This window comes from Bacillus sp. CZDM1, from assembly GCF_055502545.1.
Window position 1 is genome coordinate 1 of sequence record NZ_JBUESO010000018.1, and the last position, 57671, is coordinate 57671.

The 57671-nt window shown below is 38.2% G+C and carries 55 protein-coding genes, 8 tRNA genes, 1 riboswitch and 1 other annotated feature (1 of these 65 running past the window's edge); of the genes, 46 read left to right on the forward strand and 17 right to left on the reverse strand.

The features are described 5' to 3' along the window. Positions 1 to 2 precede the first annotated feature (2 nt). The 13 genes from ACY3XC_RS25470 to ACY3XC_RS25530 all read left to right on the forward strand — a co-directional run bounded on the left by ACY3XC_RS25470 (position 3) and on the right by ACY3XC_RS25530 (position 9559). A tRNA-Asp gene (locus ACY3XC_RS25470) sits at positions 3 to 79 on the forward strand. Positions 80 to 105: 26 nt separating this feature from the next. Then, positions 106 to 181 (forward strand) — tRNA-Phe (locus tag ACY3XC_RS25475). A 29-nt stretch (positions 182 to 210) separates the two neighbouring features. Further along, positions 211 to 286: transfer RNA gene (locus ACY3XC_RS25480), tRNA-His, on the forward strand. A 19-nt stretch (positions 287 to 305) separates the two neighbouring features. Then, positions 306 to 379, forward strand: a tRNA-Gly gene (locus ACY3XC_RS25485). A 3-nt stretch (positions 380 to 382) separates the two neighbouring features. After that, positions 383 to 459, forward strand: a tRNA-Ile gene (locus ACY3XC_RS25490). A 60-nt stretch (positions 460 to 519) separates the two neighbouring features. Then, positions 520 to 594: transfer RNA gene (locus tag ACY3XC_RS25495), tRNA-Asn, on the forward strand. Between the two features lie 8 nt (positions 595 to 602). Further along, a tRNA-Ser gene (locus tag ACY3XC_RS25500) sits at positions 603 to 693 on the forward strand. A gap of 10 nt (positions 694 to 703) precedes the next feature. Further along, a tRNA-Glu gene (locus ACY3XC_RS25505) sits at positions 704 to 775 on the forward strand. 871 nt (positions 776 to 1646) lie between these two features. After that, on the forward strand, positions 1647 to 3587 hold the full coding sequence (gene glgB / locus ACY3XC_RS25510) for a 1,4-alpha-glucan branching protein GlgB (protein WP_464871091.1): 1941 nt from the start codon (positions 1647 to 1649) through the stop codon (positions 3585 to 3587). Then, positions 3535 to 4680 carry a glucose-1-phosphate adenylyltransferase gene (locus tag ACY3XC_RS25515; RefSeq protein ID WP_464871092.1) on the forward strand — a complete coding sequence of 382 codons (1146 nt, stop codon included), beginning with the start codon at positions 3535 to 3537 and terminating at the stop codon, positions 4678 to 4680. The genes glgB and ACY3XC_RS25515 overlap by 53 nt, the downstream gene beginning before the upstream one ends. Positions 4681 to 4699: 19 nt before the next feature. Further along, positions 4700 to 5731 (forward strand): GlgC family sugar phosphate nucleotidyltransferase, encoded by a 1032-nt coding sequence (locus ACY3XC_RS25520; protein ID WP_464871093.1) that lies wholly within the window; start codon positions 4700 to 4702, stop codon positions 5729 to 5731. After that, positions 5728 to 7176, forward strand: a complete 1449-nt coding sequence (gene glgA / locus ACY3XC_RS25525) for a glycogen synthase GlgA (protein ID WP_464871094.1) — start codon at positions 5728 to 5730, stop codon at positions 7174 to 7176. Before ACY3XC_RS25520 ends, glgA begins: the two co-directional genes overlap by 4 nt. Next, complete coding sequence (locus ACY3XC_RS25530; protein ID WP_464871095.1) at positions 7166 to 9559, forward strand: glycogen/starch/alpha-glucan phosphorylase; 2394 nt, start codon at positions 7166 to 7168, stop codon at positions 9557 to 9559. Before glgA ends, ACY3XC_RS25530 begins: the two co-directional genes overlap by 11 nt. 45 nt (positions 9560 to 9604) lie before the next feature. Here the strand turns inward: ACY3XC_RS25530 and ACY3XC_RS25535 are convergent, their stop codons facing one another. Continuing rightward, positions 9605 to 10546 carry a 1,4-dihydroxy-2-naphthoate polyprenyltransferase gene (locus ACY3XC_RS25535; RefSeq protein WP_464871096.1) on the reverse strand — a complete coding sequence of 314 codons (942 nt, stop codon included), beginning with the start codon at positions 10544 to 10546 and terminating at the stop codon, positions 9605 to 9607. Between the two features lie 354 nt (positions 10547 to 10900). Here ACY3XC_RS25535 and ACY3XC_RS25540 point away from each other — a divergent pair, with 354 nt between their 5' ends. The 6 genes from ACY3XC_RS25540 to menC all read left to right on the forward strand — a co-directional run bounded on the left by ACY3XC_RS25540 (position 10901) and on the right by menC (position 18523). Next, on the forward strand, positions 10901 to 12301 hold the full coding sequence (locus tag ACY3XC_RS25540) for an isochorismate synthase (RefSeq protein WP_464871097.1): 1401 nt from the start codon (positions 10901 to 10903) through the stop codon (positions 12299 to 12301). A gap of 1 nt (position 12302) precedes the next feature. Beyond that, positions 12303 to 14051 (forward strand): 2-succinyl-5-enolpyruvyl-6-hydroxy-3-cyclohexene-1-carboxylic-acid synthase, encoded by a 1749-nt coding sequence (gene menD / locus ACY3XC_RS25545; protein ID WP_464871098.1) that lies wholly within the window; start codon positions 12303 to 12305, stop codon positions 14049 to 14051. Beyond that, complete coding sequence (gene menH / locus ACY3XC_RS25550) at positions 14051 to 14860, forward strand: 2-succinyl-6-hydroxy-2,4-cyclohexadiene-1-carboxylate synthase (RefSeq protein WP_464871099.1); 810 nt, start codon at positions 14051 to 14053, stop codon at positions 14858 to 14860. The genes menD and menH overlap by 1 nt, the downstream gene beginning before the upstream one ends. A 13-nt stretch (positions 14861 to 14873) precedes the next feature. Further along, positions 14874 to 15692, forward strand: a complete 819-nt coding sequence (gene menB, locus ACY3XC_RS25555) for a 1,4-dihydroxy-2-naphthoyl-CoA synthase (protein ID WP_464871100.1) — start codon at positions 14874 to 14876, stop codon at positions 15690 to 15692. A gap of 234 nt (positions 15693 to 15926) precedes the next feature. After that, a complete protein-coding gene (locus ACY3XC_RS25560; protein WP_464871101.1) occupies positions 15927 to 17390 on the forward strand; it encodes an o-succinylbenzoate--CoA ligase in 1464 nt (487 codons plus the stop codon). Positions 17391 to 17407: 17 nt separating this feature from the next. Further along, positions 17408 to 18523, forward strand: coding sequence for an o-succinylbenzoate synthase (menC, locus tag ACY3XC_RS25565; RefSeq protein WP_464871103.1), 1116 nt, complete (start codon positions 17408 to 17410; stop codon positions 18521 to 18523). Between the two features lie 32 nt (positions 18524 to 18555). Here menC and ACY3XC_RS25570 read toward each other — a convergent pair whose 3' ends face one another. After that, positions 18556 to 18714, reverse strand: coding sequence for a DUF1540 domain-containing protein (locus ACY3XC_RS25570; RefSeq protein WP_179160134.1), 159 nt, complete (start codon positions 18712 to 18714; stop codon positions 18556 to 18558). Between the two features lie 92 nt (positions 18715 to 18806). Then, the gene (locus ACY3XC_RS25575) at positions 18807 to 19739 is read right to left on the reverse strand and encodes a metal ABC transporter solute-binding protein, Zn/Mn family (protein WP_464871104.1); all 933 of its coding nucleotides are present in this window, start codon (positions 19737 to 19739) and stop codon (positions 18807 to 18809) included. Positions 19740 to 19951: 212 nt separating this feature from the next. On the opposite strand from ACY3XC_RS25575, the gene ACY3XC_RS25580 reads away from it, so the two are divergent. Then, positions 19952 to 20515 (forward strand): beta-class carbonic anhydrase, encoded by a 564-nt coding sequence (locus ACY3XC_RS25580; protein ID WP_179160132.1) that lies wholly within the window; start codon positions 19952 to 19954, stop codon positions 20513 to 20515. Here the strand turns inward: ACY3XC_RS25580 and yidD are convergent. Continuing rightward, on the reverse strand, positions 20512 to 20739 hold the full coding sequence (gene yidD, locus ACY3XC_RS25585) for a membrane protein insertion efficiency factor YidD (protein ID WP_464871105.1): 228 nt from the start codon (positions 20737 to 20739) through the stop codon (positions 20512 to 20514). The two genes, ACY3XC_RS25580 and yidD, sit on opposite strands and share 4 nt — an antisense overlap. Positions 20740 to 20879: 140 nt before the next feature. Here yidD and ACY3XC_RS25590 point away from each other — a divergent pair, with 140 nt between their 5' ends. Beyond that, positions 20880 to 21353, forward strand: coding sequence for an S-ribosylhomocysteine lyase (locus tag ACY3XC_RS25590; RefSeq protein ID WP_192650225.1), 474 nt, complete (start codon positions 20880 to 20882; stop codon positions 21351 to 21353). A gap of 35 nt (positions 21354 to 21388) precedes the next feature. Here ACY3XC_RS25590 and ytzI read toward each other — a convergent pair whose 3' ends face one another. Together ytzI and ACY3XC_RS25600 are read right to left on the reverse strand one after the other, a co-directional pair. Beyond that, positions 21389 to 21553, reverse strand: coding sequence for a YtzI protein (gene ytzI / locus ACY3XC_RS25595; RefSeq protein ID WP_464871106.1), 165 nt, complete (start codon positions 21551 to 21553; stop codon positions 21389 to 21391). A 142-nt stretch (positions 21554 to 21695) separates the two neighbouring features. After that, complete coding sequence (locus ACY3XC_RS25600) at positions 21696 to 21953, reverse strand: DUF6154 family protein (RefSeq protein WP_179160128.1); 258 nt, start codon at positions 21951 to 21953, stop codon at positions 21696 to 21698. 237 nt (positions 21954 to 22190) lie between these two features. On the opposite strand from ACY3XC_RS25600, the gene ACY3XC_RS25605 reads away from it, so the two are divergent. Both ACY3XC_RS25605 and ytkD read left to right on the forward strand, forming a co-directional pair. Beyond that, on the forward strand, positions 22191 to 22514 hold the full coding sequence (locus tag ACY3XC_RS25605) for a hydrolase (RefSeq protein WP_464871107.1): 324 nt from the start codon (positions 22191 to 22193) through the stop codon (positions 22512 to 22514). Positions 22515 to 22596: 82 nt separating this feature from the next. Further along, positions 22597 to 23079: an RNA deprotection pyrophosphohydrolase gene (gene ytkD / locus ACY3XC_RS25610; protein ID WP_464871109.1), complete on the forward strand. Its 483-nt coding sequence runs from the start codon at positions 22597 to 22599 to the stop codon at positions 23077 to 23079. 20 nt (positions 23080 to 23099) lie between these two features. On the opposite strand, the gene ACY3XC_RS25615 is transcribed toward ytkD, so the two are convergent. The 3 genes from ACY3XC_RS25615 to ACY3XC_RS25625 are packed head-to-tail and all read right to left on the reverse strand — an operon-like array spanning position 23100 to position 25701. Further along, positions 23100 to 23906: an ABC transporter permease gene (locus ACY3XC_RS25615; protein ID WP_464871110.1), complete on the reverse strand. Its 807-nt coding sequence runs from the start codon at positions 23904 to 23906 to the stop codon at positions 23100 to 23102. After that, positions 23887 to 24663 carry an ABC transporter ATP-binding protein gene (locus ACY3XC_RS25620; protein WP_464871111.1) on the reverse strand — a complete coding sequence of 259 codons (777 nt, stop codon included), beginning with the start codon at positions 24661 to 24663 and terminating at the stop codon, positions 23887 to 23889. Before ACY3XC_RS25620 ends, ACY3XC_RS25615 begins: the two co-directional genes overlap by 20 nt. A 21-nt stretch (positions 24664 to 24684) precedes the next feature. Then, positions 24685 to 25701: an ABC transporter substrate-binding protein gene (locus tag ACY3XC_RS25625; protein WP_464871112.1), complete on the reverse strand. Its 1017-nt coding sequence runs from the start codon at positions 25699 to 25701 to the stop codon at positions 24685 to 24687. A 131-nt stretch (positions 25702 to 25832) separates the two neighbouring features. On the opposite strand from ACY3XC_RS25625, the gene ACY3XC_RS25630 reads away from it, so the two are divergent. After that, positions 25833 to 26624 (forward strand): alpha/beta hydrolase family protein, encoded by a 792-nt coding sequence (locus ACY3XC_RS25630; protein ID WP_464871113.1) that lies wholly within the window; start codon positions 25833 to 25835, stop codon positions 26622 to 26624. Positions 26625 to 26664: 40 nt separating this feature from the next. Further along, positions 26665 to 26907 (forward strand): DUF2584 domain-containing protein, encoded by a 243-nt coding sequence (locus ACY3XC_RS25635; RefSeq protein ID WP_095251409.1) that lies wholly within the window; start codon positions 26665 to 26667, stop codon positions 26905 to 26907. 39 nt (positions 26908 to 26946) lie between these two features. On the opposite strand, the gene pckA is transcribed toward ACY3XC_RS25635, so the two are convergent. Further along, on the reverse strand, positions 26947 to 28533 hold the full coding sequence (gene pckA, locus ACY3XC_RS25640; RefSeq protein ID WP_464871114.1) for a phosphoenolpyruvate carboxykinase (ATP): 1587 nt from the start codon (positions 28531 to 28533) through the stop codon (positions 26947 to 26949). Positions 28534 to 28751: 218 nt separating this feature from the next. Further along, positions 28752 to 28891, forward strand: a riboswitch (SAM riboswitch). A 388-nt stretch (positions 28892 to 29279) separates the two neighbouring features. Here pckA and metK point away from each other — a divergent pair. Both metK and asnB read left to right on the forward strand, forming a co-directional pair. Next, positions 29280 to 30479 (forward strand): methionine adenosyltransferase, encoded by a 1200-nt coding sequence (gene metK / locus ACY3XC_RS25645; RefSeq protein WP_179160120.1) that lies wholly within the window; start codon positions 29280 to 29282, stop codon positions 30477 to 30479. Positions 30480 to 30680: 201 nt separating this feature from the next. Next, entirely contained in the window at positions 30681 to 32573 is a 1893-nt protein-coding gene (asnB, locus tag ACY3XC_RS25650) for an asparagine synthase (glutamine-hydrolyzing) (protein WP_464871115.1), read from the forward strand. A 49-nt stretch (positions 32574 to 32622) separates the two neighbouring features. Here the strand turns inward: asnB and ACY3XC_RS25655 are convergent, their stop codons facing one another. Beyond that, a complete protein-coding gene (locus ACY3XC_RS25655; protein WP_179160118.1) occupies positions 32623 to 33135 on the reverse strand; it encodes a gamma carbonic anhydrase in 513 nt (170 codons plus the stop codon). A gap of 80 nt (positions 33136 to 33215) precedes the next feature. Here ACY3XC_RS25655 and ACY3XC_RS25660 point away from each other — a divergent pair, with 80 nt between their 5' ends. Both ACY3XC_RS25660 and ACY3XC_RS25665 read left to right on the forward strand, forming a co-directional pair. Beyond that, on the forward strand, positions 33216 to 34019 hold the full coding sequence (locus ACY3XC_RS25660; protein WP_464871116.1) for an alpha/beta hydrolase: 804 nt from the start codon (positions 33216 to 33218) through the stop codon (positions 34017 to 34019). A 165-nt stretch (positions 34020 to 34184) separates the two neighbouring features. Continuing rightward, positions 34185 to 35261 carry a tetraprenyl-beta-curcumene synthase family protein gene (locus ACY3XC_RS25665; RefSeq protein WP_464871117.1) on the forward strand — a complete coding sequence of 359 codons (1077 nt, stop codon included), beginning with the start codon at positions 34185 to 34187 and terminating at the stop codon, positions 35259 to 35261. Between the two features lie 32 nt (positions 35262 to 35293). Here ACY3XC_RS25665 and mnmM read toward each other — a convergent pair whose 3' ends face one another. Further along, the gene (gene mnmM / locus ACY3XC_RS25670; RefSeq protein WP_464871119.1) at positions 35294 to 35866 is read right to left on the reverse strand and encodes a tRNA 5-(aminomethyl)-2-thiouridylate-methyltransferase MnmM; all 573 of its coding nucleotides are present in this window, start codon (positions 35864 to 35866) and stop codon (positions 35294 to 35296) included. Between the two features lie 2 nt (positions 35867 to 35868). Beyond that, a complete protein-coding gene (mnmL, locus tag ACY3XC_RS25675; RefSeq protein WP_464871120.1) occupies positions 35869 to 36831 on the reverse strand; it encodes a tRNA modification radical SAM protein MnmL/YtqA in 963 nt (320 codons plus the stop codon). A 325-nt stretch (positions 36832 to 37156) separates the two neighbouring features. Between mnmL and ACY3XC_RS25680 the strand changes: the two genes are divergently transcribed. The 10 genes from ACY3XC_RS25680 to ACY3XC_RS25725 all read left to right on the forward strand — a co-directional run bounded on the left by ACY3XC_RS25680 (position 37157) and on the right by ACY3XC_RS25725 (position 46152). After that, positions 37157 to 37444 carry a YtzC family protein gene (locus ACY3XC_RS25680; RefSeq protein WP_179160113.1) on the forward strand — a complete coding sequence of 96 codons (288 nt, stop codon included), beginning with the start codon at positions 37157 to 37159 and terminating at the stop codon, positions 37442 to 37444. Continuing rightward, positions 37441 to 37620 carry a glycogen biosynthesis protein GlgD gene (locus tag ACY3XC_RS25685; protein ID WP_095252078.1) on the forward strand — a complete coding sequence of 60 codons (180 nt, stop codon included), beginning with the start codon at positions 37441 to 37443 and terminating at the stop codon, positions 37618 to 37620. The genes ACY3XC_RS25680 and ACY3XC_RS25685 overlap by 4 nt, the downstream gene beginning before the upstream one ends. A gap of 250 nt (positions 37621 to 37870) precedes the next feature. After that, positions 37871 to 38704, forward strand: coding sequence for a hypothetical protein (locus ACY3XC_RS25690; RefSeq protein WP_464871121.1), 834 nt, complete (start codon positions 37871 to 37873; stop codon positions 38702 to 38704). A gap of 91 nt (positions 38705 to 38795) precedes the next feature. After that, a complete protein-coding gene (locus ACY3XC_RS25695; RefSeq protein WP_464871122.1) occupies positions 38796 to 39320 on the forward strand; it encodes a cytochrome c3 family protein in 525 nt (174 codons plus the stop codon). A 2-nt stretch (positions 39321 to 39322) separates the two neighbouring features. Further along, entirely contained in the window at positions 39323 to 40783 is a 1461-nt protein-coding gene (locus ACY3XC_RS25700) for an ammonia-forming cytochrome c nitrite reductase subunit c552 (RefSeq protein WP_464871123.1), read from the forward strand. 233 nt (positions 40784 to 41016) lie between these two features. Continuing rightward, entirely contained in the window at positions 41017 to 41241 is a 225-nt protein-coding gene (locus tag ACY3XC_RS25705) for a hypothetical protein (protein ID WP_464871124.1), read from the forward strand. A 146-nt stretch (positions 41242 to 41387) separates the two neighbouring features. Next, positions 41388 to 42584, forward strand: a complete 1197-nt coding sequence (locus tag ACY3XC_RS25710) for an MDR family MFS transporter (protein ID WP_179160107.1) — start codon at positions 41388 to 41390, stop codon at positions 42582 to 42584. Between the two features lie 113 nt (positions 42585 to 42697). Continuing rightward, positions 42698 to 42921: a binding site (T-box leader), on the forward strand. A gap of 169 nt (positions 42922 to 43090) precedes the next feature. Beyond that, a complete protein-coding gene (gene leuS, locus ACY3XC_RS25715) occupies positions 43091 to 45511 on the forward strand; it encodes a leucine--tRNA ligase (RefSeq protein WP_464871125.1) in 2421 nt (806 codons plus the stop codon). A gap of 53 nt (positions 45512 to 45564) precedes the next feature. Continuing rightward, positions 45565 to 45870, forward strand: a complete 306-nt coding sequence (locus ACY3XC_RS25720; protein WP_464871126.1) for a rhodanese-like domain-containing protein — start codon at positions 45565 to 45567, stop codon at positions 45868 to 45870. A 96-nt stretch (positions 45871 to 45966) separates the two neighbouring features. Next, the gene (locus ACY3XC_RS25725) at positions 45967 to 46152 is read left to right on the forward strand and encodes a sporulation protein Cse60 (RefSeq protein WP_179160104.1); all 186 of its coding nucleotides are present in this window, start codon (positions 45967 to 45969) and stop codon (positions 46150 to 46152) included. A gap of 7 nt (positions 46153 to 46159) precedes the next feature. Here ACY3XC_RS25725 and ACY3XC_RS25730 read toward each other — a convergent pair whose 3' ends face one another. Continuing rightward, the gene (locus ACY3XC_RS25730; RefSeq protein ID WP_464871127.1) at positions 46160 to 47437 is read right to left on the reverse strand and encodes a BaiN/RdsA family NAD(P)/FAD-dependent oxidoreductase; all 1278 of its coding nucleotides are present in this window, start codon (positions 47435 to 47437) and stop codon (positions 46160 to 46162) included. 238 nt (positions 47438 to 47675) lie between these two features. On the opposite strand from ACY3XC_RS25730, the gene ACY3XC_RS25735 reads away from it, so the two are divergent. Next, positions 47676 to 49298 carry a putative polysaccharide biosynthesis protein gene (locus ACY3XC_RS25735; protein ID WP_464871128.1) on the forward strand — a complete coding sequence of 541 codons (1623 nt, stop codon included), beginning with the start codon at positions 47676 to 47678 and terminating at the stop codon, positions 49296 to 49298. A 27-nt stretch (positions 49299 to 49325) separates the two neighbouring features. Continuing rightward, positions 49326 to 50045: a pseudouridine synthase gene (locus tag ACY3XC_RS25740; RefSeq protein WP_464871129.1), complete on the forward strand. Its 720-nt coding sequence runs from the start codon at positions 49326 to 49328 to the stop codon at positions 50043 to 50045. Between the two features lie 39 nt (positions 50046 to 50084). Here ACY3XC_RS25740 and ACY3XC_RS25745 read toward each other — a convergent pair whose 3' ends face one another. Beyond that, complete coding sequence (locus ACY3XC_RS25745) at positions 50085 to 50531, reverse strand: Dps family protein (protein WP_464871130.1); 447 nt, start codon at positions 50529 to 50531, stop codon at positions 50085 to 50087. Between the two features lie 197 nt (positions 50532 to 50728). Here ACY3XC_RS25745 and speD point away from each other — a divergent pair, with 197 nt between their 5' ends. Then, the gene (gene speD, locus ACY3XC_RS25750; protein ID WP_179160100.1) at positions 50729 to 51538 is read left to right on the forward strand and encodes an adenosylmethionine decarboxylase; all 810 of its coding nucleotides are present in this window, start codon (positions 50729 to 50731) and stop codon (positions 51536 to 51538) included. A gap of 171 nt (positions 51539 to 51709) precedes the next feature. Here the strand turns inward: speD and ACY3XC_RS25755 are convergent, their stop codons facing one another. Further along, the gene (locus tag ACY3XC_RS25755) at positions 51710 to 53044 is read right to left on the reverse strand and encodes an amino acid permease (RefSeq protein ID WP_464871131.1); all 1335 of its coding nucleotides are present in this window, start codon (positions 53042 to 53044) and stop codon (positions 51710 to 51712) included. A gap of 176 nt (positions 53045 to 53220) precedes the next feature. Next, positions 53221 to 53442 (reverse strand): DeoR family transcriptional regulator, encoded by a 222-nt coding sequence (locus ACY3XC_RS25760; RefSeq protein ID WP_179160097.1) that lies wholly within the window; start codon positions 53440 to 53442, stop codon positions 53221 to 53223. A gap of 415 nt (positions 53443 to 53857) precedes the next feature. Between ACY3XC_RS25760 and pepV the strand changes: the two genes are divergently transcribed. From pepV to ACY3XC_RS25780, 4 genes are all read left to right on the forward strand, one after another. Continuing rightward, positions 53858 to 55273: a dipeptidase PepV gene (gene pepV, locus ACY3XC_RS25765; RefSeq protein ID WP_464871132.1), complete on the forward strand. Its 1416-nt coding sequence runs from the start codon at positions 53858 to 53860 to the stop codon at positions 55271 to 55273. Between the two features lie 26 nt (positions 55274 to 55299). After that, entirely contained in the window at positions 55300 to 56169 is an 870-nt protein-coding gene (gene dat, locus ACY3XC_RS25770) for a D-amino-acid transaminase (protein WP_179160096.1), read from the forward strand. Between the two features lie 106 nt (positions 56170 to 56275). Further along, the gene (gene thpR / locus ACY3XC_RS25775; protein WP_464871133.1) at positions 56276 to 56839 is read left to right on the forward strand and encodes an RNA 2',3'-cyclic phosphodiesterase; all 564 of its coding nucleotides are present in this window, start codon (positions 56276 to 56278) and stop codon (positions 56837 to 56839) included. Positions 56840 to 56870: 31 nt separating this feature from the next. Beyond that, positions 56871 to 57671, forward strand: the 5' portion of a protein-coding gene (locus tag ACY3XC_RS25780) for a diacylglycerol/lipid kinase family protein (RefSeq protein ID WP_464871134.1). 132 nt of this gene lie beyond the right edge of the window; the window shows 801 of its 933 coding nt (coding positions 1-801); its start codon is at positions 56871 to 56873; the stop codon falls past the right edge of the window.

Here is a 57671-nt window from a genome sequence, read left to right on the forward strand (position 1 = left end):
TTGGTCTGGTAGTTCAGTTGGTTAGAATGCCTGCCTGTCACGCAGGAGGTCGCGGGTTCGAGTCCCGTCCAGACCGCCATTTTTATTAAAATGGCACAGTAATGTGGCTCAGTAGCTCAGTCGGTAGAGCAAAGGACTGAAAATCCTTGTGTCGGCGGTTCGATTCCGTCCTGAGCCACCATTTGTTTTTAAATGAAAAATTTTATGATGGCGATTGTGGCGAAGTGGTTAACGCACCTGATTGTGGTTCAGGCATTCGTGGGTTCGATTCCCATCAGTCGCCCCATTTATTTATTTATAATAGTGCGGGTGTAGTTTAGTGGTAAAACCTCAGCCTTCCAAGCTGATGTTGTGAGTTCGATTCTCATCACCCGCTCCATATGGGCCTATAGCTCAGCTGGTTAGAGCGCACGCCTGATAAGCGTGAGGTCGATGGTTCGAGTCCATTTAGGCCCACCAGAATTTTTTGCGAGGCAAAATAATTAGAATTTTTTGTGAAGCAAAATAACTTTTTACTGTTCCGCAGTAGCTCAGTGGTAGAGCTATCGGCTGTTAACCGATCGGTCGTAGGTTCGAGTCCTACCTGCGGAGCCATTTTTTATGGGGAAGTACTCAAGAGGCTGAAGAGGCGCCCCTGCTAAGGGTGTAGGTCGGGTAACCGGCGCGAGGGTTCAAATCCCTCCTTCTCCGCCATAAAAATTAAGGCCCCTTGGTCAAGTGGTTAAGACACCTCCCTTTCACGGAGGTAACACGGGTTCGAATCCCGTAGGGGTCATACAAAAAGGCTGATGATATATTATCATCAGTTTTTTTGTGCTTTTTTTATAGTAAAGGCTCTGTTATTATTCATTGTTGATTTTCGTGTAGAGTTGAGAATTCATAGGCGGAGAATTTCCGGTTATTGTATAAAGAGTAAGCGTAAGAAGGTGATTTAAGCGGAGATATTCCGGTTAACTGCTTTAAATATGACAAAATCCATGGATTTGGATACAATAAGCGGAAAAACTCCGCTTATTTTCTAAAAACAGTGAAATCATCATTCAGTTTTAATAGAGCCATAGTAAACAATACAATACCTAAATCTATGGAGTGACCGAACACCTGTAGATTATGCCATATGGGTAACTCCAGCCTCTTTATGCCATGCAGCATAAGCCATTATGAAATGTCCGCTTTCATTCTAATTGTCCTTACTAACTCCTATGTTAGAATCATCTCAAATTATTTGTTGTTATATAAGAAAAATAAACAATTCAATCCTCTAAAACGTCCATAGCTAGCCTAAGATTTGAGAGAGTAATGTCTAAGGAAAAATACTATTTTAATATAATTATATCCATTTCCGCATCACCGGGAAAACCGTTGGTAACGCTTACATTCTCTAGGTTTTATATAATTTTATACTGTTTAATTTATAATAAATCAAATAATATTTTTTACCCAAAATCGCAAAAAAACTTTATATATTTTTGTCGTTAATTGAAGGAATCTCTGTTGAATGTTGTCGTAAGTTGTTGAAATATCCGGTTATATGACAGACTATAAAACTTATTGTCAGAAAAGATAAAAAAGTTTTATAAGGATTATTTGTTATTTGCACTTATAATTAACCCTTGAAATACATTTTCACAAGGATGAGGTTATTAATGGCAGTGAATACTTTATATCCAACAGAATATCAGTTGCATTTATTTCATGAGGGAAACCTTTTTCAAAGTCATCAGCTTTTTGGGGCACACGTGTTTACAGAATCAGACAAAGTCTATACGAGATTTTGTGTTTGGGCTCCCAATGCTAAAGAAGTCAGGCTAGTGGGTAATTTCAATAGCTGGATAGGAGAAGGTTACGATTTACATAGGGTAAACAATGAAGGTGTATGGATTTTAGTCATTGATCAAGACCTAAGTGGCAGCCTCTATAAATATGAAATAACAACAACGCAAAATGAAAAAATTTTAAAAGCAGATCCATATGCCTTCTATTCCGAACTAAGGCCAAATACTGCTTCAATCGTTTACTCATTGAAGAATTACGATTGGCAGGATAACCATTGGATGTACCGGAAACAAAAAAAGAACATTTTGTCAGAGCCGCAGGTAATTTATGAAGTTCATTTTGGATCTTGGAAGAAACATGAAAATGGCGATTTTTTAACATATAGGGATATGGCAGAAGAACTCATTCCTTATGTGCTTGAACATGGGTTTACACATATTGAATTATTACCTCTTATTGAACACCCCTATGACGGTTCTTGGGGATATCAAGGAACTGGGTATTTTTCCACAACCTCTCGCTATGGAACACCAAAGGACTTCATGTACTTTGTTGACCAATGTCATCAGAATGGCATTGGCGTTATTCTTGATTGGGTGCCTGGTCACTTTTGTAAGGATTCACATGGGTTATATCGTTTTGATGGCTCACATATTTATTCCTACGAAACAGAGAGTGACAGGGAAAACAAAGTCTGGGGGACAGCAAACTTTGACCTCGGAAAAGGTGAAGTTCAAAGCTTCCTCATCTCAAATGCCTTTTTTTGGATAGATTATTTTCATATTGATGGATTTAGGATGGATGCTGTTGCTAATATCATTTATTGGCCAAATTCAGACGATAATCAAGAAAATCCATTTGGAATTGAGTTTCTTAAAAAGCTAAATGTAGAAGTACATGAATATGATCCAACGTTTGTCATGATTGGTGAAGATTCAACAGACTTCCCTAACGTTACCTCGCCTGTCCATTATGGTGGATTAGGCTTCGATTATAAATGGAATATGGGCTGGATGAATGACATGTTAAAATACATGGAAACTCCGCCATTTGCACGTGCAAATGTCCATACTAAAGTGACATTTTCACTTCTTTATGCCTTCTCTGAAAACTTTATGCTCCCATTTTCACATGATGAAGTGGTCCATGGTAAGAAGTCATTATTAGATAAAATGCCGGGTGATTATTGGGAGAAGTTTGCGCAGCTTCGCTTGCTTCTAGGATACATGTTTGCGCATCCTGGGAAGAATCTACTGTTTATGGGATTTGAGCTTGGTCAGTTTTCAGAATGGAAAGATAAAGAACAATTAGATTGGAATTTATTAGATTATGAAATGCATCAAAATGTAAATCAATATGTTAAACAATTAACAAAAATATACAAACGCTCTAAAGCTCTTTATGAGCTTGACCATAATCATGATGGTTTTGAATGGATTGACTGTAATAACGAAAGCCAATCAGTCTTTTCTTTTATTAGGAAAGGTAAGTCGGAAAATGATTATTTAGTCATCATATGCAATTTTACAGGTGTTCACTATCCAGAATTTAAAATTGGCGTACCCATTCAAAGTGAGTTTAGGGAAATTTTAAATAGTGACCATCAAGACTTTGGCGGCTCTGGATTTGTGAATAAGAAAACATTTATGTCTGAAGAAGTGCCATTTCATGGTAAACCATATTCCGTTAATGTGACGATTCCGCCTTTTGGCTTTCAGATCATACGACCGGTGAAAAAACGAAAGGAGAGAAAAGGGAATGGGAAAGAAGAAGTGCGTAGCTATGCTATTGGCAGGAGGGAAAGGAAGTAGACTTAACTCACTTACGAAGGATTTGGCAAAGCCTGCTGTTCCTTTTGGAGGAAAGTACAGAATCATTGATTTTCCATTAAGCAATTGTGCAAATTCAGGTATTGATACAGTGGGAGTCTTAACACAATATCAACCATTGCTATTAAACTCGTATATAGGTATTGGTAGTGCATGGGACCTTGACCGAAAAGATGGAGGGGTAACTGTTTTACCCCCATATGCTGAGACTTCTGAGGTAAAGTGGTATACCGGAACGGCTAGTGCTATTTATCAAAACCTTAATTATTTAAAGCAATACCAGCCTGAATATGTACTCATTCTCTCAGGTGACCACATTTACAAAATGAATTATGAGAGTATGCTTGATTATCATATTGAGAAAAGAGCAGATGTAACGATCTCTTTAATAGAAGTTCCTTGGGCGGAAGCTAGCCGTTTTGGGATTATGAATACAAACGAGGATTTAAGAATAACAGAGTTTGAGGAAAAGCCAGCAGAGCCGAAAAATAATTTAGCTTCGATGGGCATTTATATTTTTAGCTGGAATATACTGAAAGAATATCTTGAGATGGACGCAAGAAATTCTAAATCCTCCCACGATTTTGGTAAAGATATTATTCCAACGCTGCTAGAAGAAAATAAGAAGTTATATGCCTATCCTTTTAAAGGCTATTGGAAGGATGTAGGGACAGTTAAGAGTCTTTGGGAAGCAAATATGGATTTATTAAATGACGAATGTGATTTAGACCTATTTGATCACGATTGGAGAATCTATTCTGTAAATCCAAATCAACCTCCTCAGTATATTTCTCCTGAAGCAATTGTTAAGGAGTCATTAATTAATGAGGGCTGTACGATTGAAGGGGAAATAGATAATTCTGTTTTATTCCAAGGCGTCAGCGTCGGTAAAGGATCCATCATAAAGGAATCGGTCATCATGCCTGATGCAGTGATTGGTGAAAACGTTAAGATTGAAAAAGCAATTGTTCCAAGTGATGCTGTCATTCCAGATGGAACTGTGATTCGTTCATTTGATGATGAAATTATTCTTGTTACAGAAGAAATGTTAAGTGGGTTACATCCTGCTTTATAATATACGGGAGGGACATGTATTGAAGAGAAAGCTATTAGGTGTTATTGACGCAACAACGTACCATGATGATCTAGAGGACCTTTTGACACACCGTTCACTTGCTGCCCTGCCTTTCGCAGGACGTTATCGTATCATTGATTTTGTTCTTTCAAATATGGTTAATTCTGGGATTAGGAGTGTAGCCATCTTTCCGAAAATGATGTATCGATCGCTAATGGATCACCTTGGCTCAGGAAAGAATTGGGATTTGAATCGTAAACGTGATGGCCTTTTCTTTTTCCCTACTCCCGTTGTTGATTCAGATATTAATAAAATTGGTTCATTTGAGAACTTTGCAGCAAACTTAGATTTCTTTTACCGCAGTTCTCAAGAGTATTCGATTATTACGAATTGTTATACCGTTCTGAATATGAATTTCAAACCATTGCTAGAATACCATATCCATTCTGGGTGTGATATAACCGAGATTCACCATGAAGATGGAACACCAATGGAAATGTATTTAGTGAAAACATCTTTACTTATTAAACTAATTGAAACAAGAAATGAAACAGGTTATACATGTATGAAAGATGTTGTGTTAGACCCTGACCATTATTACAGCATTTGCCGCTATGAATATTCCGGCTATGCTGTCATGATAAACTCTATTCAAAACTATTATTCTACTAGTTTAAATTTATTGAATTCCGATGTTTGGAAGCAATTATTTATAAAAGAACAGCCAATCCTAACAAAAGTTAAAGATGAGCCGCCAACTCGTTATTTGAAGGGATCAACTGTCCAAAATGCAATGATTGCTAATGGCTGCTTAATCAATGGTTCGGTTGAAAATAGTATCATCTCCAGAGGCGTAAAAATTGGAAAAGGAGCAGTTATTAAAAATAGCATTATCATGCAAAAATGTGTGATTGAAGATAACTGTTATCTTGATTCTGTTATATTAGACAAAGACGTAAAGGTTGAGGAAGGTACAATCTTAACAGGTACCGCCAGAGATCCTATTGTTGTGCGTAAAGGGGCGAAGCAAGGAGCGTTGATGAATACGTGAAAGTATTATTTGCAGTATCAGAATGTGGTCCATTTGCAAAATCAGGGGGGCTTGCAGACGTTGCAGGCTCTCTGCCTAAAGAACTGAAAAGTCTAGGTACTGACGTACGGGTTATTCTGCCTAAGTATGGAAGTATTGCCGATGACTTTAAAGCGGATATGAAAAAACTGACTGAATTCAGTGTTCCTGTTGGCTGGAGAAACCAATATTGTGGAATTGAAGAGCTTATCTATCAAGGAGTAACCTATTACTTTGTTGATAATGAATATTATTTTAAACGTGAAGGGTTCTATGGATATTATGATGATGGCGAAAGGTTCGCCTATTTTAACCGGGCTGTATTGGAAGCTTTGGCACATCTAGACTTTTATCCAGATGTCCTTCATTGCCATGACTGGCATACAGCCATGATTCCATTTTTATTAAGAATGGAATATTACAAACGAAAAGACTATGGTTTGATTCGTACTGTTTTCACGATTCACAATTTACAATTTCAGGGCATTTTCCCAAGAGAAACGCTAGGAGACTTGCTTGGCTTAGATTGGGGATCTTTCCACCCTGAAAATTTAGAGTTTTTTGGCTGTATAAATTATATGAAGGGCGCGCTTGTTGCAGCAGACGAAATAACAACGGTTAGCCCAACCTATAAACAGGAAATTCAAACTCCGGAATATGGAGAAAAACTGGAAGGTCTTTTGAAAACGAGAGAAGAAGATTTAGTTGGAATTTTAAATGGTATAGATGATAAATTCTATAACCCAGCGCATGACACGCTGCTCTACAAAACTTTTTCAGCAAATAATCTTGAGGATAAAGCGATTAACAAAAGTGAAGTCCAAAAGCACTTTGGGCTGCCACAGAGCCCAAACACACCATTAATGGTGATGATTACTAGGCTGACAAAACAAAAAGGATTAGACCTCGTTAAATGTGTATTAAGAGACATTCTTCATGAAGATATTCAAATGGTTGTTCTGGGTACTGGGGATTATGGCTATGAAGAGTATTTGCGTCATGCAGCAAACTCCTATCCAAATAAATTAAAGGTGCACATCGGTTTTAGTGAAGGACTGGCTCACAAGCTATATGCAGCTGCTGACCTTTTCCTAATGCCATCTCTATTTGAGCCATGCGGTCTTGGTCAACTTATTGCGATGAAGTACGGCGCGGTGCCTATTGTACGTGAAACAGGCGGTCTAAATGATACGGTACAATCTTGGAATGAGACTACTAATGAGGGAAATGGGTTTTCTTTCAAAAATTTTAATGCCCATGACATGCTTTACACCATTAGAAGGGCATTACGCTTTTATCATGACCCCGCTTGGGAAACAATCGTTCAAAAAGCGATGGAAAAGGATAACAGCTGGGCCCAGTCTGCATTTAAGTATAATCAGCTTTATGCAGAGCTGATCTTGAGGAGTGAAACCCATGTTTTCTAATCCAACAGAGTTTAAAAACCATTTTTTAAAGAGGGTGAATATGGTTTGCGGCAAGAGCTTTTCAGAAAGCTCAGAGCGAGACCATTACCAAACACTTGGGATTATGATTCGGGAATTTGTAAGTCACGATTGGATAAAAACGAATGAACGATACTTGGCTGCAAAAGGAAAACAAGTTTATTATCTATCGATAGAATATTTGTTAGGAAAGCTCCTGCGGCAAAACCTAATCAATTTGGGAATCGAAGAAACCGTACAAGTTGGTCTTCGGGACCTTGGAATCGATTTAAGTGACTTGGAGGAATTAGAAAGTGACGCAGGCTTAGGAAATGGTGGCTTAGGCAGATTAGCCGCTTGTTTTCTTGATTCCCTTGCCTCGCTGGATCTCCCAGGACATGGTCATGGTATACGCTATAAGCATGGTCTTTTTGAACAGAAAATAGTCGATGGCTATCAAGTAGAACTCCCAGAGCAATGGCTCAGGAGTGGAAATGTCTGGGAAGTCCGAAAAGCAGATTTAGCTGTTAAAATTCCTTTTTGGGGGAAGGTCGAAGGAAGAACAGAGAATGGCCGTTTAACGTTTCAACATTTGAATGCCGAAAGTGTAACGGCTGTTCCACATGATATGCCGGTCATTGGTTTTAATTCTGAAACGGTTAACACATTGAGACTATGGAATGCAGAACCATCTCAATTCCCTTTCCATGAGGATATCTTAAAGTATAAACGTGAAACGGAGTCTGTCTCAGAATTTCTCTATCCGGATGATACACATGATGAAGGGAAGATACTAAGGTTAAAGCAGCAATATTTCCTAGTATCAGCAAGCATTCAATCCATCATCAAAACGTATCGTAAACAACACGGAAACTTAAAGGAACTTCATCAACACGTTTGTATTCACATAAATGATACCCATCCTGTATTGGCTATTCCTGAACTAATGAGAATCCTAATTGATGACGAAGGTTTTGATTGGGATTTAGCTTGGTATATTACAAAACATACCATTTCCTATACCAATCATACGACCTTATCAGAAGCGTTGGAAAAATGGCCAATTCGGATTTTTCAGCCGCTGTTACCACGAATTTATATGATTGTCGAAGAAATAAATGAACGATTTTGCGGGGAGTTATGGGACCAATATACAGGGGATTGGGATAGGATTGCAAAGCTGGCGATCATTGCTGATGGCTATGTAAAAATGGCTCATTTAGCGATTGTGGGGAGTTTCAGTGTCAATGGAGTGGCCAAGCTGCATACAGAAATTCTAAAAACACGTGAAATGAATCAATTTTATCAGCTGTTTCCGGAAAAATTCAATAATAAAACGAATGGTATCGCCCACCGCCGCTGGCTATTAAAAGGAAATCCTGACTTATCGGCCTTAATTTCTGAATCCATTGGGTCTTCATGGACAAATTCACCAGGTGATTTAATTCAATTACTAAAATTTCAGAATGATACGTCCTTTATGGATAAACTTTTAGATATTAAGAGAAATAACAAAAAGCTACTCGCTGACGTGATCCAAAGCCATAACGGCATTGTTGTGGATTCCTCTGCTATCTTTGATGTCCAGGTTAAGCGTCTGCATGCCTATAAGAGGCAGCTTCTAAAGGTATTACATATTATGTATCTTTATAATCGAATAAAAGAGGATTCTAGTTTTTCAATGGTGCCAAGAGTATTCATTTTTGGAGCAAAGGCATCTCCCGGTTATTATTATGCAAAGAAAATTATTAAGCTTATTAATACGGTAGCTGAGAAGGTTAACAATGACCCCGCTATTGGCGATAAAATGAAAGTCGTTTTCCTCGAAAACTACCGCGTTTCGCTTGCGGAAAAAGTCTTTCCTGCTGCTGATTTAAGTGAACAAATTTCAACCGCAAGTAAAGAGGCCTCTGGTACTGGAAACATGAAATTTATGATTAATGGAGCACTGACAGTAGGAACAATGGATGGGGCCAATATTGAGATTCATGAATTGGTTGGGGATGAGAATATCTTTACATTTGGACTTTCTGCTGATGAAGTACTACATTATTACCAGCATGGCGGTTATCAATCGATTGAATATTATCACCATGACAGCCGCATCCGTCAGGCAGTTGATCAGCTTGTTAATGGATTTTTCCCTGGTGTCTATAACGAATTTGAACCGATTTTTGATTCCTTGCTGGAGGAAAATGATCAGTACTTTGTATTAAAGGATTTTGCTTCCTATGCTGACACACAAAAGAAAATTGGTGAGACCTTTAGGAATCAGCAAATCTGGCAAAAGAAGTGCCTAATAAACATAGCCCATGCAGGATATTTTTCCAGTGATCGGACAATCCAAGAATATGCGGACAATATCTGGGGTATTAAATCTTTCTAAATAGTAAAAGGCTTCTACTTGAAAATAGCAGAAGCCTTTTATTATTTAAAATGAAACAAAGTGTCCAATAAGAATACCAATTGCAAGTAAGAACCCAAAGATTGTATTAGTTTGTGCGGTTGCCTTCATGGCAGGGGCCATTTGAATGGGTGAAACACCTGCTTTAAAGCCTTTAATTGCTTTCAGTGCTTTAGGAATACTAAGAAGCACGATTACTGTCCAAATTGGAGCAATTTCTGTGACGATGAGACCTAATATCCAAAGAAATGAAAAAATGAACATGTAACCCATTAAAGTAACTGCCCTATTTTTACCTATTAAAATGGCTAATGTTTTTCGGCCATTTTCCTTATCGCCCTCTAAATCCCTAATGTTATTAGAGAAATTAATGGCACCAACTAGAACTAAAATTGGAACTGAAATTAGGAGGCTAGTAGATGTTACCGTTCCCGATTGGATATAGAATGAAATTAAAATGATTAACATACCCATAAAGAACCCTGCGAAAATCTCTCCAAATGGAGTATAAGCAATTGGATAAGGACCTCCTGTATACAAATAACCAACTGCCATACAAACAAGCCCAAGAAGTGCCAGCCACCAGCTAGTACTCATACAAATATAGATCCCAATCAATAATGCAATCCCATAGAGGCTTAAAGCGAGCTGCATGACTGTTCTCGGCTTAATACCATCGCGGACAATGGTACCACCTATTCCAATTGAATGTTCATTATCGAGTCCGCGTTTATAATCATAATACTCATTAAACATATTAGTAGCTGCTTGTATTAATAAACTCGCAATTAACATGGCAAAGAAAAGACCAAAATGTATTTCCCCATGTGCAAGTGCAAGTGCTGTACCTAGCAAAACTGGAACAAATGCTGCAGTTAACGTATGGGGACGTGTCATTTGCCACCAAACTTGAAAACCACGATTCGATTCAACAGCAGGCTTAGAAGTGTGCTGAATATTTGGCTGCATTTTCTTCTCTCCCTTTTTAAAAATTTATCTATAACATAATTAATTTGTAATATGAGCTTGAAACTTTCCAACCCTAAGTTTATGCGAATTCGGCGACTATAGTCAATTATTTTTTATTAGCTAAATTAGTAGATTATTCCTGTCTGATTATTAATGAGAATTTGGAGGGAAAATGAAATAAACGAGTGAAAATCAAAAACAACCCTGATCGGTATTATTTAAGATATAATGAGGAAGTCAAAGAGGATAGATAGTGACAAGTATTACTGACTTCTTTACAATGAAAGTAGTATCTTTAAATTGGCATTAATAATGAATGGATAACAGTCATTTGACTGTTTTGGAGGGATTTTTTTGGTTACCATTCAGGAAACGGAATTAAAGGAAAGGGGTCTTTTGGCAGTTAGTACTGCTCAAAAACTAGGCCGGCCCATTCTAATAAGTGAAGTACATAAAATGGATAGTATTGAACCAATATCCTTTTTTAATAGTGGAAGAGAGCGCTATCTAGGAGAAAGGTTCTATTGGAAAGACCCATCGGAAGAAGTGGTGGTTATTGGCCTTGGCATATCAAAACAAATTCAGTCGGATCAGGCTACTGACCGCTTTTTTCATGTTGAAGAGGAATGGAAGGGATTTTTAAAGGACAGTCTTATCTTTAACCCGTACAAAGAAAATGGCATAGGTCCCGTAATGTTTGGCGGATTTTCCTTTGATCCGCATAAGCCGAAAACAACGCTTTGGTCTAAATATGCAGATTCTTTATTTCATATTCCAAAGTTTATGTTGACAATTGTTGAAGGGCAAACTTTTTTAACGACGAATATTGTTTGTACCCAAAATGATGATTATACACTTTTTGAAAAAGTAGTAAATGAGCGAGTCCAATTACTCATGTCTTCTAAAGAAGATTTTGTATTAAAACCGGCAAAACTCCTTGAAACAAAAGAAATTTCTCCACAGGAATGGAAACAGAGTGTGGATGATGTGGTTGAGGATTTAAAATCCGGCTCATTAAAAAAGGTAGTTCTTGCTAGGGAACTAAGGTTATTTTTTGATCAACGCGTTAAAGCAGAGGTAATTCTTAAGAATTTGTATAATCAACAGCGTGATAGCTTTATTTTTGTTTTTGAATCTAATGGAGACTGTTTCATTGGTGCTACACCTGAAAGGTTAGTAAAAAAACAAGGAAACGATGTATTCTCTACCTGTCTCGCAGGATCGATTGGACGAGGTAAAACCGAAGAAGAAGACCAGATGTTAGGGCAAACATTACTTAACGATAAGAAAAACCTTATTGAGCATGGATATGTAGTTGAAATGATAAAAGAAGCTTTAGAAGAATCATGTGAGGAAATAATCCTTCCAGATAAGCCGCAATTAATGAAAATAAGGGACATTCAACACCTTTATACACCTGTCATTGGTAAATGTCAGAAGGACGCATCATTGCTTTTATTAGTTGAAAGGCTTCATCCAACTCCTGCCCTAGGTGGACTTCCTAAGCAAGAAGCTATAGAAAAAATTAGAGAAGTCGAAGAATTGGATCGTGGGTTTTATGCGGCTCCACTTGGATGGTGTGATTATCGAGGAAACGGTGAATTTTCCGTTTCTATCCGATCCGGTCTCATTCAAGATAAGGAAGCTTCATTATTTGCAGGATGTGGTGTCGTTGCGAACTCGGATTCAGAAAGTGAATATTTGGAAACAAGCTTAAAATTCAGACCGATGCTTCGCGCCCTTGGAGGAAATTAATATGAATCATCAAGTATCATTAACAGCGTATTTAGCTGCCTTTGTAGTTGAGTTAGTACAAACAGGAATAAAAGATGTTGTTGTCAGCCCGGGGTCTAGGTCAACCCCTATGGCAATGGTAATGGCAGAACATCCAGAAATAAATATCCATATCCATGTAGATGAACGTTCAGCGGCTTTCTTTGCCTTAGGTATCGCGAAAGCTGCAAACAAGCCAGTGGCCATTTTATGTACTTCTGGGACAGCTGCAGCAAATTATTTTCCAGCAATTATTGAAGCTCGGTATTCACGTGTTCCGTTACTGGTTCTAACCGCTGACCGCCCACATGAACTTAGAGAAGTGGGCGCCCCACAAGCGATTGACCAAATTCATTTATATGGTCAGCATGTAAAATGGTTTGCAGATATGGCTTTGCCTGAGAATAGGGATGAAATAATCCGTTATGCCCGAACTGTTGGTGCACGTGCAGCTGCCATTGCAAGTCAGGCACCTGCTGGACCAGTCCATCTGAATTTTCCGTTCAGGGAACCGCTTATACCTAAACTTGATGAAGAAATCTTCGAATTAAAAGAACGTCCTGCGGGCTATGTTAATGTTCGAAATGGGGAATTGACAGTTCGTGAGGATGAATTTAGGGAGATTTCTCAAAAGCTGGATGGTTATAAAAAAGGAATTATTGTTTGCGGAAACATTGCTGACAACCGATTTGCTCAGGCTGTCACAGAGTTATCAGCAGCCTTGAAATTTCCAGTTTTAGCAGATCCATTGTCACAGCTCAGGAGTGGACTACATCCACTAGAGAATATTGTGGATGCCTATGATACATTTTTAAGGAATGAAGATGCCAAGGAATATTTGAAGCCGGATGTCATTGTCCGCTTTGGTGCAATGCCTGTTTCAAAGGCATTAACTATATTCCTAAAAGAAAATCATCAAGCTGAACAATTTGTCATTGATGGGGCAGGGGGCTGGAGGGATCCGGCAACATTATCAACGGAAATGATTTTCTGTAATGAAACCATTTTTTGCGAGCAGTTGGCAAGCCTAACAGAAACAAGAGAGTCTACAGAATTCATGGACAAATGGCAGGAAATTAATGAGCTTACAAAAGCAAACATGGCTTTAATTAAGGATAGCCAGATGTTAAGCGAAGGTAGATTGTTCTATCAATTAGCGGAAATGCTTCCTGAGGAAGCTACTTTGTTCGTTGGGAATAGCATGCCTATAAGAGACTTAGATAGTTTCTTTCTCAATAATCATAAATCAATAAAAGTTATGGCCAATAGAGGCGCTAATGGGATTGATGGAACTGTATCAACCGCTTTAGGAGCAGCATTATATTCTCAACCATTATACCTGGTTTTAGGAGACCTAACTTTTTTCCATGATTTAAATGGGATGATTGCAGCGAAGCTATATAGTTTAGATATACGAATTATTGTTGTTAACAATAATGGTGGAGGTATTTTCTCCTTCCTCCCTCAATCGCAGCATCCAAAGAATTTTGAGCTTTTATTTGGTACTCCACTAAACTTAGAATTTGAACATGCTGTTTCAATGTTCAGCGGGAATTATACGAAAGTAAAGGATTGGGAGCATCTCCGTGAACTAATGAACAAATCTAACGAAGTCAAAGGTTTAAATGTATATGAAGTGGTAACAAATAGAGACAGTAATTTGACACAACACCGCGAATTTTGGCGTGTTGTTTCCCAGGAAATATCAAATTTTGTCAAAGGTATTCAGTAATGCAGCTACAGATTAATGATATTGGATACCATGTCGAAATGTGCGGGGAAGGATTCCCATTACTTTTATTACACGGCTTTACTGGGGATTCTTCCACTTGGACACCTTTTTGCTCTGCTTGGGGCAAGCATTTTAATTTAATCATTCCAGACATTATCGGTCACGGTAAAACAGAATCACCTATAGATGTAAATCACTATAATATCGAATCAGCTGCTAAAGACTTGCTTAAGCTTTTAGATGGGCTGGAAATTGAACAAACGGATTTGCTAGGGTATTCAATGGGTGGAAGGCTTGCTCTGACCTTTGCAATACTTTATCCGGAGAGAGTTAGAAAGCTAATATTGGAAAGTGTGTCACCAGGACTGAGGACGGCAGAAGAAAGAATGCATCGCCGTATGAAAGATAGGGAACTGGCAAACTTTATAAATGACCAAGGAATTAAATCATTTGTTGACTATTGGGAGGGAATTCCGCTCTTTTCAACGATGAAGGATCTTCCCAAGTCAATTCAAGAAAGTATAAGGAGTCAACGATTATCCAATAATGCGATGGGTCTTGCAAATAGCCTGCTAGGGATGGGAACAGGTTCTCAGCCATCTTGGTGGGGAAAATTAAGCCTCCTCAACTGTGAAGTTTTGCTGTTAACAGGGGAAAAGGATGAAAAATTCTGTAAGATAGCCGAAAAAATGCTAGAGGATATGAAAAAGGCTGCAGGGGTTGTAATTAATGATAGTGGCCATGCAATTCATGTGGAACAAAGAGAAAAGTTTGGTACAATAGTAAGTGACTTTTTGTTAAAAAACTAAGGAGGAGATTGTTTTGACAGTAGAATGGGTAGCAGGACGTAAATATGAAGAAATTCTATACGAAACATATAACGGAATCGCGAAAATCACAATTAATCGCCCACATGTACATAATGCATTTACACCAAGAACCGTTATGGAGTTAATTGATGCGTTTGCCATTGCGCGTGATGATTCTAGTGTAGGAGTTATCGTTTTAACAGGAGCTGGAGATAAGGCATTTTGTTCAGGCGGTGATCAAAGTGTACGTGGACATGGAGGATACGTTGGAGATGATCAAATCCCACGTTTAAATGTTCTAGACTTACAACGCTTAATTCGTGTTATTCCAAAACCAGTTATTGCGATGGTTAAGGGATATGCGATTGGCGGCGGTCACGTTTTACACATTGTCTGTGATTTAACGATTGCAGCCGATAATGCCGTTTTTGGACAAACCGGTCCAAAGGTAGGAAGCTTTGACGCTGGTTATGGTTCAGGCTATCTAGCAAGAATTGTGGGTCATAAAAAGGCTCGTGAAATTTGGTTCTTATGCCGTCAGTATAATGCACAGGAAGCTCTTGATATGGGCTTAGTTAATACAGTTGTTCCACTAGAAAAAGTCGAAGAGGAAACCATTCAGTGGTGTAATGAAATTCTTGAGAAAAGTCCAACTGCCCTTCGTTTCTTAAAGGCAGCAATGAATGCAGATACAGATGGATTAGCAGGTCTTCAGCAATTCGCTGGTGATGCAACATTGCTTTACTATACAACGGAAGAAGCCAAAGAAGGACGTGACTCATTCAAAGAAAAGCGTAAGCCAGATTTTGGTCAATTCCCACGCTTCCCTTGATTTTAAAATTTTTGAACGCAGCTTGATGGAATCCATCAGGCTGTTTTTATATCGAAAAGCGGAAGCGCCTTGTACAGGGGCGACAGGCATAAGACGAGCAGGCTGGAAGGTTGCTTTTTAACCTTCTGGACTGATTGGCTTATGACCCCGAGCCCCTAGGCGCTGCAGCTAGACAAACCGAAAAGCTCCGGCGCCTTGGCCATTTGCGCTAGACAAAATAAAGAAGGTGGTATATTGAATAACGAAACAATGTCTAACTTTTTGAAAAATAGGGCGTTCCTTACACCGGATAGGGTAGCCGTTTATTTTAATGAAAGAACATTAACGTTTAAGGAATTATACGAGGAATCATATCAAAGTGCTGGGAAGCTCCAAAGCTTAGGATTGAAAAAGGATCAATATATAGGTGTATTACTTAAGAATCATCTTGATACCGTCGTGATTTTATTTGCACTTCAGCTATTAGGAATCAAGGCTGTTATTTTTAACAATCGCCTAACGACAAAAGAGTTAATTTGGCAGTTACATGACTCAAAGGCAGCCTCGTTAATTCTCGAAAATGATTTTCATGAAATAAAGCAAGAAGTAGAAGTACCAGTTATTACAAAAGATGAATTGTTTGCAGTGACTCCAAATGATCCTGAAATACAAGAAGAAATTAATTTAGGAGATATCTGTACGGTCATGTATACATCAGGTACAACAGGAAATCCGAAGGGGGTTATTCAAACATACGGAAACCATTGGTGGAGTGCTGTCGGATCAGCATTAAATTTAGGATATACCCAAACTGACCGCTGGCTTTGCAGTGTTCCACTTTTTCATATTAGCGGCTATTCCATATTAATGAAGAGCGTGATCTATGGGATGCCAATCGTTTTACATGAGACATTTGACGCTGGCAAAATAATAGAGGATATAAAAACGAAACGAGTCACCATTATGTCAGTGGTAGGAACCATGCTATTAAGGATGGTTGAAACTTTGAAGGATACTCGGCTGCCAAATCATTTCCGTTGTGCGCTTTTAGGGGGCGGTCCTGCACCTTTACCGTTATTAGAGGTTTGTAAGGCAAAGGAAATTCCGGTTTTTCAATCCTATGGAATGACTGAGACTGCTTCACAGTTCGTTACACTATCTCCGGAGTACAGCATCACAAAACTTGGTTCTGCAGGTAAGCCGTTATTTCCTTCCCAACTTAAGATTACTTTGGAGGATGGAAAAATAGCACCGCCAAAACAAGCTGGTGAAATTATTGTTAAAGGTCCAAATGTGACTATGGGTTATTTATATCGTCCAGAGGTCACTAAGGAAAAATTTACAGAAAGTTGGTTTCATACAGGAGATATTGGTTACTTAGATGAAGAAGGATTTTTATATGTGCTTGATAGACGCTCTGATCTCATTATTTCAGGTGGTGAAAACATATATCCTGCCGAAATTGAATCCGTTTTATTAGCCCATCCCGACGTAGCTGATGCTGGAGTCACAGGCTTTGATGATGAAATATGGGGACAGATTCCCGCTGCATTTATTGTACGAAAAGAAGGGGCTTGTGTTACTCAAGAAGAACTCAAAAAGTTTTGTTTAGAAAACTTGGCGAAATACAAGGTTCCAAAAACGTTCCATTTTACTGAAAAACTTCCAAGGAACGCTGCTAAAAAGTTACTGCGCAGAAAGCTGTGTGAATTGGTTTAGAAGGGCAGGAATAGCGAATGCACATTGCACAAATTAAACTTAACGTAATAAGTATGCCTTTGAAATCACCTTTTCACACTCACCTAGGTACAGTAACAGAACGTGAGGGAATCATCCTAGAGGTAATCGATTCTGATGGAGTTTCAGGCTTCGGGGAGGGAGTGGCCTTTTCTACGCCCTGGTATACAGAAGAAACGGTTAAGACCAGTTTACATATGTTAACCGATATATTAATCCCATTGCTCATGAAGAACCCAATAAAACATCCTGATGAGGCAGCTATCTTATTTAAGTCCATTAGAAGAAACAATATGGCTAAGGCTGGTCTAGAAATGGCCATCTGGGATTTGCATGCAAAAAGGAATACTGAATCCCTTTCGGATAATATTGGCGGTACTAGGAAAAAAGTTGCTTCTGGTGTGGTGGTTGCAGCTGATTCTCTAAGCAGTTCTCTTAATCAAATCGAAAAATACCTTGAAGAAGGTTACCAACGAATTAAAGTTAAGATTAATCCTCAACAGGATTATTCCTTCTTAGCAGGTATCCGGCGTCATTATCCTGAACTTCCTATAATGGCTGATGCCAATTCTGCTTATAAATTGAAAGATATGGAGAGATTAAAAGCACTTGATGACTTTAATCTCTTAATGATTGAACAGCCGCTGGCAAGCGACGATATCATTCAGCATTCATTGCTTCAAAAAGAGTTAAAGACCCCAGTTTGTTTAGATGAGAGTATTGTGAGCTTTGAAGATGCTAAAAATGCGATTGACCTGGGAAGCTGTAAGATCATAAATATTAAAGCAGGAAGAGTGGGCGGTCTTTATGAAGCAAAAAGGATTCATGATTATTGCCTTGATAAGGGAATAGAAGTATGGTGCGGGGGAATGATTGAATTCGGAATATCTCGTGCGCATAACATTGCACTTGCATCACTCCCAGGCTTTACAATCCCCGGCGATATCTCCGCTTCCAATCGATTCTGGGAAGAAGATATCATTACACCTGAAGTAAAAGTAGTAAATGGATATGTCGATGTACCAGATACACTGGGAATTGGATTTATTATAAATGAAAAAAGGCTCCGAAAAACCACAGTAGTAGAGAAATTATTTAAATTCGATAAAAAATAAACCAGACAAAAATGTCTGGTTTATTTTTTGAATTATATATCCGAAGCTTCAAATGTTTTACAATCAGTTTCTTGACTGTTATCAGCTGTTTTCCCTTTATGACTGACAACATAAATACTATCAGCACTGCATTTATTCCCTTTTGCCCAATACGAGCAGTTGTTAACTTCACATAATACATCTTGTGCCATTTTGTATCACTCCTTTAGAATCTTTGTAATACATAAATAGCTTTTGATTTTTTACCTCACCTCATCCCTGTAAGTAAAAGGGAACTAATGAACTAGTTTAAGGCTTTTTTTAGTGATTCTAAGTTCTGCTTCATTAGAGAAAAATATGTTTCATTATCCTTGATATTTTCCTTTGTTAATACCCCTAAATTATGGACAGGTAAAGCTCTTGCTCCAATTTCCTCCTGAACAATCTCTGCTAATTTTGATTGGACGTTTTGTTCAAAAAGGATATAATGCAAACCTTGCTCGTCAGCGAGTGTAATAATTTCTTCTAATTCTCGCTGTGTTGGTTCATTGGTTGTAGAAAGACCAGAAATACTGATTTGTTCGATACCGTACCTTTGCTCCCAATAACTAAAAGCAGCATGAGTCACTAGGATATTTCTATGTTTTGCATCTTGAATGGTACTTTCAAATTCAGAATTTAATTGATCTAATTCCTTTGCAAGCTGCTGATAATTTTGATCGAAGGCTTCTTTATTTTGGGGCATTTTTTCAACTAAAGAATCTCTTATGACAGCAGCCATTTCCTTCGAATAAATGGGGTCAAGCCATACATGGGGATTAAAATCTCCATGACCCTCATCTTCATGGTCATCATGTTTTTCATGTTCTTCAGCAGGTTCTAATATCAAATTATCAGCTACTGGGATCATCGAGACATTTTCATTTTTTAATGATTCCTTAGCTTTTTCCACAAATCCTTCTAATCCTAAACCGATGTAGAAAAATAAGTCTGAATCAGCTAGTTTAATCATATCCTTTTGGGATGGTTCAAAGGTATGCTCATCTGCTCCAGGTGGATAAATAGTATTTATAGTAACGAATTTACCACCGATTCGCTCCGTAAAATATTGAAGTGGGAATACAGTGGTATAAATGGTGATGTGGTCTTTCTCCTTTTGTGTTACATCCTTTTCAGCACTGCAGGCTGTTATTAACAGTAATAAAATGATCATAGGTAAAAAGATAAATTTTTTCATATTTGCTCCTTTAAAGAATAATAAACCGGAGTTATTACGATTTATAGTCGAAAAATTTTTGGGATTCGAATTATTTAAAAATATATAATACGGAACGATTCCGATTTCCTTATGTATCTTACAAAAAAAATACGATAATTGCAAGCATAAAGTTGATACTTCATTTAGTATTTATGTATGCTTATAGTAACCAAAAAAAAGGTGGGATAATTATGACATTATTAAATGAAATACTGGAATATAATAAGGAATTTGTTGAAACACGTGAATATGAGCGATATGAAACGACTAAGTTCCCAAATAAACGGATGGTTATTCTTACATGTATGGATACAAGATTATTGGAATTATTGCCAAAGGCTTTGAATCTAGGCAACGGAGATGTAAAAACCATTAAAAATGCGGGGGCTTTGGTGTCTCACCCATTTGGAAGTATTATGAGGAGTATTCTAATCGCTGTTTACGAGCTGAAAGCTGAAGAAGTCCTAGTTATTGCTCACCATGATTGTGGGATGAGCGGATTAAAGGCAGAGCCGGTAATCGAAAGTATGAAAAACCGCGGGGTAAAAGATGAAACCATTGATACGCTAACTTATTCAGGAATAAATATAAAGAAATGGCTGCATGGATTCGATAATGTCACAGAAAGCGTAGAGCACAGTGTGGGGGTAATAAAAAACCATCCATTAATGCCAGAAGGTGTTCCGGTACACGGACTAGTTATAGACCCTAAGACAGGAAAACTTGACCTTGTGGTCGATGGTTATCAAAGTTAAATTTCATTTTTATCTGGAACAGGATCCACTCCGCCGGGATGAAAGGGATGACACTTTAATATCCTTTTTAGCGTTAGCCAGCCGCCTTTTAACGCTCCAAACCTTTGAACGGCTTCTAACCCATAATGGGAACAGGTAGGATAAAAACGGCAGCTTGGCGGTTTAATTGGGGAAATGGCAATTTGGTAAAATCGTATAATGGAAATAAAAACTTTTTTTATCATCGGGACACTCCCTTTATCAGTTTACTAAAAGATATCATATAAAAGAAAATACGTCTAAATTGTTAAATGATACAATGTTGATGAAAAAACTCGGAATTTATAGTATGATTAATTTTAGATATATATAAGGAGTGGGGAAAATGCCTTCAGTAGAAAGCTTTGATTTAGATCATAATGCCGTTAAGGCACCTTATGTTAGACATTGTGGCGTCCATAAGGTAGGAAGCGACGGAATAGTAAATAAATATGATATCCGTTTTTGTCAGCCGAATAAACAGGCTATGAAGCCAGATGTCATTCATACATTAGAACATCTCCTTGCCTTTAATCTTCGTGCACACGTAGAAAAATATGATCATTTCGATATTATCGATATTTCACCTATGGGCTGCCAAACAGGTTATTATTTAGTTGTCAGCGGCGAGCCGACTGTAGAAGAAATCATTGATCTTCTTGAAGATACTATGAAGACTGCAGTTGAAATCACCGAGATTCCTGCAGCAAATGAAAGACAATGCGGACAAGCAAAGCTTCACGATTTAGATGGAGCAAAACGCTTAATGCGTTTTTGGCTTGAACAAAGTAAAGAAGACTTAAAACAGGTTTTTGCATAAACGAAAAAATTCCTATTCTTCCGAATAGGAATTTTTTATGGATTTTTTTCATCTTCCTCTTTTTTGCCGGTATTTACGTATGGATTATCATCGAGTGGATCCACTGTATGTTTATAGGAATAGGCTTTTGATGTAGTAATGACTGCAAGCAATAGAACTACGATAATGATAACAATACTTACTACAAATAACGTATACATTTTTTCTCCCCCTTGTATTCTTCTATTCTAGCATGGTTTTACACTGAAAAAAAGAAACTGCATATTGCAGCTTCCCTTTTGGTCTTATCCATCTCCAGCGCCTGTTCAAGGCGCTTCCGCTTTTTGTTTTAGTATGTAATCATTAGTGGATATTCCTAGGATAATAAGTATGGGTGCGCTGTTGTCCGTACTCTTCTTGCGCGAATTTTCCTTTCAAGCTCTCAATTAAATAGAGACCCATTAAATCATATAATTCTTGTTTATCCATCTCTTTAATCAAATGGAGAAGATCTTCATGTGACATTTCTTCTAAGAAGGCGAATGCTAACATATCAATATCCTCTTCATCACCTGTCAGCTTGTCGCGATACATTTGAAATAATTCATCGACTAACCTCATCTCGTTCACCTCCAAAGAATTTTAAAAAAAGTTTTCCTTACTTATTCAATTCCCTTAATGATGAAAAATATCCTCTATCTTGGATGCAAAAAGATAGTAAAAAGTTTTAATCTATTTTCTTAATATTATGACAATTATACATGATTCAGTTCTAAATAAAACGTCGAAATTTGAAAAGAGAATAAATTTTATTTGATTGTGGGAAATTCTAAATAATATTAATAAGGGGATGACATAATGGATGAGCAAAAAAAAACCTATTATATAGACGTTGGACATGGACAAATATCCCAAAGTTCAACAGCTTCCACTTGGAGCTTTAAAATTCAAGCAAATGATGAGGAAATCACGCAATTAAGAGAGCTATTTGACCAAAACTATTCAACGGAATGGCAAAACTTTTTCAGAGCCCATGTTCCATATGTTCAATATCATCATGACCGTGAAAACGATGCCTATGACAATACCATCCAGCAAGTATATGGGATGATCCACAGCCTCGGGGATGAGGAGGCAAAAAGCCATATAGAGTCGATGAATATTTTACCAAAAGAAGGTTAAAAAAGCGGAAAATCCTTTCTATAGGGATTTTCCGCTTTTTTCGATTATAATAAATGCAAAAAGAGAACCCAAGGGGAGAGCAATGATGAAGGAGTTTTATGATAATTTGGGGAACAAGGTGGAGCTTTCTTTTTCAACAAATGCATTCGAAAAAAACGCAAAGCATGTGCTTGTCATTAGTCAATACAAGGGTGCATGGTATTTAACCCATCATAAGGTTCGAGGTCTAGAATTTCCAGGTGGAAAAGTGGAGGAAGGGGAGTCCCTTCTAGAAGCTGCTCGTCGCGAGGTTTATGAGGAAACAGGTGCAAAAGTGGACGAACTCTCACAGATAGCAGAATATAAAGTAACGGAAGGAAAAGATTCTTTTGTGAAGGCCGTTTTTTGGGGCAAAATAAAATCGATTAGTAAAACAAATAACTATTACGAAACGAATGGACCTATTGTGGTGGAGGGAGATATTTTGCAATTACGATTTGGAGATGAGTACAGTTTTATTATGAAAGATGAAGTGATATCAGCGTGTATAAATTATATAAATAAGCTCAAAATTGAAAAAGAATAGCAGCAAATTATTATAAGCCGCTATTCCTTGATAAGTTTTTTCTCTAACAGCTCAACCAGCTGATACATAATCGTGGCGACGACAGCAATCACCAGCAGTGATAAAAAGACAAGTGTAAAATTAAATACTTGGAAGCCGTAAATAATCAAGTAACCAAGTCCCCTGGAGGAAACTAAGAATTCACCAACAATGACACCGACCCATGATAATCCAACATTCACCTTCAAAGTTGAGATGATTGTTGGGAAACTCGCGGGCAGAATGGCTTCTTTAAAGCATTGAAAACGTGTCGCCCCGAATGTTTGCAGCACTTTTAAATAGTTAGGGTCCACTTCTCTAAAAGATGTATAGACGACAAGTGTGGTAATAATAATCGAGATAATGGCACCCATCGCAATGATCGAAGGATATCCAGGACCTAGGGCAACAATTAGAATTGGTCCCAAGGCTACCTTCGGCATTGCATTTAAGATTACCAGATAGGGGTCAATAATTTTTGAAAACATCGGTGACCACCATAGTAACGCAGCTAGTAAAGTTCCAAGCAGGGTACCTAAAATAAAACCGAAAATAGTTTCTGTTAAGGTTACACCAAGATTGGATAGTAATGATCCATCATGAAATTTCTCTAAAAATAGGTTCCAAATCTTAGATGGGGAACTGAACAGCAGCGGGTCTATCCACCGCTCTTGACTGGATATTTCCCAGAATGTGAAAATGACTAAGAAAATGACCGCCTGATAAAATCGAACCCATCTTTTTTCAATCGTAAGTGAATGTAAATAATTTTTATGGAGGAGGTTCACCTTATTCTTTCCCTGACTCAAGTGACTCCAACTCCTTCCATATTGTTTGAAAGATACTAGAAAAAGTCTCGTGGTTCCTTGCATTAAAAGGAGATAAACTTTTTAGTTCATCTGGCATTTGAAATACCTTATGAACCCTGCCCGGACTTGGTGAAAAGAGGACAACCCGGTCACTCATTGCAATGGCTTCCCCGATATCATGTGTGACAAGGATGGCTGTTTTTCCGAATGCATCCAGCGTCTTTGATACTAGGTCCTCCAGCTTTAACTTTGTCTGATAATCTAAAGCTGAAAAGGGTTCATCCAGCATGAGCAGTTTAGGTTCAGTTGCCAGTGTTCTTACAAGAGCAGCACGCTGCCTCATACCGCCTGATAGCTGCTTTGGCAGCTGTTTCTCAATCCCGCTTAAACCCATCTGCTTTAATAGGTCTAAAGCAGCTAACTTGGTTTCTTCATTCAATTGTTCAGATAACTTTAAACCAAGGAGGATATTTTCTTCAATTGTTTTCCATGGGAATAGGTAATCCTGCTGAAGCATATAGCCGATTTGATTTTTTACTCCTGACAGCGGTTTGTTTTCAAGTAATATGGTCCCTTGGGTAGGCTTTATAAGCCCGGCAATGATCGAGAGCAATGTTGTCTTGCCACAGCCGCTAGGGCCGAGGAAGGAAACAAATTCTCCTTCCTCAACTTGCAAGGAAATCTCGGAGAGGGCCGTGGTTGCAGAGGCTTTAGTGAAATAAGTGTGATGAACATCCTTAATAGCTAAAAAACTCATTTGGACGGCCTCCCATTTTAATTATTCTTCCTTTACTTTTTCAGCTATTTCAGTATTAACAAGTGTTTTGTGATCTACCACTTCTGGAAGTTCACCGGCTTCGTCCATGATATCCTGGAGATTGTTCCATTCTTCTTCATCGAGGATGGGGTCAGCAGCAAAGGAGCCTTGCTCTTTATAGCGGTCTACTACTGTACTAATAAGTTCAAGGTCTGTATCTGGGAAAAAGGATTGAATAGCCTCAGCCACTTCATCAGAACTATGTGTTTCAACCCATTGCTGTGCCTTGTAAACGGCTCTTGTGAATTTTTCTACGATATCTTGGTTTTCTTTCATGTAGCTATCTTTTGTCATGAAGGTTGTATAAGGGACATGCCCTGATTCTGTTCCAAAGGAAGCGATAATATGTCCTTTTCCTTCTTTTTCAAAAATACTTGCTTGAGGTTCAAATAACTGAACAAAGTCGCCTGTTCCAGAAGCGAAGGCACTGGCAATATTTGCAAAATCTATATTTTGAATAAGATTTAAATCCAGATGAGGATCAATACCATGTTTCTTAAGAACAAATTCACCAACCATCTGCGGCATACCGCCAGTACGCTGTCCTAAAAACGTAGACCCTTTTAATAGATCCCATGAGAAATTATCAATTTTTTCCCTTGAAACGAGAAAAGTACCGTCTGTTTGTGTTAATTGCGCAAAGTTAATGACAGGATCATTCGAATCCTGGGCGTACACGTAAATAGATGTCTCTGAGCCTACCAAGGCGATGTCGGCACCACCTGATAACAAAGCAGTCATGGTTTTATCACCGCCAAAGGCTGTTGATAGTTCAACATCTAAACCTTCTTCTTCGAAAAATCCTTTTGCGATGGCAACATATTCAGGAGCATAGAAGATAGAACGGGTAACTTCCACTAATCGGACCTTTTCGATTTTCTCAGTGTCGGTTGTGTTAGTACCGTTACAAGCTGAAATTGAAAACATGAGAATCACAATGAGAAGTGCTGAAAAACCGAATTTAAACCATTTTTTCACACTAAAACCCCCTTTAAGTAAGGAAAAAATCTGGGCTGTTGGCCTACCATATCGTATGATAAAGTAATAAATGTGTGAATGCCCAGTTACATCAATTTTTTGATGATTGAAATGAAAGGGTGAACTGTAAGGTGATCAAACCAAATGAAAAAATCATCGAGGCGTATCGATTCCCTTCACCCAATCCTCGTGTGGAATTATGGGAAATAACCTATTTATCTAATGGATTGAGAGTAAAAGGGTTGCTGGCAGAACCAAAAAGGAAAGGAAGCTATGACGGCTTTTTATACTTGCGCGGAGGCATTAAAAACGTTGGAAAAGTAAGACCTTCAAGAATTGCACAATTTGCCTCTGAGGGATTCATCGTATTTGCTCCCTATTATCGAGGGAATCAAGGAGGGGAGGGGAATGAAGATTTTGCTGGAGAGGATAGACACGACGCATTTACAGCCTTTGAGCTATTAAGAACAATACCTGGGGTGAGAGATATCCATGTATTTGGTTTTTCCCGAGGTGGTGTAATGGCATTGATGACAGGAGTTGAGTTTCCTGAGGCAGCTTCCATTGTGACTTGGGGCGGAGTAAGTGACATGTTTTTAACATACGAAGAAAGAAAAGACTTACGGAAGATGCTAAAAAGGGTCATTGGCGGTACACCGGGGAAATATCCAACAAGATATGAGGAACGAACTCCTCTCTATGAGCTTGAAAGGATTAAAGCTCCTGTTCTCATCATCCACGGGGTAAAAGACCATAATGTATCCGTGGAGCATGCCTACAGACTTGAACGCAGACTAAGGATACTAGATAAGCAGGTGGAATCCTGGTATTTTGATGAGTATACTCACTACTTCCCTCCAGTGGTAAACAGAAAAATCGTGAAGGATTTATCGAAGTGGATGAAAAATCAAATCAAAAGATGATAAAATAATGGTAAGTCCAAAAGCTGAGGAGCGGATACATATGGGTATGCCCTTTGAGTTAAATACATTGATTGTAACAAAAGGCAGAGAGAAGAGAGTTGAAGAAAACCTTTTCCAATTAGAAAAAGAAGGCTATAGACTTTATCCAATTGATATTCCGATTGATGTTAGAAAAACTCTTGAAAGCGATACGAGCGGAACAGCTGTGATTAAAAAAGTAGAATGGCAAAATAGCAGCACGATGATCACCTACCAATTAATTTCATTAAATTCCACGAATTAAAAAAAACGCCCTTATCGATTAACGATAAGGGCTTTCACTTTAAGCGATCGGACCGCCTTTTGATTCTATTTCTGCAGAGACCTTCGTGAATTTCTTGAAGTTTTCACGGAATTTACCTGCTAATTCTTTCGCTTTCATTTCATATGTCTGTGGGTCTGCCCATGTTTTGCTTGGCTGCAAGACCTCATCAGGAACACCAGCAATGTGGAGTGGAATATTTAGACCGAAAATATCGTCTCTAACTGTTTCAACTAGGTTTAGTTCTCCTTCAAGTGCAGCCTGAATCATAGCTCTTGTGTAGGATAGCTTCATCCGGCTGCCGACTCCGTATTCCCCGCCAGTCCAGCCAGTATTCACTAAAAAGACATTAGCATTATGCTCAAGAATTTTTTCACCTAGCATTTCGGCATAACGTGTTGCAGGCAAAGGTAGAAATGGTGCACCAAAGCATGTTGAGAAGGTTGCTTCAGGTGATGTAACACCACGCTCTGTACCTGCTAATTTTGATGTATAGCCACTTAAGAAATGAAACATGGCTTGCTCTTTCGTTAATTTTGAGATTGGAGGCAGTACACCAAATGCATCGGCTGTTAAAAAGACAATGGTATTCGGATGGCCTGCAATACTTGGCTTCACAATATTATCAATCGCTTCAATCGGATAGGCTGCCCGTGTATTTTCAGTTAGTGTCGCATCGTCATAGTCTGCAATTCTAGTTTCCGGATTAAGCACAACATTTTCAAGTACAGAACCAAAACGGATGGCATCGAAGATTTGTGGTTCTTTTTCACGAGATAAATTAATGGTTTTTGCATAGCAGCCACCTTCAATATTGAAGACGCCGTTTGACGACCAACCATGCTCATCATCACCAATTAAGCGACGTTTAGGGTCTGCAGATAAGGTGGTTTTACCTGTCCCAGAAAGGCCAAAGAACAGAGCAACATCACCTTCAACACCAATATTTGACGAACAATGCATGGAGAAAATATTATTCTCAGGCAATAGGTAATTCATAATTGAAAAAATGGACTTTTTCATTTCACCTGCATATTCAGTTCCACCAATTAATATCGTACGTTTCTCAAAAGAGATGATAATAAAGGTTTCAGACTTTGTTCCATCAACGGCAGGATTTGCTTTGAAGTTTGGAGCAGAAATCACGTTGAAACCGGCTTTATGTGTCAGTAATTCTTCTGCATTTGGGCGGATAAACAATTGATGCGCAAATAGATTATGCCATGCAAATTCATTCACAACTTGAATTGGCAATTGTGTCTTTTTATCTGCACCCGCAAAACCTTTAAACACAAATATTTCTTCTTTTTCTTTTAAGTAGTCTAAAACTTTATGATAGAGGTTGTTAAAAACATCTTCCGAAATTGGCTGGTTTAATTGACCCCAATCGATTTTATCCTTTATAGATTCTTCCATTACAATAAATTTGTCTTGTGGAGATCGTCCTGTATATTTACCTGTAGATACACTAATGGCACCAGTAGAGGTTAATTTTCCTTCATTCCTTGATAAGACTTTTTCCACTAATTGAGGTACTGACAATTGAATGTGAACATTATTTTCTTCTAACAATTGACTTAATTCATTTGGAACATATACGGAATTCATCAGAGAAAACCCTTCCTTTTTTGTTTTTTAATATTCATTATATTTACGAATAGTATAACACATTGAACTGAATAGTCTATACTAATTAGAGAATTTAGGTTGTATTATTTACTATAATGTAGAAGTGGGAAAAATTCATATTTTTACCCTTAATTTGCTAAAAAAAATATTGACAATGTTCGACATGTTCAAGTATGATTTTAATTTGAACGGATACTCTCTTATCCTGAGCTGGTGGAGGGACAGGCCCTATGAAACCCAGCAACCTGCTTTATGAGAAATGGATCGCATATTCGATTCAATTCTCAAGTGCGAAGGTGCTAATCTGACGCAAGGCTTTGACCTTGAACGATAAGAGTGAAAGGCCCGGAACAACCTTTCCTCATGTGGTAAGGTTTTTTGTTTTGTATAAGACCTTTTATTTAATGTGCTAATAAAGGCTCTTTTCTTATACTTTGCTGCTATTGTAGATTGAGGCCCTTGTTGAGCAATGAATTGTTGCAAAAGAATTTTCATTGTAAGAAAAGAGCTGCAACCTTAATCTCAAGCACAAAAATAAATTGTTCCGCGTTAAAATCGGATTTAGGATTTTAACAACAATTTTATGAAAACAGCCTTAATAAAAATCCTTTGTTTATTTCATACTAAGGGAATGAGTACCGTATCAATAATGTCAGTGGTTCAAGAAGTATTCCTGTAACCTTCATGTGAACCTTGATTTATCTCATAATATAGGAGGAAATCAGATGTCAAGAAACGCACGTTTGTTCACTTCTGAATCAGTAACGGAAGGTCATCCAGATAAAATCTGTGACCAAATTTCTGATTCGATTTTAGATGCAATTTTAGCAAAGGATGCAAATGCTCGGGTTGCTTGTGAAACTTCTGTAACAACTGGTTTAGTTTTAGTTGCAGGGGAAATTACTACATCTACTTACGTTGATATTCCAAAAATCGTTCGTGAAACGGTGAAGGGTATCGGGTACGATCGTGCTAAATATGGTTTTGATTCCGAGACCTGTGCAGTATTAACCTCAATCGGTGAACAAAGTCCTGACATCGCAATGGGTGTTGATCAGGCACTTGAGGCACGTGAAGGACTAATGTCTGATGAAGAAATTGAAGCAATTGGAGCAGGGGACCAAGGCTTAATGTTTGGTTTTGCTTGTAATGAAACAAATGAGCTTATGCCTCTTCCAATCTCTCTTGCACATAAGCTTGCTCGTAAGTTAACAGAGGTAAGAAAAGATAAAGTTCTTGAATACCTTCGTCCCGATGGAAAAACTCAAGTAACCGTTGAGTATGATGAAAATGATAAGCCTGTTCGAATTGATACGATTGTCATTTCAACTCAGCATAATCCAGAGGTAACATTGGAGCAAATCCAACGTAACTTGAAGGAATATGTTATTAATCCAGTGGTACCAAAGGAATTAATCGATGAAAATACAAAATACTTTATCAACCCAACAGGACGTTTCGTTATTGGCGGACCTCAAGGGGATGCTGGGTTAACAGGACGTAAAATCATTGTTGATACATATGGCGGATATGCTCGTCATGGCGGAGGTGCTTTCTCCGGTAAGGATCCTACAAAGGTTGACCGTTCTGCGGCCTATGCAGCACGTTATGTTGCGAAGAATATTGTAGCAGCAGGACTTGCTGATAAAGTTGAAGTACAGCTTGCCTATGCAATTGGTGTAGCAAGACCCGTTTCAATTGCTGTTGATACATTTGGTACTGGCAAAGTGAGCGAAGATGTATTAGTTGAACTGGTAGGTTCAAACTTTGACCTTCGTCCTGCTGGAATCATTAAAATGTTGGATCTTCGCCGCCCAATCTATAAACAAACAGCTGCATATGGTCATTTTGGCCGTACTGATGTTGATCTTCCTTGGGAGCGTACAGACAAAGCAGACACTTTGCGTCAACAAGCAAATATTTAACCAAAATACAGGGGAGTTGCATTTTACATGTAACTCTCTTTTTCATTTAGTCGTCTAAGTTTAGGGCAATGTGTTTATGTAAAAACTGTTTATACCTGAATTTTCCTACCTTTCACACTGCCATTTTTCAAATAATAGTGGTAGGATAAGAGAGTATGTTTTTTAGATTGGATATTTAGATTGGAGTAGGTGACGTACATAATGTGTGGTTTTATTGGTTGTGTACACGACAAGGAACAAAACTATCGTGATGAACAAAAACAACAATTCAAAAATATGAACGATATTATTACCCATCGTGGACCTGATGATGATGGCTTTTTTTATGATGATCATATTCAATTTGGCTTTCGCCGTTTAAGTATTATTGATATTGAATGTGGACATCAGCCATTAACATATGAAAATGAGCGTTATTGGATTATTTTTAACGGTGAGGTTTACAACTACGTAGAACTTCGTGAAGAATTGCTCAAAGAGGGCTTACAGTTTGCCACAAATTCAGATACAGAAGTCATTATTGCTCTATACAGCCATTTGAAAGAAAAGGCGGTAGAAAAATTACGCGGGATGTTTGCCTTTACGATTTGGGATAAACAAGAACAGACACTATTTGGTGCCAGAGACCCATTTGGGATTAAACCATACTTTTATTTTGTGGATGAAGAGAGAACTTTCTTTGCTTCTGAGAAAAAGAGTATCCTTTTAGCCCTTGAAAATGATGTTTTAGACTATGATTCACTTCAGCACTATTTGACTTATCAGTTTGTCCCTGAGCCTAATACGATGTCTAAAGGTATTCATAAGTTGGAGCCAGGACATTATTTTACGAAAAAGATTGGCTCGCCAATGGAGATCAAGAGGTATTGGAAAGCGCATTTTAACCCGATCCAAAAATCAGAGTCAGATTTTATTAAAGAAATACAAGATGTGTTAATAGATTCAGTAAAAATGCATATGAGAAGTGATGTTCCGGTCGGTTCTTTTCTTTCAGGCGGAATAGATTCTTCGATTATTGCATCCATTGCGAAACAATTTCACCCAGCTATTAAGACGTTTTCTGTTGGTTTCGAGTACCAGGGATTCAGTGAAATCGATGTAGCAAAGGAAACAGCAGAAAAGTTGGGTGTAGAAAATATCAGCTATGTGATAACACCACAGGAATACATGAATGAACTTCCGAAAATCATGTGGCATATGGATGATCCCCTTGCTGACCCTGCCTGCATCCCGCTTTACTTTGTTGCGCGTGAAGCAAGGAAGCATGTAACCGTCGTTCTTTCTGGTGAAGGGGCTGATGAATTGTTTGGCGGCTACAATATTTACCGGGAGCCGCAGGATTTAGATATGTTTAATAAAATCCCAAGAGTAGGAAAAGTATTGTTAAAAAGGATTGCGAACATGATGCCTGAGGGAATGAAGGGTAAAAGCTTTATTGAACGCGGTGTAACTCCTATGGAGGAACGCTATATTGGCAATGCGAAAATGTTCACTGAGGAAGAAAAGAGAGAATTGCTTTCCGTCTATCGTGAAGGCTTACATTACACAGATATCACTAAACCACTTTATACAGAATCAAGGGGCTATGATCCTGTTGACACCATGCAATACATTGATATTCATACTTGGATGCGCGGGGATATTCTTTTGAAGGCTGATAAAATGACGATGGCGCATTCATTAGAGCTTCGTGTTCCATTTTTGGATAAAGTAGTGTTTGATACAGCGTCCAAAATACCAACAAGCTTGAAAACGGCTAATGGTACGACAAAGTATATCTTGCGAAAAGCTGCTGAAGGAATTGTCCCTGAGCATGTATTAAACCGTAAGAAACTTGGTTTCCCAGTGCCAATTCGCCATTGGCTGAAGAATGAAATGAATGAGTGGGCAAAAACAATTATTCGCGAAAGCAGCACAGAGCATTTAATCAATAAATCTTATGTTTTAAAACTTCTTGAGGATCATTGCCAAGGAAAAGCTGATAACAGCCGTAAAATCTGGACCGTTCTTATTTTTATGATTTGGCATCAAGTATATGTAGAAGGCAAGTATTCCTTTTCAGGACAAAAAGAACTGCTGACAATGAAACATTAAGATAATAAGAAAGCACCCATAAAAAATTTATGGGTGCTTTTCTATACTATTATTTTTGTAATGACTTATAATATTGAGCTTTTTCTGCATATTCTGTATAAATCCTGTTCATTTCACTAATGTCATGTTCATTTAATTCTCTAATAACTTTTGCAGGTCTGCCAAATGCTAATGTATTAGGAGGGATTTTTTTACCTTGCGGCACGAGACTGCCTGCACCTATAAAGGCTCCTTCTCCGATTTCGGCCTGATCTAGAATAATCGAACCCATCCCGATTAAAGCCTTTTTACGAATAATGCAGCTATGGAGAATAACCTGATGTCCAACCGTTACTTCATCCTCTAAAATCAATGGATTATTCGGGCTTTGGTGCAATACAGAGTTGTCTTGAATATTTACTTTTTTCCCAATAACAGTAGGTGCGACATCTCCTCGAATGACGGAGTTAAACCAGACGCTCGATTCCTCGCCTATTTCAACATCACCTGTAATAGTAGTAAAATCTGCAAGGAATGCAGAATCTGCAATTTTTGGATACTTTCCTTTGTAGGGATAGATCATATTCGTCGCTCCTTTTTGACTGAAATACATATTCAATTTAATATTATACTAAATAGAATATTTTTCTAGGGGGAAAAACTATGTGGAAGTGGGAAGCAGAAGGGGAAGCGAAGGCTGTGATTGTGATGGTTCATGGTGCAATGGAACATCATCGACGTTACGGCTGGCTCATTGAAATGTGGCGCAGGTCCGGATTTCATGTCATCATGGGTGATCTTCCTGGGCAGGGTATGACAACAAGATCCCGCAGGGGCCATATAGATTCTTTTGATGAGTATCTAAGTGAAGTGAAGGATTGGATTAAAGCAGCCTATCGTTATGAATTGCCTGTTTTTTTGTTTGGGCATAGTATGGGAGGCTTAATTGCTATTCGGTTGCTACAGGAAGAAAAAATGGACTTAGCTGGAGTCATTCTCTCTTCTCCATGTCTCGGACTTATGCAATCACCATCCAAATTTTTAGATTTACTATCACATGGAATTAATGTGGTTTTTCCTTCTTTTCGAATGAATTCAGGAATAACGGTTGATATGGCCACCCGCAACAAGGATGTTATAGAGGCAGATGCCGATGATACTCTCTACATAACAAAAGTCTCTGTTAGATGGTACCGTGAATTAGTTGAGGCCATGAAAGAGGCATTTCTGTCTATTGAAGGCACCAAGGATGTGCCGATGCTGGTCATGCAAGCCGGCGATGATAAAATTGTTAATAAAGCTCCTGTTAAGGAGTGGTTCAACCATGCACCTTTATCAGAAAAAAGGTTTAAAGAATGGCCAAAGCATTATCATGAAATTTTTAATGAACCAGAACGGGAAGATATATTTGAATACGCGAAGGATTTTGTCATCAGCCAACTAAAAGCAATAGGTTATATTGTTTAAGTAGGCATGTTTTCAAAGATTGTTGTTAAAATTTTAAAGCCGATTTTAACGTGAAAATAGTTATTTTGCACTTTTAGTTTGCAGGCTCTTTTCTTATATATTTTGTGTTCAAAAAGTAACAAAGTATAAGAAAAGAGCCTCTAAGAAAGGAAAGAGGAACTCTCCATGATGCCAATCAGACTCATGTCAAAGGTATATCGTCGAATTATTCCAGCTGTTCATCAAGAACTTGGGTATTGGAGGTCCCGGGCAGAAAGCATCCCTAATGAGGAGCTTAGGACACAGGCTCTGGCTAGTATTGAACATAAAACCTTTCACTGTGAGGGCGGAGGTATTCTAGCTTTATCCGCGGTTGATGAGTATAAGAAAGCAGTGAAATTTATTGTTGCCTATCAAACCATTAGTGATTACTTAGATAATCTTTGTGACCGGAGTACCTCGCTTGATCCCGAGGATTTTGCAGCCCTCCATGAATCTATGCATGATGCGCTTACATTAGAAAGCCAGCCTAAGAACTATTACCGGTTCCGTGAGGATCAAAACGATGGCGGTTATTTAAATGATTTAGCGAAAACGTGCAGATCTGTATTAAATGAAGTGGAACATTATCCTTTAATAAAAGAATATCTTTTGGAGCTTTGCGAATATTATTGCAACCTGCAAATCCACAAGCATGTGATTCAAGAAGAACGTGTACCTAGACTGGAAAAATGGTTTGCAGACCATCAAAATAACCTGCCAGAGATGGAATGGTATGAGTTTTCTGCCTGCTCTGGTTCCACTTTGGGGATATTCTGTCTTATTTCTTATGCGATGAGAGAAGATTTTCGTGCGGAGGATGGAGAAAATATTCGGAAAGGTTATTTTCCGTACATACAGGGGCTTCATATTTTATTAGATTATTTTATCGACCAAGAAGAAGATCGAGAAGGCGGCGACTTGAATTTTTGTTTTTTTTATGAAAACCCAGAAACCCTTTTTAAACGGTTAAAACATTTTGTCAGTGAAGCAGACAGACATACGGAGTTCCTGCCGCATAAAAAATTCCACCAGCTTATTAACCGAGGATTATTAGGGATTTACTTATCGGATGGAAAGGTTCGCAAACAGAAGAATATCCGAAAATTAGCAAAGGGGATCATTAAGACTGGCGGCATGATTAGCTATTTCTTCTACATTAATGGACTAGCCTATCGTTCTGTACAAAAATGGATTCCCTCATTGTTTACCAGACTTTCGTAAAAAAAAGGTAAACCAAGCCAAAGCATCTTGGTTTACCTTTTTTCAATTGCAATGATAAAAGGGGGATTATTTTGTTGATTGATAAACTGATACTGTAGAACATGTGCCTTCTTTTGATCAATTTCCTGACAATACGTCAATAAAGCATCGCGCTCAACAGCACCCTCGGTGTGACCGTGGTAAATCACAAGGATAATGATTCCTTCTGGAGCCATTATCTCAAGCAATTGTTGTATGGCAGATATGGTGGTTTCTGGTTTTGTAACAATTGCTTTATCACTTCCAGGCAAATACCCTAAGTTAAAAATCGCTGCCGTTAACGTACCATGGTGTTCATCAGGGATTAGCTTAAAAAGCTGTTCGTGACCTGCATGAAAAATAGTGACTCGATCAGCCAGACCATGTTTCTTCAGTCTTTCCGTACTGGTACGAATGGCCTCCTCCTGGACATCAAATCCATACAATCTACCGCTAGGACCAATAAGACCAGCGAGAAAGACTGTATCATGACCATTTCCCAAAGTAGCATCAACAACCACTCCGCCGCTAGTAATAGCTTTTTCAAGTAATTTCTTTGCGAATGGAAGGATTCGATCTAGCTTCATGGTTAGTTCCTCACGGTGCTATCTTGATAATATTTTCCTTGATAGCTGTTTCTTCTTTTAAGCTCGGCATCAATGGAATTAAGTACTTCCCACTTATTCACACTCCACATCGGTCCTACCATTAAATCAATCGGTCCATCACCTGTAATTCGGTGAACAATTATTTCCGGCGGTAAAATTTCTAATTGATCACATACTAAATTGACATAATCCTCTTGAGAAAGAAATTCGAGCATTCCTTTTTCATACTGTTTAACCATTGGCGTTCCTTTTAGTAAGTGAAGCAAATGAATTTTGATTCCTTGAACATCAAGCTTTGCAACTTCTCTGGCACTTTCCATCATCATTTCATTTGATTCAAGAGGTAATCCATTGATAATGTGAGAGCAAATCCGGATTCCATGTTTCCTAAGCTTATTTACACCTTCAACATAACATTGGAAATCGTGGGCACGATTGATTAATAATGCTGTCCGTTCATGTACTGTTTGCAAGCCAAGTTCAACCCATAGATAAGTTCTCTTGTTTAACTCAGCTAGATATTCAACAACATCGTCTGGGAGACAATCAGGGCGAGTAGCAATCGATAATCCAACGACACCCTCCTGCTTGAGAACTCTCTCAAACTTTTCACGGAGAACCTCAACCGGTGCATGGGTATTCGTATAGGCTTGGAAGTAGGCCATGTACTTGCCGTCTTTCCATTTAGTATGCATTTTTTCCTTGATTTCAAGGAATTGTGTTTCTAAATCATCGGTACGGTCACCGGCAAAATCACCAGAACCAGCTGCGCTGCAAAAAGTACACCCGCCGTGAGCAACCGTACCATCACGGTTTGGACAATCAAAACCGCCATCTAAAGCAACCTTAAAAACTTTATGGCCAAATTGCTGGCGCAGGTGATAATTCCATGTATGATAACGTTTATCGTCAGTAGCATATGGAAAAGGGTTGGTCTGAGTCAAATCAGAAACCTCCTTTTTTATTTTTCAACATAACTTACATTTTAACATGAAAAGAAGGCCTTATCCATTTGTAATAAATGTATATGATCTAGCTCCAGCGCCTAGGGGCTCGGGGTCATAAGTCAATCCGTCAAGAAGGTTAAAGAGCGTAACCTTCCTGCCGGCTCGCCTTATGCCTGTCGCCCCTGAACAAGGCGCCTCCGCTTTTCTAAATTGGTAGTAATTATCAATCATTTAATGTAATAGGAAAATGCAGAGAGAACAAAATAACAAATGAAGCATTTCGCTTCATGTATTTTTGGCACCAAAATAAAGGGGGTCAACAATGGCTACTCGTGATTCAATGGATAATTTAATTCAGCAGTGTGAGGATACAATTCGTTATGCGAAAGAACAGTTTGAAACAAGCAGCCTTCAAGAGCATTACAATAATGATGACTATACCAAGGCCTTACAGGATCTTGAACAAACCTATCAGGATATTGCAAAAATGGCTCATAGTGCGAATTCTCAGCAGCGGGATCAACTCCATCGTATGAGATTACAAATACAGCAGCTTCAAAACACCATGATATTAGAGGGGCAGACTTATACAGGAGGAAACCCAACTTGAAAAAGCGCTCGAAAAAAAATAACCCAGAACAAAAGACAAGAAATGGCAGCAATAATCAAGATCTCGAGTTAGGTCAGGATTTCGACCTTGTAAAACAAGCAAAAAAGCAATATGAAAAATCAGGCGGTCAGCCAGTAAAATCAAAATTTCACCAAGAAAAAAATCAATCATCTTAATACATTATTTGACCTTCGACATTTGTTGAAGGTCTTTTTATATTTAAAAGTCCTAATAACACCATGAAAATAAGGTAAAATTCCAGTTCACAAATTAGAAATAACTCAATATGTTTTTGTGATTTTGGTCACAGAATACGTTGGGCTAATTTGCGATAAATAAGATAAAGAAATTCCGCACTATATATTTTTTTTAAGATTGATTGTGAACGAATTCACAAATTCTTCACAAATAAGAAGGGAAGTAAGAATGATGAAAAAATTACTAATTAACATAAATTTTTTCCTATGTTTACTGCTGCTATTAAACCCTTTAATCATCGCAGCAGAAGAAAATAAAAACATCTTAAGTATGGAAGAACTTGCAATAAAAATAATGCCTGAATTTGCCTACCACCCAAATGATGTCAAAAAAGAGCATCCGCCATTACTAATCGGCTATCAAGGAACCATGCGCAATCAATCTGAACAGCCACAAATAGGGCAGATTGAAATCCCTCTTCCTATAGATGCTAAGAACTTCAGAATTGGATATGTTGCTGATTATTCAAGCGACTTATCCAAGGTGTATGAAATTGAGTACATACTAGATCAAGAAAAAAGAACTATTTCCTGGACAACGAGTGAAGAAATTAAACCAAATGATGTTTATAAATTTGTTATTGAATTTTATACAGATAACATAATGGTTGATAATGATAAGAAATCCTTGCCATACCAATTTAAAAGCTTTACGGACATTGGCATATTCAATGTTTCGTTCATAGAGCCTATAAAGGCACAAAAGTTCGTACTTGATCCAGCACCTGAAGAGAAAAACACTCATGGTGATGAAAAAGGAGTTCACTCCTATTTCTATCAAGGAATCAAAGCTGGAGAGGAAAAAAGCTTTACACTGACGTATGAACGAAAAGAGACGACATCCACCGTTGAGATGATGGAGAACCAAGAACAACAACCGCTTGACACTATAGAGAATAAAAAAAGTCCGGCTATCCTTTCCGTTGCAGCAGTTAGTGGAATAGGTTTAATTGCTGCAGGTGCATTCGTTTTCTTAATGAGAAGAAAACGTCCACAGAGCTAGCCTAGTGAGAACATTCCTTTTGGCAATAAAGTGCTCATGTACTTTATTCAATAAATTAGAGAGAAAGATATAAATTATGGGAGGTGAAAGAATGTTAAAAAGAGGATTAAAAAAATTGCTGGCAATTGATAAAAGGGTATTAATTCTAGGCGCTCTTATCGCTGGCGTACTCTTTTCATTCGGGACAGTTAAGACAATGGCTTACTTAGATTCACCAGGTTTTTGTCAAAACTGTCACACAATGAAGTCTGTGTATACATCATTTGTGGATTCGACTCATGCAGAATTGCAGTGTAACGACTGCCATTTGCCGCATGAAAGTGAGGTTGGAAAGTTATTTTTTAAAGGCCGTGCAGGGATGACACATATTTTCTACAACACACTGGGTACTGAAGATATACCAGATAGAATCTATGCGACAACACGAACATTAAGAGTCATCAATCAAAACTGTGCGGAGTGTCATAAGAGCACAATTGATAATGTCTCACATGACGCAAAGGAAAACTGTATGTCATGTCACCAAACCGTACCGCATGGAAGCGATTTTAAAGATGATAGTTACCATCAGCCACCTAAGTCCGGTGAGCTATTAAAGAATAAGGGAGGATTTTAAGCATGAATAGGTTCCGCTATGGGGCATGCCTCCTTCTACTAGTATTTGTTCTCATCATTACTGGCTGCAGCAATTCCAGTGACGGTGCAAGTGAAAAAACGGCAAGTGCTAAGGAAGCGAAGGGTACAACAGGCCTTTCTAAAGACGAGATAAGTAATGAGGCCTTTAAAGAGTTATTTCCACTTCAATATAATAGCTATATGAAGAATGAAAAAATGGAAGATACAAAATACAATGGTTCTGTAAAGCGCAGTAAATACAATCCTGATAAGGAACCTTTACTTCCAGTTCTTTTTAACGGCTACGGATTTGCTACTGAGTATAATGAAGACCGCGGGCACGTGTATGCTCTTGAAGATATTCGTGATGTAAAGCGGATTAACGATAAATCAGTAGGTTCTTGTTATACATGTAAATCAACGGCAGTACCTCAAATGATTGAGGAAATGGGCGACGATTATTGGGGAGCCAATTTTAATAAAGAAATTTGGCCAAAAGGGGAAGCAATGGGACACTCACCAATTGGATGTTCTGATTGCCATGACCCCGAAACAATGGACTTACGCGTTACACGTCCAAGCTTTTACAAGGCTTTAGAAGCTCAGGGAGTTGATACTTCCAACCCAACGAAAAATGATATGCGCAGTTATGTTTGCGGACAGTGCCATGTGGAGTACCACTTCGCAGCAGATAATAGTGAAGTAACCTTTCCATGGAATAATGGTTTCAAACCTGAAGATATGTATGAATACTATAATACAATTGCAAAAGAAGAAGGATTTGAAAAGGACTGGGTTCATAATATCTCAGGAACTCCAATGTTAAAAGCACAGCACCCTGAATTCGAAACCCATGCGAGCGGTACACATGGTAAGGCAAATGTATCCTGTGCGGACTGTCATATGCCATATGAACGTGTAGATGGAAAAAGGAAAATTACCTCACACTATTGGACTTCACCGCTTAAAACGATGGATACGTCTTGTGGACAGTGTCATGGTGATAGAGATTTAGACAAATTAAAAGATCGTGTTATTGAAATCCAAGATGCAAACGTAAGTGCATTACATGAAGCACAGGATATTTCAACCACAGCTCACTATTACATTAACAAGATGATTACTTCTGGAGTCAGCCAAGACAAAATCAAGCAGGCTCAGGAATTTATCCGTAAAGGTCAATGGTTCTGGGATATTGTAGCCGCTGAAAACTCTTCAGGCTTCCACAATCCACAAGGTTCAATGGATTCATTAAGAGAGTCAGTTGTACAATCCAATAATGCTATTCGCCTTGCAACAGAAGAGTTAGTGAAAAAAGGTGTCAGCATCGAAGAGGTTAATTCTGAGATTGAGAAAGCTAAGAGTGCTGTACAAGCTGAAGCTGTAAATGAGAATAAAAAGAATCATGCTATTAATAGCTACTTCCCTGCACAACAGCCAGTAGTGCCAGCAGTAAAAAAATAGACCCTTTCAAGCATCTGCTTAATCGTCCCGCTAAGAAGGATTAAGTAACATCGTGAAAGAGTCCGTAATGGTTTTGAAGAAAACACTGTTTCTCTTTTGGAGACAGTGTTTTCTTGTTATTATTGTGAACAAATCATGTCTAGCTGTCAATTAAACTTATCTGGTATTGGTCTAAAATTGGTGAAAATCAAATATTTTATAAGGAAGAATCCAATATGAAATAGGTGAGGATCATGTATGTTGTTCATTTTTTTGAAGACAAGATAGAACTATTAAATCAGCTTCTTGGAAGTGTTCCAGCCGTCGGTGAAATGATTACCGTTAAAGGTCGTAAAGGGAAGGTCACTGATGTTAATCAGGTAGATGACAAACATGTACATGTACAGATTATGGTAGAAAAGGTAGTAGTTAAAAATAAGCCTACAGCAGCAGACCTAGCGAAAAGGAAAAAAAGATAATTAAGATTCTAGAGGTCCTATTAAAGGGCTTTTTTTTATTATTACAACAAATTGGAAAAGGATTGCATGAAAGCGGGTATGGGACTACAATATCTTTTGGAACTCGAAATTTCTCGAAATTAGTGAATGATAAAGGAGCGTTTTTCATGCCACGAGCCTTATGGCTGTTAATTATTGGGATGGCAGTGAATGTAACAGGTAATTCTTTTCTATGGCCTCTAAATACAATCTATATTCACGATCATTTAGGTAAGTCTTTATCGATGGCTGGGGTTGTTTTAATGTTGAACTCCGCAGCGAGCGTCATTGGAAATCTTTATGGCGGCAGTCTTTTTGATAAAATCGGCGGCTACAAATCTATACTACTAGGAATAGGTATCTCCCTTTCAGCCCTAATTGGATTAACGTTCTGGCATGGCTGGCCAGAATATATTGTTTTCCTTACCATTGTTGGATTTGGCAGTGGAGTCACTTTCCCCGCCATGTATGCGATGGCGGGAATGGTTTGGAAGGAAGGCGGACGTAAAGCCTTTAATGCCGTTTATATTGCGCAGAACCTTGGAGTAGCGGTCGGAGCCGCACTTGGCGGCATTCTTGCAGATTACTCATTTGAGTTAATCTTCCTTGCGAACACAGTTATGTATATTATCTTTTTACTAATCGCTGTTTTTGGCTATAAAGGGATTTCAACTGGTTCGGCTAAACAAGCGAATAGCATTCAGGATGCAGCACTTAAAAAGGAGAGAAAAAATCTATATGCTTTATTGATTTTATGTTCAGGTTATTTGCTATGCTGGGTTGGCTACGTTCAATGGATGACAACGATTGCCTCGTATACTCAGGAAATTAATATTTCATTATCGCAATACAGCCTATTATGGACGATAAATGGTGCACTAATTGTTCTTGGGCAGCCATTATTAAATGGCTTGCTTAAGCGTCTTGCTGCCACGCTAAAGGTGCAAATCCTCATCGGAATTGCTATTTTTATTGTTTCTTTCCTTACAGCAGGAAATGCAAATGCATTTTCAGGATTTCTTGTAGCGATGATTATTTTAACGATTGGCGAAATGTTTATTTGGCCAGCAGTTCCAACAATCGCCTTTGGCTTAGCCCCAAAAGGGCGTGAAGGTTTCTATCAAGGAATCGTCAATAGTACTGCCACAGGCGGAAGGATGATTGGTCCTTTACTCGGAGGTATGCTTGTTGATCTATATAGCATGTCTGCATTATTTTTCGTCTTAATTGGCTTATTCGTTATCGCGATTGTAACAACCCTAACGTATGACCGTATATTAAAATCAGAAAAAAAAGTATCAGATATAAATATGCCAGTCTCATGATGAGTCTGGCTTTTTGATGTTTAAAAATAATTTTTTTGGTCAAACTGTTTTAGGTGAATGTTACTTGCATACTGCTGGGAAATTTAATACAATAACCGTAATACTTTTTATATTTAATGACAGTGAGTAGGAGTAGTAGTGAATCATACCCGTTTTTTAGAGAGTTGACGGCTGGTGGAAGTCAACCGGGTATATCATGAACTCGCCTATGAGTTGCAAACATGAAAGAATAGTAATGTTTGCCGTATTCCGCGTTAAGGGTGAATGAAGCGAGTGTTAACAACACTAATGTGGGTGGTACCGCGGGAAGATACATAACAATCCTCTCGTCCCTTTTTGGGATGAGGGGTTTTTTTAATTTTTTTATCTAGCTGCAGCGCCTAGCCCCTCGAGGTCAAATAACCTTCGGCAATAAAAGTCAAAGAACGGATTTTTCTTGCCGAAGAACATTTGCTTGTCGGGGCTAAACAAGGCGCTTCCGCTTTTATTTTAAGGAGGCAACACTTATGAGTTTTGATCATCAGCATATTGAGAAAAAGTGGCAAAAGAAATGGGAGACAGAAAAAACATTTAAAACGAGTGAAGAATTTGATAAACCAAAATTCTACGCATTAGATATGTTTCCTTATCCATCGGGAGCAGGGCTGCATGTTGGACACCCTGAAGGTTACACCGCTACAGATATTCTTGCTCGCTTAAAGAGAATGCAAGGGTACAATGTTCTACATCCGATGGGATGGGATGCTTTCGGTTTACCAGCCGAGCAATATGCATTGGATACTGGAAACGATCCTGCAGAGTTCACAGAGAAGAATATTAACACGTTCCGAAGACAAATTAAATCATTAGGTTTTTCATATGATTGGGACCGGGAAGTAAACACAACGGATCCAGAATATTATAAATGGACGCAATGGATTTTTCTAAAGCTATGGGAAAAGGGTCTTGCTTATATTGATGAAGTAGCTGTTAACTGGTGCCCAGCACTAGGTACAGTACTAGCCAATGAGGAAGTTATCGACGGTAAAAGTGAGCGCGGCGGGCATCCGGTTGAGCGTCGACCAATGAAGCAGTGGATGTTAAAAATTACTGCTTACGGTGATCGTTTGCTTGAGGACTTAGAAGAACTTGACTGGCCAGAGAGTCTTAAAGAAATGCAGCGCAACTGGATTGGCCGTTCCGAAGGTGCTGAAGTAACCTTCAACATCGAGGGCCATGATGAAACATTTACTGTATTCACAACACGTCCAGATACATTATTTGGCGCTACTTATGCGGTTCTTGCTCCAGAGCATTCTTTTGTTAGTAAAATTACGACGAATGAGCAGCGGGCAGCAGTTGAGGCTTATTTAGATAAAGTCAAGACAAAGAGTGATCTTGAACGTACCGATCTTGCGAAAGAAAAAACAGGTGTTTTTACTGGTGCTTATGCGATTAATCCCGCTAATGGCGAAAAAATGCCAATCTGGATTGCGGATTATGTATTAGTTAGCTACGGTACTGGTGCAATCATGGCTGTTCCTGCACATGATGAACGCGACTACGAATTTGCGAAACAATTTGATCTGCCAATTAAGCCGGTTGTTGCAGGCGGCGATATTGAAAATGAGGCTTATACAGGTGATGGTGAACATATCAACTCTGAATTCCTTAATGGATTAAATAAAGAGGAAGCAATCACCAAAATGATTTCGTGGTTGGAAGAAAAAGAAATTGGAACGAAGAAGGTAACCTTCCGTTTACGGGATTGGCTGTTCAGCCGCCAGCGTTATTGGGGTGAGCCGATTCCAATAATCCATTGGGAAGATGGCACGATGACGGCTGTACCTGAAGGTCAGCTGCCATTAACTTTACCGAAAACAAAGAATATCAAACCTTCTGGAACAGGAGAGTCGCCACTAGCGGTAATAGAGGATTGGGTAAATGTTGTTGATCCAAAAACAGGTAAGAAGGGTCGTCGTGAAACAAATACCATGCCGCAATGGGCAGGCAGCTGCTGGTATTATTTACGCTATATTGATCCGAAAAATGATCAATCTCTTGCATCAAAAGAAAAATTAGATCATTGGCTTCCAGTTGACGTTTACATCGGTGGTGCAGAGCATGCTGTTCTTCACTTATTGTACGCTCGTTTCTGGCATAAAGTCCTTTATGATATCGGAGTTGTCGCTACGAAAGAACCATTCCAAAAGCTTTTCAACCAGGGAATGATTCTAGGTGAAAATAATGAAAAAATGAGTAAATCAAAAGGAAACGTTGTGAATCCTGATGATATTGTTGACAGCCATGGTGCCGATACACTACGGTTATATGAAATGTTCATGGGACCACTTGATGCTTCCATTGCATGGTCAACGAACGGTTTGGATGGCTCCCGTCGTTTCCTTGATCGAATCTGGCGTTTATTGGTGGAGGAAAATGGAGAATTAAATCCAAAGATCCAAGCCAACGAAGAAGCTTCTTCATTAGAAAAGGTGTATCACCAAACGGTGAAAAAGGTAACAGAGGATTACGAGGGCTTACGATTTAATACCGCTATTTCACAAATGATGGTATTTATTAATGAAGCTTATAAAGCAACCGTACTTCCAAAACACTTTGCAGAAGGCTTTGTAAAAATGCTTGCCCCAGTAGCTCCGCATGTAGCTGAAGAGCTTTGGGAAAAACTTGGGCATGGTGGTACAACAATTTCCTATGAAACTTGGCCGGCATATGATGAAGCTAAATTAGTTGATGACGAAGTAGAAATTGTTATCCAAGTTAACGGGAAAGTTAAGACAAAGTTACTAGTCCCAACGGACGCAAGCAAGGAAGCTTTAGAAGGTATTGCCATGGATGATGAAAGAGTGAAGGAACAAATCGAAGGAAAAACGATTCGTAAAGTGATCACAGTTCCGGGTAAACTAGTAAATATTGTTGCAAATTAATATTGAGTGAGCCCCCTTATCTAAGGGGGTATCCTTTCTTAGGGGTGGGAAAGATGGAAGAGATTCAAATTATTACACCAGAAGAATTAAAGAAGAAGCTTGAGCAAGGGGAAAAACTTGAGCTTGTTGATGTTAGAGAAGACGAAGAGGTAGCAGAGGGAATGATACCTGGCGCAAAGCATATCCGCATGGGAGAGATTCCTGCTAACCTTGATTATTTTGATAAAGAGAAGGAATATATCTTTATTTGCCGCTCAAGCCGGAGGAGTGAAAATGTCTGCTATTATTTAAAGGACCAAGGATACAAGGTTCGCAATATGATTGGCGGCATGCTTGAGTGGACGGGTGATAGAAAATAAACGATTCCAATGCGGAATCGTTTTTTTTATACCCTTTATTTTTAATTTTCAGAAAAGATGGAAATAATGAAAATAAAAACAGAAAAGGAGATTCATATGATTCAGGTAAAGTTGTTTGACCGTGAACATGAAAAGGATCTAGAAAAGGAAATGAACCGCTTTTTAAAAGGAATTGATGAAAAGCAGTTAATGGATATTAAGTATAATGTAGCTGCCATAACCGAGGATGAAGCGGAAGAACAAATTTACTGTTTTTCGGCTATGATAATCTATCGGGCCTAATAAGATATTAGGCCTGATATTGTTTTTTAGCGGTAAGTGCAGCGTTTGTTCCTGCAAGTCTTCCCGTAACTAACGCTGAAGTAATATTATATCCACCGGTATACCCATGAACATCTAGAATTTCGCCACAAAAGTAGAGTCCCCCCATTAATTTAGACCCCATTGTCTGCGGTTCAATTTCTTTAACTGAGACTCCGCCGCCGGTTACGAACGCTTTTTCCAGCGGTAAAGTGCCATTTACTTTAATCAAGAATTCTTTACAGCTTTTCACAAAGGTACGGATTTTTTCATTCGAAATCGTCGCCCCCTGTTCGGAGGGGTCAATCTCATTGAACTCTAACAGGAACAATAGATATCGTTCAGGAACTAGCCCTTTTAATGTGTTTTTAATACTTTTCTTCGGTTCACTTTTTACCAATTTCACAATCTCTTGAAAAAAAACTTCTTCTTTTTTTTCAGGGATTACATCTAAACTCATTGTGACCTCAGCTAATTTCCACTTTTTCATCGCTTTCACAACGAATTGACTGCAGCGAAGAACGGCCGGACCACTTAGTCCAAAATGGGTAAATATCATATCCATTCGATGTGTAATGATGGGTTTACCTTTTGGATTCAATACACTGAGTTCAATATCCCTTAATGATAATCCCTGAAGCGATTTATTTTTAATAAAGATTTCATTTGAGGTGACAGGCACCTCGGTCGGAAACAATTCAGTAATCGTGTGCCCGGCTTTCCGCGCCCATGCATACCCATCCCCTGTTGAGCCGGTGTGGGGGACGGATTTGCCGCCGACAGCGATGACGACAGATTTAGCATGAATCTCTGTGCCGTTTTTTAATATTACGGAGGAAACGTGACCGTCCTTGTAAATGAGGTCAGCAACCGGGCTATTGGTGTAAACCTTCACCCTCAGTTTTTCTAATTGCGTCAATAGAGCATCGACCACTGATTGTGCTTTATTCGATACCGGGAACATCCTGCCATGGTCCTCTTCTTTTAAGGCAATACCTAGCTTTTCAAAGAACTTAATAATATCTTCATTACTAAAAATAGAAAAGGCACTGTATAAAAATTTCCCGTTACCAGGTAAGTGCTTGATAATTTCCTCAACAGGGAGTCGATTGGTAACATTACAGCGGCCGCCGCCAGAAATGGCGAGCTTCCTGCCTAGCTTGTCTCCTTTATCAATTAATAGGACCTTTAAACCTTTTTCGCCAGCTGCAATCGCCGCCATTAAACCTGAAGGTCCGCCTCCAATAACAACAACATCGTATATCATACTTCCACCAACTTTATGTATATTCAACTTAATTTTTAATCCTGCGCATTATTCCATTATAAACATCCTTATTGAAAAGAAAACGAAAAGTCATCCATTTTTACGAAAATTAACTATGCTGTTAGTAGCATCACAGCCCAAAGAGTTGTAAACTACTAATAGTGTGCAAAAATAGCCGATATAAACTTTGCTCATATGCGCACAAACTTTTTCTTCACTGGGAAGGGATTCTAATTTTATGTCGTCTAAGCTTATAAGAGGAACATTTATTTTAACATTGGGTACGATTATATCCAAGATTCTTGGCTTACTATATGTTATACCCTTTTATCAAATTGTAGGTTCAGAAGGAACAGCATTGTATCAATATTCATACATACCCTACACGATCTTTATAAGTATTGCCACGGCAGGTGTGCCGCTAGCCGTTTCAAAATTCATTTCTAAATATAATGCACTCGAAGAGTATGCTGTTGGCCGTAAATTGTTTAAATCTGGACTAGTCATGATGCTATTGACTGGTATTGCTTCTTTTTTAATACTGTATTTATCCGCGCCGCTTATAGCTGACATGATTATCTCAAAGGAAGAGGATGTCGGTTCAAGAGCAAAGGATATTATTACGGTTATCCGCGCTGTGAGCTTTGCCTTGATTGTGATTCCGTTCATGAGTTTAATTAGAGGGTTCTTTCAGGGACATCAATCAATGGGACCGTCCGCAGTTTCCCAAGTGGTGGAACAGATTGTCCGGATTGCCTTCACACTTGCAGGAGCCTTTATCGTTATAAACTTTTTAAATGGAAGTATCGTAACAGCTGTAAGTGTGGCGACCTTTGCCGCGTTTGTAGGGGCAATTGGGAGTCTGGTGGTTTTATTTTGGTACTGGTATAAACGGAAACCACATTTAGACCAGCTTCTCGAACAAGATAGAGGAACTGCACAGGTTTCCTTGAGAGAAATCTATAAAGAAATCCTAATCTACGCTGCTCCCTTTGTATTTGTTGGAATTGCCAACCCATTATTTCAAGCAATCGATCAAGTCACCTTTACAAGGGCAATGCAGGATATTGGCCACAGTTTCAAGGCGGCTGATGCAGCATTTTCTATTTTAAATTTTGAATCACATAAAATCGTTATTATCCCTGTTTCCCTCGCAACAGGATTCTCCTTGGCTCTTGTTCCAAGTATCACGAAGGCTTTTGTAGATAATGATCGAAAAGGGTTAAAACAGCAGCTAAATCAGACCTTTCAAGTATTATTATTCTTAACACTGCCAGCAGCAATCGGTCTTTCTCTATTAGCAGAGCCTATCTATACCGTATTTTACGAGTATAAGCCGATTGGGTCTGAAGTACTAAGAGCCTATGCGCCAGTTGGAATTCTTTTTTCTTTATTTTTAGTAACGAGTTCCATTCTACAGGGTATCAATGAACAACGATGGACAGTATTAAGTTTGTTAGTAGGATTACTTATTAAATTATCGCTAAATATTTATCTTATTTCTATGTTTGAAACAAAAGGCGCGGTATACGCAACAGCACTTGGATACGTCGGAGCCATATTGATTCAATTATTTGTTATAAAAAGTTATGCAAAATACCCATTTTTATTTGTGTGGAGAAGGAGCTTGTTAATCGTTATTTTTGCTGGAGTCATGTGGGCTGGGACCGAAATCGTTTATCAGCTTCTTTTGTTATTTTTAACTCCAGATTCCAAGTTTCAGTCGCTCTTAATTATTTTCGTTTGTGCTGCGATTGGAGCGGTAATCTATTTTTACTTAGGATTAAAATCCGGACTTGTAAACAGACTATTTGGTGACAGGGTTGACACCATCAAGCGGAAATTAAGAATAACGAATTAACTCCTAAAAATGAAGGAGGATCACATTTTGAGAATTGATAAAATGCTTGCTAATCTTGGCTATGGAAGCCGAAAAGAAGTGAAGCAGCTTCTAAAAAGCGGTGCAGTCAAAATCGATGATGTAATCGTGAAGGATGCGAAACAGCACGTAGATGCAGCTAAACAAATTGTTACGTTAAATGGAGAAATTATTGAATATAGAGAGTTTATCTACTTAATGATGAACAAACCTCAAGGAGTATTGTCAGCCACCGAGGACAGTGTTGGTGAAACGGTAATCGACTTACTCGAACTCGAAGACCAGGTTTATGAGCCATTCCCCGTCGGAAGGTTGGATAAGGATACAGAAGGTTTGTTGCTAATTACAAATGATGGCCAATTAGCTCACAGGTTGTTATCCCCAAAAAAACATGTTCCCAAGACCTATTTTGCGGTGATAGACCAGGAAGTAACTGATGAAGACGTAAAGGCATTTGCAGAGGGAGTTACCCTCGATGATGGGTACGAAGCAAAACCAGGAGAGTTAAAAATTTTAAAGTCTGGCATTCGCTCCGATATCGAGCTGACGATAACCGAGGGAAAGTTCCATCAAGTGAAAAGAATGTTCGAAGCTGTTGGAAAAAAAGTCATTTACTTGAAACGGATTTCCATGGGGCCATTGCCATTAGATGAAACGCTCGAATTAGGGGAATACAGAGAACTAACCGATGAAGAAGTAGAATTATTAAAGGAATACCAAGTGGTATAATAGAAATAGGACAAGGCAAATGCCTTGTCCTATTTTATTCTAAGCTTGTAGGAAGGATGTTAACATCCAATTATGCTTGCTTAGTTTTTCAATTAACTCAGTAAACATATTACTCGTTACCTCGTCATTCACCTGTTCTGCTGCTGCTTTACCGCTATTTAATTCCGAAATAATCTGTGAGAAATCATTCACAATGGTTTGTACCATTTCTTCTGCTGTTAAATTCTCAGAAGTTTCTTCAATAGTGGCAAATTGGATGTATTCCTTTAGTGTTGAAATGGGCATTCCACCTGTAATTAATAAACGTTCAGCTAAATCATCGATTGTACCTGCTGCTTCTTCGTACAATTCTTCAAATTTTGCATGTAGGGTGAAGAATTGTGGTCCTTTAACATACCAGTGGAAACGGTGCAGCTTTGTGTATAGTACATTCCAGTTTGCGAGTTGTTGATTTATCACTTGTTCTAATGTTAATGTTTGTGTCATTGTTCATTCCTCCTAATTTCTTATCTGGATTAATTATAACAAATATTATACAAAAGTAAATATTAAATTATAATAATTATAAATAACAAATTTAAAATGTCCTTTTATAAAAATAAGTAACAATATATAAAAATGGGTAATCTAAAAATATTTACTACACTGTCCCGCATTTTGAAAATCCAAAAGGGGGAAGCATCATGAAACTGACACCAAAGGAAACCATCGAATTACATGGTTTTAATAATTTAACCAAATCGTTAAGCTTCAATATGTACGATATCTGTTACACAAGAACAAGGGATGAGCGTGAGGCATATTTAAAGTATATTGATGAGCAATACAGTGCCGAAAGATTACAAAAGATATTAACTCATGTATCAGATATTATTGGTGCACATGTATTAAATGTAGCGAGTCAGGATTTTGAACCAGCAGGTGCAAGTGTTACACTTCTTGTCTCAGAGGGCCCTGTTGAAAATGCCCCTTCAGAACATTTTGAGGAGTCACCAGGACCGCTTCCAGAATCGGTCGTCATGCAGTTGGATAAGAGTCATATTACGGTTCATACATACCCTGAATATCACCCGGATGAAGGTATTAGTACATTCAGGGCAGATATTGATGTATCAACCTGCGGAGAAATTTCACCGCTAAAAGCGCTGCATTATCTTATTCGTTCATTTGAAACAGACGTCATGACGATCGATTACCGGGTCCGCGGTTTTACAAGAGATAAGGATGGATATAAATTATTTATCGATCATGAGATTAGCTCAATCCAAAATTATATTCCCGAGGACGTTGGTGAATTATTCGACATGATTGACGTAAATGTGTATCAAGAAAATATCTTCCATACAAAATGCAAGCTTCGGGAGTTTGATTTAAATAACTATTTATTTGGCTATAAAAAAGAAACATTACATCCAGAAGAACTTATCGAAATTACCGAGAGAATAAAGCTGGAAATGGATGAAATCTTTTATGGCAAAAATATTGTGCAATAAATGACTGTATTACTTATCGCGTTAATATATCGAATCGTAGCCAAAAAGAAAGTTCGCAGCAGCCTTACGAAAAAGTAAGGCTGCTTTTTTGAAGATTCCAACCATTAACCACTATCTCTATGAACTCTCTATAGAGGATGAATAACAAAAAAGTGATATCCAAAATGGATATCACTTTTTCTTTGCTATAAATGATAGGAATACCAGAATTCCAACTATTACAAGGGAAACGGTTGAGCCAATTAAATTGTTTGGATTTAAAATAAACCCAATAAAGATTAGACTTAATGCTGCGATAGCGATGACTGTTGTAAATGGAAACCATTTTACCTGAAAAGAAGGCATAACCTTGTACTGCGATCTCAGCTTTAAATGGGCGGAACAAATCCCTATCCAAACCATCATAATCGTGAAACCAGGAATGGTCATAAGGTAACTAATGATATTACTAGGACTGATATATGCTAAGAAAACACCAACTAATAGACAGAGCGTTGTAATCATAAGTCCAGTAACGGGAATGCCGTTCCTTGAGGTTTTCATTAATGTTTTCGGAGCAACCCCGCTTTGTGCCATTGAAAATAACGTTCGAGATGTTGCATATATCCCCGAGTTTGCAGCTGATAGGACAGCCGTTAATAGGATGAAGTTCATTACATGTGCGGCCCCAGGAAGCCCTGTTATAGTGAAAACTTGAACGAACGGACTGTCTTGACCTGTTACTTGATTCCAAGGCATAATTCCGCAAATAATTAAGATGGGGAAGATGTAAAAAATAATAACCCGCCAAACTGCACCCTTAATGATACTTGGCATAACACGCTCTGCATCCTTGGTCTCCGTAACAGCAACCCCAATTAACTCAGCTCCGCCATATGAAAACATAACGACTAAAAAGGCACTGAACATTCCACTCACTCCATGGGGAAAGAAACCGCCATGTGCTGTGTAATTTGCAAGAGGATCCTCAATATTACTAGGAAATACACCAAATATTATGAGTGCGCCTAAAAGGATAAAAGCGACTAATGCGACTATTTTTATCCCTGCAAACCAAAACTCAAGCTCCCCATAATATTTAACAGGGAATAAATTTATCGCAATGATTACTACTGCACATAGCAGACTAAGCAGCCATAGTGGAATAGAAGGATACCAAAATTGCAAAAAACTTCCTGCAGCTAATAATTCAACAGTTATAACAATGATCCAGTTAATCCAATATAACCAGCCAGTAATAAATGACAGCTTGAACCCAAATGCTCGATAAAGAAGCAATTGTACATTGTGATTTGGAAATGCAATGGCCATCTCGCCTAAAGCAGCCATTACAATGAATAATAATAGTCCACCGATTAGATAGGTAAAGATAACACTGGGTCCCGCTATACTTAACGTATCGGAACTTCCTTTAAAAATACCTGTACCAATCATCCCAGCTAATGCAATAAACTGTACATGCCTTGGCAGTAATCCTTTTTTTAACTCATGCTGATTATTTTCCATGTTGGTCCTGCCTTTATTAATAAAATTATCACTCTTTTACACAAACGCTTTTAAGTGTTAAAGTGTTATACTAATATATCATAATATAATAGATATTCAACCTTATTTTATAAAAAAAAGCAACCAAGCTCGCGAGATTATCGCTTGCTTGGCTGCTTTTTTGTTTATTCATATATTTACGAAGACATTTTAACTTTCTTTTCTGTTATGGTCCATTTTCCGCGGCTTGGGCTTATTACCAAGTCATTATAGGCTAAGACATTTAAATCTCGTTGTATGGTGCGAGGAGTGATACCAAATTCCTCTACAAGTTCTTGCGTCGTGACTGTGCCTTTATTACGAATAAACATGTAGATGCATTTGATGCGGTTTAACATCCGGTTAGTCGAAGGTTTCAAAAAACCACTCCCTATCCTTTTTTCAAACCTATGGCAATATCCTGCTACCGACAGCCTCTTTGATTAGTATGTAATTTTCTTTCCGCAGACAACTCCTTTATTAATAGATAGTTGTAGTGGATACCCTGATGACTTACATATATTGTACCCGTAATTTCTGAAAATTTCCACCATTAGAGAATTTTTTACATAAAAATCATCATTTCTTTACAATTATTGTTCGGCTTTTCACCTCCCTTACATGATTCTTACTATAGTCTATGGTTATAAATGTTAAGATTATGACAAATTAATTGAATTTTTAGTAAATTTAACGAAAAACCATAACGGATATTATTTCGTTTTTTGGGTAAATATTGATAAAATATTTGCATGGATATAAATAACAAATGCAGGTATGAAGGGGACAACATAATTGACGAAGCTTAATTGGATGGATGAGGTAGAAAAAAGAAAAGATGACTTGTTAAGAGACACCCAGAATTTATTACATATAAAGAGTCTATTAGATGAAGAAAATACTTTTCCAGAGGCTCCTCTTGGAAAAGGTGTAAAAGAAGCATTAGATTTTATGCTCTCTCTTGGTGAGAAGGATGGGTTTATACCAAAGAATGTGGGGAATTTAGCAGGACATCTAGAATTTGGAGAAGGAGAGGAGCTCCTCGCTATCCTCTGCCACGTTGATGTAGTTCCAGAAGGTGATGGCTGGACGAGTGACCCGTTTGCTGCTGAAATTCGCGATGGGAAAATCTTTGCTCGTGGTGCTGTTGATGATAAGGGACCAACAATGGCTGCTTACTATGCAATGAAAATAGTCAAGGAACTCGGACTGCCTATAAATAAGCGTATTAGAATGATTATCGGAACCGATGAAGAAAGCGACTGGAGATGTGTAGATCACTATTTTGAGAATGAAGAAATGCCTGCTCTAGGTTTTGCACCTGATGCTGACTTTCCAATCATAAATGCTGAAAAAGGGATTGCTGATATTGATATCATTCAGAATCTTCCTGTTGAAGAAGTTGGAATAGGTAATATTGAAGTTCTAAGCTTTACCTCCGGAAAACGGTACAACATGGTTCCTGACCATGCAACGGTGACACTAAACATCATTGGAAATCAAATGGATGTTGTACAGAGATTTACAGATTTCATGAAGCTGCACCAATTAGAATACCAGTCACATGTTGAAAACGGGGAGTTAATTCTTGAGGTTAAGGGAGTATCAGCACATGGAATGGAGCCTAAGAAGGGAATTAATGCAGGTTTATTTTTAGGGGAATTTCTTTCAAAACTAGATCTAAATCCTTCAGCTTCTGATTATTTCAAATTCGTTTCCCGCTATTTCTTTAATGATTCCAGAGGCGTGAGCCTAGGCGTAGCATACTCTGATGAAGTTTCAGGTGAATTAACACTCAATCCTGGGAAACTTTCATACTCTCGGCAATTAGGTGGCAGCGTAGGGTTGACTTGTAGATATCCAGTTACAAATAAAATGGATGAAACCAAGAAAAAGCTGGATGAACTTTTAGAGGTAGAAAGCTTTGCGATAAAAAAATTCAAAGATACAAAGCCGCATTATGTGGATGAAAATGAATTCTTAATCCAAACCTTGAAAAAGGTTTATGAAGAACAAACGGGAGAAAAGTCATATTTAATAGCGATTGGCGGCGGAACGTACGCACGTTCATTAAAATCAGGAGTGGCATTCGGCCCCTTATTTCCAGGAAGACCGGACATTGCCCACCAAAAAGATGAATATATTGAAATCGATGACCTATTAAAAGCCACCGCTATTTACGCTCAGGCAATCTATGAATTGGCTAAGTAGCAGAAAATAAAAAGGGGAATGAACACATGGAATTTGCATTATTAAATGGGGAAATTATTGAGCGTTCGGAAGCCAAGGTTGATGTAGAAGACCGTGGTTATCAGTTTGGTGATGGGGTGTACGAAGTAATTCGTATCTACAATGGAAAAATGTTTACAATTAATGAACATTTAAAAAGATTTGTGAAAAGTGCTGAGAGCATAGGGATTTCTATCCCATGTACGAGTCTGCAATTATCAGAAATGTTAGAGGAACTTCTTATTAAAAATAATCTTGTAACAGGCAATATCTATATGCAGGTTACTAGAGGGACTGCACCAAGAAATCATGTATTTCCAACTGGAAATGTAGTGCCAACACTTGTCGCTTATACGATTAAGGGAGTTAGACCACTGGATAGTCTAAAATCAGGAGTAAAAGCAATCTTGACCGAGGATATTCGCTGGCTTCGCTGTGATATAAAAAGCCTAAATTTGCTTGGAAATCTATTAGCAAAACAAAAAGCCAGTGAGCAGGGCTGTTTCGAAGCGATTCAGCACCGCGGTCAGGATGTCACCGAAGGCAGTTCTTCTAATATTTTTATCGTTAAAAATGGAAGTGTCATAACCCATGAATCAAACAACTTAATATTAAAAGGAATAACAAAAGATGTGATTTTGGATATTTGTTTAAAAAATAATATCAAGGTGCAGGAACGGACATTCTCTTTGGCTGAACTGGAAGATGCTGAGGAAGTATTCTTGTCTAGTACAACATCTGAAGTTATGCCCATAATAGAAATTAACGGAAAGAAAATTCGAACAGGTGTCCCTGGACCAATCACTAAAAGATTACAAGGATTATTTGAAAAAGAAATTGAAAAGCAATGTGGTCTACTTGTGGATAAAGTAATTTAGAATGAGAGCGTGCACTGTCTGGTGCACGTTTTCTTTTGTATTAAGCTATAAAATACATACATGATGTAAAAATTAGTCTAAAATAAGAAAAGGAATGATAAGTATAATGCAGCAAACACATTTTTTCTTTGCCGTTAAAATTCCAGATGAAATAAAATTACTCATAAAAGAAAAATGCGATAAATTAAAAGAAATCTTCCCATTTAGCACCTGGGTTCATCATGAAGATTTGCATATTACATTAGCTTTTCTAGGCAATGCACCTTCTGAAAAACTGTCCAATGCAGTCGGTAATGTTAATGCAGCCTTAAGCGGGAGAAACGGATTTCATTTAGAAATGAACAAGCTGGGAACCTTCGGAAAAGAAGAATCACCCCGTATTTTTTGGCTTGACACAAAGGAAAGTAATGAGCTTGAGGCCGTGAGGAAGAAAGTGTTTACAGCTTGCACAGAGGCGGGTTTTCAACTCGAAACTAGACACTTTAAACCTCACATTACCCTTGCCCGAAAGTGGAAGGGAGAGCAGCACTTTCATAAAAAACTCTTGGATGTGTGGATGGAGTTTCAGCCAGAACCACTCCTATTTAACATAAGCGAGGTAGTTTTATACCAAACTCATCTTGATAAGACACCGAAATACGAGCCGAAAAAAATATACCTATTAGAATAAGAGATAAATTAACGTGGTAAAGGTTGGTTGTATGAAACAAATCTATTTTATTATCAATCCAAAGGCTAGGAATGGCTACAGTTTAAAGGTCTGGGAAAAAGTTGAAACAAAACTAATGGATGATAAGATTCCTTACTTGGCTTTCTTTACAGAATACCATGGTCATGCAATCAAGCTAGCTGCACAAATTGCTGAGAAGAATAATGAGCAAATAGTCATTATTGCAGTCGGCGGTGACGGAACAATAAGCGAAGTCATGAATGGGATTGCAAAATATAACAATATCACTCTGGGATTTGTGCCTGGAGGGTCCGGAAATGATTTCTCGAGAGGGTTTCAAATTCCGGCAAATCCCGAAGAGGCATTAAAAGTGATTCTTAGATTAATGAATGAGGAAGTACCTTCCATAGATATTGGAAAGATTACCAGGGAAGATCATTCTGAGCATTATTTTATAAATAATATGGGGGCAGGATTTGACGCTTTAGTTTCTTATGAAGTAAACCACTCTAAAGTAAAAGCATGGCTAAATAAATTATCTTTAGGACGCTTGGTTTATGTGTATTTTTTACTTAAAATACTCTTTTCTTATAAATGCTCCACAATTGATTTATCAATTGACGGTAAAAGGCATATACTTGAACAAACATGGTTTGTAACTGTTTCCAATCAACCCTATTATGGGGGCGGAATGATGATCGCACCTGATGCAGTCCCAGGTGATGGTCTCTTAGATATTACAGTAGTTCATAGATTATCAAGGTTTAAGTTATTATTGGTTTTTATTAGCGTATTTTGGGGCAAACATGTCCATTTTAAAGAAGTAAAAACA

Excerpts from the sequence above, each read along its gene's own strand:
- menH (WP_464871099.1), top strand. The coding sequence starts at position 14,051 with ATGCAGCTACAGATTAATGATATTGGATACCATGTCGAAATGTGCGGG.
- ytzI (WP_464871106.1), bottom strand. The coding sequence starts at position 21,553 with ATGTATACGTTATTTGTAGTAAGTATTGTTATCATTATCGTAGTTCTA.
- ACY3XC_RS25720 (WP_464871126.1), top strand. The coding sequence starts at position 45,565 with ATGGAAGAGATTCAAATTATTACACCAGAAGAATTAAAGAAGAAGCTT.
- ACY3XC_RS25665 (WP_464871117.1), top strand. The coding sequence starts at position 34,185 with ATGATGCCAATCAGACTCATGTCAAAGGTATATCGTCGAATTATTCCA.
- ACY3XC_RS25690 (WP_464871121.1), top strand. The coding sequence starts at position 37,871 with ATGATGAAAAAATTACTAATTAACATAAATTTTTTCCTATGTTTACTG.
- ytkD (WP_464871109.1), top strand. The coding sequence starts at position 22,597 with ATGATGAAGGAGTTTTATGATAATTTGGGGAACAAGGTGGAGCTTTCT.
- ACY3XC_RS25635 (WP_095251409.1), top strand. The coding sequence starts at position 26,665 with ATGGGTATGCCCTTTGAGTTAAATACATTGATTGTAACAAAAGGCAGA.
- ACY3XC_RS25620 (WP_464871111.1), bottom strand. The coding sequence starts at position 24,663 with ATGAGTTTTTTAGCTATTAAGGATGTTCATCACACTTATTTCACTAAA.
- ACY3XC_RS25680 (WP_179160113.1), top strand. The coding sequence starts at position 37,157 with ATGGCTACTCGTGATTCAATGGATAATTTAATTCAGCAGTGTGAGGAT.
- ACY3XC_RS25705 (WP_464871124.1), top strand. The coding sequence starts at position 41,017 with ATGTATGTTGTTCATTTTTTTGAAGACAAGATAGAACTATTAAATCAG.
- ACY3XC_RS25735 (WP_464871128.1), top strand. The coding sequence starts at position 47,676 with ATGTCGTCTAAGCTTATAAGAGGAACATTTATTTTAACATTGGGTACG.
- leuS (WP_464871125.1), top strand. The coding sequence starts at position 43,091 with ATGAGTTTTGATCATCAGCATATTGAGAAAAAGTGGCAAAAGAAATGG.
- pckA (WP_464871114.1), bottom strand. The coding sequence starts at position 28,533 with ATGAATTCCGTATATGTTCCAAATGAATTAAGTCAATTGTTAGAAGAA.
- speD (WP_179160100.1), top strand. The coding sequence starts at position 50,729 with ATGAAACTGACACCAAAGGAAACCATCGAATTACATGGTTTTAATAAT.
- ACY3XC_RS25730 (WP_464871127.1), bottom strand. The coding sequence starts at position 47,437 with ATGATATACGATGTTGTTGTTATTGGAGGCGGACCTTCAGGTTTAATG.
- menC (WP_464871103.1), top strand. The coding sequence starts at position 17,408 with ATGCACATTGCACAAATTAAACTTAACGTAATAAGTATGCCTTTGAAA.
- ACY3XC_RS25660 (WP_464871116.1), top strand. The coding sequence starts at position 33,216 with ATGTGGAAGTGGGAAGCAGAAGGGGAAGCGAAGGCTGTGATTGTGATG.
- ACY3XC_RS25745 (WP_464871130.1), bottom strand. The coding sequence starts at position 50,531 with ATGACACAAACATTAACATTAGAACAAGTGATAAATCAACAACTCGCA.
- glgB (WP_464871091.1), top strand. The coding sequence starts at position 1,647 with ATGGCAGTGAATACTTTATATCCAACAGAATATCAGTTGCATTTATTT.
- ACY3XC_RS25600 (WP_179160128.1), bottom strand. The coding sequence starts at position 21,953 with ATGAGGTTAGTCGATGAATTATTTCAAATGTATCGCGACAAGCTGACA.
- yidD (WP_464871105.1), bottom strand. The coding sequence starts at position 20,739 with ATGATAAAAAAAGTTTTTATTTCCATTATACGATTTTACCAAATTGCC.
- ACY3XC_RS25695 (WP_464871122.1), top strand. The coding sequence starts at position 38,796 with ATGTTAAAAAGAGGATTAAAAAAATTGCTGGCAATTGATAAAAGGGTA.
- asnB (WP_464871115.1), top strand. The coding sequence starts at position 30,681 with ATGTGTGGTTTTATTGGTTGTGTACACGACAAGGAACAAAACTATCGT.
- ACY3XC_RS25655 (WP_179160118.1), bottom strand. The coding sequence starts at position 33,135 with ATGATCTATCCCTACAAAGGAAAGTATCCAAAAATTGCAGATTCTGCA.
- ACY3XC_RS25575 (WP_464871104.1), bottom strand. The coding sequence starts at position 19,739 with ATGAAAAAATTTATCTTTTTACCTATGATCATTTTATTACTGTTAATA.
- ACY3XC_RS25535 (WP_464871096.1), bottom strand. The coding sequence starts at position 10,546 with ATGCAGCCAAATATTCAGCACACTTCTAAGCCTGCTGTTGAATCGAAT.
- metK (WP_179160120.1), top strand. The coding sequence starts at position 29,280 with ATGTCAAGAAACGCACGTTTGTTCACTTCTGAATCAGTAACGGAAGGT.
- ACY3XC_RS25590 (WP_192650225.1), top strand. The coding sequence starts at position 20,880 with ATGCCTTCAGTAGAAAGCTTTGATTTAGATCATAATGCCGTTAAGGCA.
- ACY3XC_RS25515 (WP_464871092.1), top strand. The coding sequence starts at position 3,535 with ATGGGAAAGAAGAAGTGCGTAGCTATGCTATTGGCAGGAGGGAAAGGA.
- mnmM (WP_464871119.1), bottom strand. The coding sequence starts at position 35,866 with ATGAAGCTAGATCGAATCCTTCCATTCGCAAAGAAATTACTTGAAAAA.
- ACY3XC_RS25725 (WP_179160104.1), top strand. The coding sequence starts at position 45,967 with ATGATTCAGGTAAAGTTGTTTGACCGTGAACATGAAAAGGATCTAGAA.
- ACY3XC_RS25570 (WP_179160134.1), bottom strand. The coding sequence starts at position 18,714 with ATGGCACAAGATGTATTATGTGAAGTTAACAACTGCTCGTATTGGGCA.
- ACY3XC_RS25580 (WP_179160132.1), top strand. The coding sequence starts at position 19,952 with ATGACATTATTAAATGAAATACTGGAATATAATAAGGAATTTGTTGAA.
- dat (WP_179160096.1), top strand. The coding sequence starts at position 55,300 with ATGGAATTTGCATTATTAAATGGGGAAATTATTGAGCGTTCGGAAGCC.
- ACY3XC_RS25700 (WP_464871123.1), top strand. The coding sequence starts at position 39,323 with ATGAATAGGTTCCGCTATGGGGCATGCCTCCTTCTACTAGTATTTGTT.
- ACY3XC_RS25710 (WP_179160107.1), top strand. The coding sequence starts at position 41,388 with ATGCCACGAGCCTTATGGCTGTTAATTATTGGGATGGCAGTGAATGTA.
- menD (WP_464871098.1), top strand. The coding sequence starts at position 12,303 with ATGAATCATCAAGTATCATTAACAGCGTATTTAGCTGCCTTTGTAGTT.
- thpR (WP_464871133.1), top strand. The coding sequence starts at position 56,276 with ATGCAGCAAACACATTTTTTCTTTGCCGTTAAAATTCCAGATGAAATA.
- ACY3XC_RS25605 (WP_464871107.1), top strand. The coding sequence starts at position 22,191 with ATGGATGAGCAAAAAAAAACCTATTATATAGACGTTGGACATGGACAA.
- ACY3XC_RS25755 (WP_464871131.1), bottom strand. The coding sequence starts at position 53,044 with ATGGAAAATAATCAGCATGAGTTAAAAAAAGGATTACTGCCAAGGCAT.
- ACY3XC_RS25530 (WP_464871095.1), top strand. The coding sequence starts at position 7,166 with ATGTTTTCTAATCCAACAGAGTTTAAAAACCATTTTTTAAAGAGGGTG.